Annotated in this window: 53 protein-coding genes and 1 pseudogene (1 of these 54 running past the window's edge); 21 read left to right on the top strand and 33 right to left on the bottom strand. The window is 62.3% G+C overall.

The window, feature by feature from the left end:
• Nucleotides 1-265: 265 nt before the first annotated feature.
• Together HU719_RS01560 and HU719_RS01555 are read right to left on the bottom strand one after the other, a co-directional pair.
• Nucleotides 266-826 carry a response regulator transcription factor gene (locus HU719_RS01560; RefSeq protein ID WP_186517396.1) on the bottom strand — a complete coding sequence of 187 codons (561 nt, stop codon included), beginning with the start codon at nt 824-826 and terminating at the stop codon, nt 266-268.
• A 2-nt stretch (nt 827-828) separates the two neighbouring features.
• A complete protein-coding gene (locus HU719_RS01555) occupies nt 829-2,082 on the bottom strand; it encodes an ATP-binding protein (protein ID WP_186536154.1) in 1,254 nt (417 codons plus the stop codon).
• 200 nt (nt 2,083-2,282) lie between these two features.
• On the opposite strand from HU719_RS01555, the gene HU719_RS01550 reads away from it, so the two are divergent.
• The 9 genes and pseudogenes from HU719_RS01550 to HU719_RS01510 all read left to right on the top strand — a co-directional run bounded on the left by HU719_RS01550 (nt 2,283) and on the right by HU719_RS01510 (nt 14,126).
• Nucleotides 2,283-2,999: an SIMPL domain-containing protein gene (locus HU719_RS01550; RefSeq protein ID WP_186536152.1), complete on the top strand. Its 717-nt coding sequence runs from the start codon at nt 2,283-2,285 to the stop codon at nt 2,997-2,999.
• Nucleotides 3,000-3,699: 700 nt separating this feature from the next.
• Complete coding sequence (locus HU719_RS01545) at nt 3,700-5,325, top strand: ABC transporter substrate-binding protein (RefSeq protein WP_437179636.1); 1,626 nt, start codon at nt 3,700-3,702, stop codon at nt 5,323-5,325.
• A gap of 216 nt (nt 5,326-5,541) precedes the next feature.
• Nucleotides 5,542-6,953, top strand: a pseudogene (locus tag HU719_RS01540) (ABC transporter substrate-binding protein).
• Between the two features lie 163 nt (nt 6,954-7,116).
• Nucleotides 7,117-8,487 (top strand): OprD family porin, encoded by a 1,371-nt coding sequence (locus tag HU719_RS01535; protein WP_186535284.1) that lies wholly within the window; start codon nt 7,117-7,119, stop codon nt 8,485-8,487.
• A gap of 72 nt (nt 8,488-8,559) precedes the next feature.
• Nucleotides 8,560-10,155: an ABC transporter substrate-binding protein gene (locus tag HU719_RS01530; protein WP_186535280.1), complete on the top strand. Its 1,596-nt coding sequence runs from the start codon at nt 8,560-8,562 to the stop codon at nt 10,153-10,155.
• Between the two features lie 76 nt (nt 10,156-10,231).
• Complete coding sequence (locus HU719_RS01525; RefSeq protein ID WP_186517401.1) at nt 10,232-11,242, top strand: ABC transporter permease subunit; 1,011 nt, start codon at nt 10,232-10,234, stop codon at nt 11,240-11,242.
• A gap of 10 nt (nt 11,243-11,252) precedes the next feature.
• A complete protein-coding gene (locus HU719_RS01520) occupies nt 11,253-12,179 on the top strand; it encodes an ABC transporter permease subunit (protein ID WP_186535278.1) in 927 nt (308 codons plus the stop codon).
• Nucleotides 12,180-12,189: 10 nt separating this feature from the next.
• Nucleotides 12,190-13,158: an ABC transporter ATP-binding protein gene (locus HU719_RS01515; RefSeq protein ID WP_186535276.1), complete on the top strand. Its 969-nt coding sequence runs from the start codon at nt 12,190-12,192 to the stop codon at nt 13,156-13,158.
• Nucleotides 13,158-14,126, top strand: coding sequence for a peptide ABC transporter ATP-binding protein (locus HU719_RS01510; RefSeq protein ID WP_186535274.1), 969 nt, complete (start codon nt 13,158-13,160; stop codon nt 14,124-14,126). The genes HU719_RS01515 and HU719_RS01510 overlap by 1 nt, the downstream gene beginning before the upstream one ends.
• Before the next feature lie 142 nt (nt 14,127-14,268).
• On the opposite strand, the gene HU719_RS01505 is transcribed toward HU719_RS01510, so the two are convergent.
• A complete protein-coding gene (locus HU719_RS01505) occupies nt 14,269-15,165 on the bottom strand; it encodes a hypothetical protein (RefSeq protein WP_186535272.1) in 897 nt (298 codons plus the stop codon).
• Nucleotides 15,166-15,394: 229 nt separating this feature from the next.
• On the opposite strand from HU719_RS01505, the gene HU719_RS01500 reads away from it, so the two are divergent.
• The 4 genes from HU719_RS01500 to HU719_RS01485 all read left to right on the top strand — a co-directional run bounded on the left by HU719_RS01500 (nt 15,395) and on the right by HU719_RS01485 (nt 19,180).
• Nucleotides 15,395-16,204 (top strand): helix-turn-helix domain-containing protein, encoded by an 810-nt coding sequence (locus HU719_RS01500; RefSeq protein ID WP_186535271.1) that lies wholly within the window; start codon nt 15,395-15,397, stop codon nt 16,202-16,204.
• A 64-nt stretch (nt 16,205-16,268) separates the two neighbouring features.
• On the top strand, nt 16,269-17,675 hold the full coding sequence (locus tag HU719_RS01495; protein ID WP_186535269.1) for an NAD(P)/FAD-dependent oxidoreductase: 1,407 nt from the start codon (nt 16,269-16,271) through the stop codon (nt 17,673-17,675).
• Between the two features lie 32 nt (nt 17,676-17,707).
• Complete coding sequence (locus HU719_RS01490) at nt 17,708-18,049, top strand: cupin domain-containing protein (RefSeq protein ID WP_186535267.1); 342 nt, start codon at nt 17,708-17,710, stop codon at nt 18,047-18,049.
• 51 nt (nt 18,050-18,100) lie between these two features.
• Entirely contained in the window at nt 18,101-19,180 is a 1,080-nt protein-coding gene (locus tag HU719_RS01485) for a polyamine ABC transporter substrate-binding protein (protein WP_186517413.1), read from the top strand.
• A gap of 234 nt (nt 19,181-19,414) precedes the next feature.
• Here the strand turns inward: HU719_RS01485 and HU719_RS01480 are convergent, their stop codons facing one another.
• The 3 genes from HU719_RS01480 to HU719_RS01470 form a co-directional block, all read right to left on the bottom strand.
• Nucleotides 19,415-20,998 (bottom strand): peptide chain release factor 3, encoded by a 1,584-nt coding sequence (locus tag HU719_RS01480; RefSeq protein ID WP_186517414.1) that lies wholly within the window; start codon nt 20,996-20,998, stop codon nt 19,415-19,417.
• A gap of 100 nt (nt 20,999-21,098) precedes the next feature.
• Nucleotides 21,099-21,428: a helix-turn-helix domain-containing protein gene (locus HU719_RS01475; RefSeq protein ID WP_186517415.1), complete on the bottom strand. Its 330-nt coding sequence runs from the start codon at nt 21,426-21,428 to the stop codon at nt 21,099-21,101.
• On the bottom strand, nt 21,412-21,876 hold the full coding sequence (locus HU719_RS01470) for a type II toxin-antitoxin system RelE/ParE family toxin (RefSeq protein WP_225917093.1): 465 nt from the start codon (nt 21,874-21,876) through the stop codon (nt 21,412-21,414). Before HU719_RS01470 ends, HU719_RS01475 begins: the two co-directional genes overlap by 17 nt.
• Before the next feature lie 304 nt (nt 21,877-22,180).
• Here HU719_RS01470 and HU719_RS01465 point away from each other — a divergent pair, with 304 nt between their 5' ends.
• From HU719_RS01465 to HU719_RS01445, 5 genes are all read left to right on the top strand, one after another.
• Nucleotides 22,181-22,894, top strand: a complete 714-nt coding sequence (locus tag HU719_RS01465; RefSeq protein WP_186517417.1) for an ABC transporter permease subunit — start codon at nt 22,181-22,183, stop codon at nt 22,892-22,894.
• Between the two features lie 14 nt (nt 22,895-22,908).
• The gene (locus HU719_RS01460; protein WP_186517419.1) at nt 22,909-23,820 is read left to right on the top strand and encodes a glycine betaine ABC transporter substrate-binding protein; all 912 of its coding nucleotides are present in this window, start codon (nt 22,909-22,911) and stop codon (nt 23,818-23,820) included.
• Nucleotides 23,817-24,470 (top strand): ABC transporter permease, encoded by a 654-nt coding sequence (locus tag HU719_RS01455; protein WP_186517421.1) that lies wholly within the window; start codon nt 23,817-23,819, stop codon nt 24,468-24,470. Before HU719_RS01460 ends, HU719_RS01455 begins: the two co-directional genes overlap by 4 nt.
• On the top strand, nt 24,467-25,624 hold the full coding sequence (locus HU719_RS01450; RefSeq protein WP_186535265.1) for an osmoprotectant ABC transporter ATP-binding protein OsmV: 1,158 nt from the start codon (nt 24,467-24,469) through the stop codon (nt 25,622-25,624). The genes HU719_RS01455 and HU719_RS01450 overlap by 4 nt, the downstream gene beginning before the upstream one ends.
• 590 nt (nt 25,625-26,214) lie before the next feature.
• Entirely contained in the window at nt 26,215-27,378 is a 1,164-nt protein-coding gene (locus tag HU719_RS01445; protein ID WP_186517425.1) for a type III PLP-dependent enzyme, read from the top strand.
• Nucleotides 27,379-27,521: 143 nt separating this feature from the next.
• Here the strand turns inward: HU719_RS01445 and HU719_RS01440 are convergent, their stop codons facing one another.
• Nucleotides 27,522-28,277 carry a tetratricopeptide repeat protein gene (locus HU719_RS01440; RefSeq protein WP_186517427.1) on the bottom strand — a complete coding sequence of 252 codons (756 nt, stop codon included), beginning with the start codon at nt 28,275-28,277 and terminating at the stop codon, nt 27,522-27,524.
• 3 nt (nt 28,278-28,280) lie between these two features.
• Nucleotides 28,281-28,961 (bottom strand): Fe2+-dependent dioxygenase, encoded by a 681-nt coding sequence (locus HU719_RS01435; protein WP_186517429.1) that lies wholly within the window; start codon nt 28,959-28,961, stop codon nt 28,281-28,283.
• A gap of 232 nt (nt 28,962-29,193) precedes the next feature.
• Between HU719_RS01435 and HU719_RS01430 the strand changes: the two genes are divergently transcribed.
• Nucleotides 29,194-31,506 carry a TonB-dependent receptor gene (locus tag HU719_RS01430; protein ID WP_186535263.1) on the top strand — a complete coding sequence of 771 codons (2,313 nt, stop codon included), beginning with the start codon at nt 29,194-29,196 and terminating at the stop codon, nt 31,504-31,506.
• A gap of 111 nt (nt 31,507-31,617) precedes the next feature.
• A complete protein-coding gene (locus HU719_RS01425; RefSeq protein WP_186535261.1) occupies nt 31,618-34,173 on the top strand; it encodes a PepSY domain-containing protein in 2,556 nt (851 codons plus the stop codon).
• A gap of 173 nt (nt 34,174-34,346) precedes the next feature.
• Here the strand turns inward: HU719_RS01425 and HU719_RS01420 are convergent, their stop codons facing one another.
• The 22 genes from HU719_RS01420 to trmJ form a co-directional block, all read right to left on the bottom strand.
• Nucleotides 34,347-35,138: an amidohydrolase gene (locus HU719_RS01420; protein WP_186535259.1), complete on the bottom strand. Its 792-nt coding sequence runs from the start codon at nt 35,136-35,138 to the stop codon at nt 34,347-34,349.
• Entirely contained in the window at nt 35,126-36,274 is a 1,149-nt protein-coding gene (locus HU719_RS01415) for a pyridoxal phosphate-dependent aminotransferase (RefSeq protein ID WP_186535257.1), read from the bottom strand. The genes HU719_RS01420 and HU719_RS01415 overlap by 13 nt, the downstream gene beginning before the upstream one ends.
• Nucleotides 36,275-36,555: 281 nt before the next feature.
• Entirely contained in the window at nt 36,556-37,581 is a 1,026-nt protein-coding gene (locus HU719_RS01410; protein ID WP_186535255.1) for an RHS repeat-associated core domain-containing protein, read from the bottom strand.
• Nucleotides 37,582-37,862: 281 nt separating this feature from the next.
• A complete protein-coding gene (der, locus tag HU719_RS01405; protein WP_186517439.1) occupies nt 37,863-39,326 on the bottom strand; it encodes a ribosome biogenesis GTPase Der in 1,464 nt (487 codons plus the stop codon).
• Between the two features lie 117 nt (nt 39,327-39,443).
• On the bottom strand, nt 39,444-40,613 hold the full coding sequence (bamB, locus tag HU719_RS01400; RefSeq protein WP_189659814.1) for an outer membrane protein assembly factor BamB: 1,170 nt from the start codon (nt 40,611-40,613) through the stop codon (nt 39,444-39,446).
• Nucleotides 40,588-41,229 (bottom strand): tetratricopeptide repeat protein, encoded by a 642-nt coding sequence (locus HU719_RS01395; RefSeq protein WP_186517443.1) that lies wholly within the window; start codon nt 41,227-41,229, stop codon nt 40,588-40,590. The genes bamB and HU719_RS01395 overlap by 26 nt, the downstream gene beginning before the upstream one ends.
• A gap of 38 nt (nt 41,230-41,267) precedes the next feature.
• Nucleotides 41,268-42,554, bottom strand: coding sequence for a histidine--tRNA ligase (gene hisS / locus HU719_RS01390; protein WP_186535253.1), 1,287 nt, complete (start codon nt 42,552-42,554; stop codon nt 41,268-41,270).
• 24 nt (nt 42,555-42,578) lie between these two features.
• Nucleotides 42,579-43,688 carry a flavodoxin-dependent (E)-4-hydroxy-3-methylbut-2-enyl-diphosphate synthase gene (gene ispG / locus HU719_RS01385; protein WP_186517447.1) on the bottom strand — a complete coding sequence of 370 codons (1,110 nt, stop codon included), beginning with the start codon at nt 43,686-43,688 and terminating at the stop codon, nt 42,579-42,581.
• Between the two features lie 3 nt (nt 43,689-43,691).
• Entirely contained in the window at nt 43,692-44,675 is a 984-nt protein-coding gene (locus HU719_RS01380; RefSeq protein ID WP_186517449.1) for a RodZ domain-containing protein, read from the bottom strand.
• Nucleotides 44,672-45,433, bottom strand: a complete 762-nt coding sequence (gene pilW / locus HU719_RS01375) for a type IV pilus biogenesis/stability protein PilW (protein ID WP_186535251.1) — start codon at nt 45,431-45,433, stop codon at nt 44,672-44,674. Before pilW ends, HU719_RS01380 begins: the two co-directional genes overlap by 4 nt.
• A gap of 14 nt (nt 45,434-45,447) precedes the next feature.
• The gene (rlmN, locus tag HU719_RS01370) at nt 45,448-46,590 is read right to left on the bottom strand and encodes a dual-specificity RNA methyltransferase RlmN (protein ID WP_186517453.1); all 1,143 of its coding nucleotides are present in this window, start codon (nt 46,588-46,590) and stop codon (nt 45,448-45,450) included.
• 28 nt (nt 46,591-46,618) lie between these two features.
• Nucleotides 46,619-47,044, bottom strand: coding sequence for a nucleoside-diphosphate kinase (ndk, locus tag HU719_RS01365; protein ID WP_186517456.1), 426 nt, complete (start codon nt 47,042-47,044; stop codon nt 46,619-46,621).
• A gap of 89 nt (nt 47,045-47,133) precedes the next feature.
• Nucleotides 47,134-47,334, bottom strand: a complete 201-nt coding sequence (gene iscX, locus HU719_RS01360; RefSeq protein ID WP_186517458.1) for a Fe-S cluster assembly protein IscX — start codon at nt 47,332-47,334, stop codon at nt 47,134-47,136.
• A gap of 11 nt (nt 47,335-47,345) precedes the next feature.
• Nucleotides 47,346-47,687 (bottom strand): ISC system 2Fe-2S type ferredoxin, encoded by a 342-nt coding sequence (fdx, locus tag HU719_RS01355; RefSeq protein WP_186517460.1) that lies wholly within the window; start codon nt 47,685-47,687, stop codon nt 47,346-47,348.
• Between the two features lie 3 nt (nt 47,688-47,690).
• Nucleotides 47,691-49,553 (bottom strand): Fe-S protein assembly chaperone HscA, encoded by a 1,863-nt coding sequence (hscA, locus tag HU719_RS01350; RefSeq protein ID WP_186517462.1) that lies wholly within the window; start codon nt 49,551-49,553, stop codon nt 47,691-47,693.
• A gap of 42 nt (nt 49,554-49,595) precedes the next feature.
• Nucleotides 49,596-50,117, bottom strand: a complete 522-nt coding sequence (gene hscB / locus HU719_RS01345; RefSeq protein ID WP_186535247.1) for a co-chaperone HscB — start codon at nt 50,115-50,117, stop codon at nt 49,596-49,598.
• 8 nt (nt 50,118-50,125) lie between these two features.
• Nucleotides 50,126-50,449, bottom strand: a complete 324-nt coding sequence (iscA, locus tag HU719_RS01340; protein ID WP_186517464.1) for an iron-sulfur cluster assembly protein IscA — start codon at nt 50,447-50,449, stop codon at nt 50,126-50,128.
• A gap of 21 nt (nt 50,450-50,470) precedes the next feature.
• Nucleotides 50,471-50,857, bottom strand: coding sequence for a Fe-S cluster assembly scaffold IscU (gene iscU / locus HU719_RS01335; RefSeq protein WP_007929523.1), 387 nt, complete (start codon nt 50,855-50,857; stop codon nt 50,471-50,473).
• A gap of 46 nt (nt 50,858-50,903) precedes the next feature.
• Nucleotides 50,904-52,118: an IscS subfamily cysteine desulfurase gene (locus HU719_RS01330; RefSeq protein WP_186517465.1), complete on the bottom strand. Its 1,215-nt coding sequence runs from the start codon at nt 52,116-52,118 to the stop codon at nt 50,904-50,906.
• A gap of 42 nt (nt 52,119-52,160) precedes the next feature.
• Nucleotides 52,161-52,652 (bottom strand): Fe-S cluster assembly transcriptional regulator IscR, encoded by a 492-nt coding sequence (gene iscR / locus HU719_RS01325; RefSeq protein ID WP_008092572.1) that lies wholly within the window; start codon nt 52,650-52,652, stop codon nt 52,161-52,163.
• 168 nt (nt 52,653-52,820) lie between these two features.
• A complete protein-coding gene (gene cysE, locus HU719_RS01320; protein WP_186517466.1) occupies nt 52,821-53,597 on the bottom strand; it encodes a serine O-acetyltransferase in 777 nt (258 codons plus the stop codon).
• 3 nt (nt 53,598-53,600) lie between these two features.
• Nucleotides 53,601-54,371, bottom strand: coding sequence for a tRNA (cytosine(32)/uridine(32)-2'-O)-methyltransferase TrmJ (trmJ, locus tag HU719_RS01315; protein WP_186535246.1), 771 nt, complete (start codon nt 54,369-54,371; stop codon nt 53,601-53,603).
• Between the two features lie 151 nt (nt 54,372-54,522).
• Between trmJ and suhB the strand changes: the two genes are divergently transcribed.
• Nucleotides 54,523-55,341 (top strand): type III secretion system regulator SuhB, encoded by an 819-nt coding sequence (suhB, locus tag HU719_RS01310; protein ID WP_186517468.1) that lies wholly within the window; start codon nt 54,523-54,525, stop codon nt 55,339-55,341.
• Between the two features lie 86 nt (nt 55,342-55,427).
• On the opposite strand, the gene HU719_RS01305 is transcribed toward suhB, so the two are convergent.
• From HU719_RS01305 to secD, 3 genes are all read right to left on the bottom strand, one after another.
• A complete protein-coding gene (locus tag HU719_RS01305) occupies nt 55,428-55,976 on the bottom strand; it encodes a glycine zipper 2TM domain-containing protein (protein WP_186517470.1) in 549 nt (182 codons plus the stop codon).
• Between the two features lie 120 nt (nt 55,977-56,096).
• A complete protein-coding gene (secF, locus tag HU719_RS01300) occupies nt 56,097-57,005 on the bottom strand; it encodes a protein translocase subunit SecF (RefSeq protein WP_186517472.1) in 909 nt (302 codons plus the stop codon).
• Nucleotides 57,006-57,015: 10 nt separating this feature from the next.
• Nucleotides 57,016-57,422, bottom strand: the end of a protein-coding gene (secD, locus tag HU719_RS01295; RefSeq protein ID WP_186535244.1) for a protein translocase subunit SecD. Its footprint extends 1,456 nt past the window's final position; the window shows 407 of its 1,863 coding nt (coding positions 1,457-1,863); its start codon lies off the right edge, out of view — the gene reads right to left on this strand; it ends in the stop codon at nt 57,016-57,018.

The raw sequence follows: 57,422 nt of genomic DNA, 5'->3' as shown, positions 1-57,422 counted from the left end.
TAGGCGGCTAATGATACGCCAACACGCCGGGAAATGCGGGGATCGAGGGGGACTTTAATGGTCTACTTGGCCCCCACACTGAGTTTTGGAGCACCGTTGCGTGCCGGCCTGTTCCGACCTCATCGCAGGCTGTCGCCAGCTCCCACAGAAACCGCGCACAGCCGCAATATCAAGGTCTGGCCCATATTCCTGTGGGAGCTGGCGACAGCCTGCGATGGGGCCAGCACAGGCTTGTACAAACCCATGGAAGACCCACGTCCGGGCTTCAGCGCCGGACCGGGCGCTTCTGCAGTTTGCGCTGCAGGGTGCGCCGGTGCATGCCCAGCGCCCGCGCGGTGGCCGAGATGTTGCCCTCGTGCTCGCCGAGTACGCGCTGGATGTGCTCCCACTGCAGGCGGTCAACCGACATCGGGTTCTCCGGCACCAGCGAGTCCAGGTCGGTGTGTTCCGACAGCAGAGCGGCCAGCACGTCATCCGCGTCGGCCGGCTTGCACAGGTAATTGCAGGCGCCACGCTTGACCGCCTCGACCGCCGTGGCAATGCTCGAGTAACCGGTCAGGATCACCACGCGCATTTCCGGGTCCAGCTCAAGCAACTTGGGCAGCAACACCAAGCCCGAGTCGCCTTCCATCTTCAGGTCCAGCGTGGCGTAGTCCGGCAGGTCCTGCTCGGCCAGTTTCAGGCCCTCTTCGGCAGAACCTGCGGTGCTCACCCGAAAGCCGCGGCGGCTCATCGCGCGCGCCATTACCCGGGTGAACGTAGCGTCATCGTCCACCAGCAGCAGGTGCGGCAGTTCTTCGCCTTCGACCTGGTTTTCTTCGCTCATCTTCAATCTCCTCGCTTGCCATGGGGCAGGCGCAATTCGGTCAGGGTGCCACCCTGCTCATGACTATAGAGTTTCACCGAACCGCCTGCGCGGGTCACACTGGCCTTGCTCAAGAACAGGCCCAGGCCGAAGCCTTTGCCCTTGGTGGTAATGAAAGGCTTGCCAATGGCTTCGGCAATCGCCGCAGGCACACCGGGGCCGTGGTCGCGGATGCTGATGACGATGTCCTGAGGGTCCCAGTCCAGGCGCACCTCCAGGTCGTCCGGGCAGGCATCGGCGGCGTTGTTCAGCAGGTTCAGCAAGGCCTGGGTAAGGTCCGGTGGCGGAGTCAGCCGCGGCACATCGCCGTCACGCAGGCGCTGGAAACGGTAGCTGGCCTCCGGGCGCATCAGGTGCCAGCGGTTGAGGGCCTCGTCGAGCCAGGCGGTGACCTCCTGCTCGACGATCGCCAGCCGGCGGTTGGCCTCGGCGGCGCGCACCAGTTGCTGCAGGGTCTCTTTGCACAGCTTGACCTGGTCCTGGAGGATCTGCAGGTCCTCCTGCAACAGCGGGTCGGTGTGGTCCTGGCGCATTTCGTTGATCAGCACGCTCATGGTCGCCAGCGGCGTGCCCAGCTCATGGGCGGCACCAGCGGCCTGGGTGGCGACGGCCAGCAGCTGTTCATCGCGCAGGCTTTCTTCGCGGCGCTCGGCACGCAAGTGCTCCTGGCGGCGCAGCTCTTCGGCCATGCGCGCGGCAAAGAAGGTGATCACCCCCGCAGCCAAGGCAATACTCAGCCACATGCCATAGACCTGCATGGTGTCGCGCGCCAGCGGCAGGGTTTCGAGCGGGTAGAACTGCACCAGCAGCATGCTGTAGGCCACCAAGGCAATGCCCGACAGCACCAGCGAGTAGATCCACGGCAAGGTGACGGCGGCGATGGCCAGCGGCACCAGGTAATAAGAGACGAACGGGTTGGTCGAGCCGCCCGAGTAATACAGCAGCGCGCTGTGGATCAGCAGGTCACAGGCCAGTTGCAGGGCGTATTCCAGTTCGGTAACCGGCAGCGACAGGCGCAGGCGCAGCGCGGTGAACGCGCACAGCAGCGATGACAGGGCCAGGGTGACTGCCAGGGAGAACCACGGCAGTGGCAACAGCTCGGTCCAGTAGGCGACCCCCACCGAGCCTGCCTGGGCAGCCAGGACGAGAACGCGGATAACGGTCAGGCGCCAGAGGTTCTGGCGTGTCGCGGATAGCGGATGTACGGCGGCGAGCATGAGCTCTCCCGATGAGTGCTCCAGGAAAATCGGCTGGAGTATACCGAAGGCAGGGGCCTCGCTGCAGCGATGCGGCAAAGCGCCACAGTTTGTCACACATTCATGATGGCACTTTTGAACCCACTACACTGTCCTCGGTCTGAACGGCCATGCGTAGCACGAGCATCGTCGCCACGCCCCTACCTGCCAAGGAGCAACACATGCACATTTCCCGTCGCGGCAAAGCCCTCGCCCTGTCCTGCGGCCTGCTCGCCAGCCTGCCCGCGCTGGCAGCCGATGAGCCGCGTTACAACCAGGTCTCGCTGCGTGCAGAGGTCAGCAAGGAAGTCGCCCGTGACCTGATGGTGGTGACCCTGTACAGCGAAGCGCAGAACACCGACCCGGGCAAACTGGCCAAGCAGATCACCGAAACCATGAACAAGGCGGTGCAACAGGCCCGTGATGCCAAAGAGGTGAAGATCAGCCAGGGCAGCCGCAACAGCTACCCGATCTACGACACCAAGGGGCAGAAGATCACCGGCTGGCGCGAGCGCGCCGAGCTGCGCCTTGAAAGTGCCGACTTCCCGGCCCTGTCCAAGCTCACCGGCGAGCTGCTGCAGGACCTGAAAATGGGCGGCATGGACTTCTCGATTGCGCCAGGCACGCGCAAGACCAGCGAAGACCAACTGCTCAAGGATGCCGTGGCAGCCTTCAAGGCCCGCGCGCAGCTTGCCACCGAAGCGCTGGGCGGCAGTGGCTACAAGGTAGTCAGCCTGAACCTCAACAGCAGCGGCTACCCACGTCCTTACATGCGCAGCGCGCCCATGGCGATGATGGCCAAGTCTGCCGACGAAGCGGCGCCAGCGCCGGATATCGAGGCGGGCACCAGCGAAGTGAGCATGAGTGCTGATGGCTTGATCGAAGTGCAAGTGCCCTGAGCCCAACCTGGCGGGCGCGCCCGCTTGCACTGTGAGTTCAAGGCCGCGGGCACCTGCCCCGGCCTTATCGCAGGCTAGCGCCAGCTCCCACAGAAACCGCGCCGAGCACCGACATTGAAGTCCGACTCAGATCCCTGTGGGAGATTCTATGGTTTTGTACAAGTCTGTTCTCGCCAGACACATCTCCTTGTGGCGAGCGGGCTTGTCCCGCGTTGGGCTGCGCAGCAGCCCCCTGAAAACCCAAGGGTAAACCTCAGGGCTGCTGCGCAGCCCAACGCGGGACAAGCCCGCTCGCCACAACTGCCATCATTTCCCATAGGATGGGGTCCAACCAGCAATGTTGCGGTTGAGCACGGTCTCTGTGGGAGCTGGCGCTAGCCTGCGATATGGGCGGAACAGGTTTGACCAAGCCCCAACACTCCAATCGCCTACCCAGATTTCAGACCCTTCCTACGCCCTTTTAAGGCGCATCCCCTTGTAATTCCCGTTCCGAAAACCCTCGAAAAACTAGCGCAAATTCGACACGCAAACGATCAACTCGATCAAAAATTACATGAATGCGACATCTGAGTACGAACGTTCCACATTTGCACCTTCACCCCGCCGCTGACGGTTGCAATGGGAACAGGGCCTGCATAAGTATCCGCAGGTCGGCTCACGAGGCCACCTCACTTCAAAAATGACAAAAAATGAGGCCATCATGCTCAAACACGCAGTCATTCCGTTCCTATTAGGTGCAGGCTTGCTAGCCGGCGCACCGTCCGCGCTCGCTGCCAGCAACCTGGTGTTCTGCTCCGAAGGCAGCCCGGCAGGCTTCGACCCCGGCCAGTACACCACCGGCACCGACTTCGACGCCTCGGCCGAAACCATGTTCAACCGCCTGACCCAGTTCGAACGCGGCGGCACCCAGGTGGTGCCGGGCCTGGCCACCCAGTGGGAAGTCGCCGACGACGGCAAGACCTACACCTTCCACCTGCGCGAAGGGGTCAAGTTCCACACCACCGCCTATTTCAAGCCCACCCGCACCTTCAACGCCGACGACGTGCTGTTCACCTTCAACCGCATGCTCGACAAGAACCACCCGTTCCGTAAGGCGTACCCCACCGAATTCCCCTACTTCACCGACATGGGCATGGACAAGAACATCGCCCGCATCGAAAAGGTCGACGAGCACACCGTGCGCTTCACCCTCAACCAGGTGGACGCCGCGTTCATCCAGAACCTGGCCATGAGCTTCGCCTCGATACAGTCCGCCGAATACGCCGACCAGTTGCTCAAACAGGGCAAACCCACCGACATCAACCAGAAGCCCATCGGTACCGGCCCGTTCGTGTTCAGCAAGTACCAGAAGGACGCGCAGATTCGCTACAAGGGCAACAAGGAGTATTGGCAACCCGATGACGTGAAGATCGACAACCTGATCTTCGCCATCACCACCGATGCGTCGGTACGCATGCAGAAGCTGCGCAAGAACGAATGCCAGGTCACGCTGTTCCCGCGCCCGGCCGACATCGAGCCGTTGAAGCAGGACCCGAAGCTGAAGATGCCTGACCAGGCCGGCTTCAACCTGGGCTACATCGCCTACAACGTGATGGACAAGATCAAGGGCGAGAGCCAACCCAACCCGCTGGCGCAGCTCAAGGTGCGCCAAGCCCTGGACATGGCGGTGAACAAGCAGCAGATCATCGAGTCGGTGTACCAGGGCGCAGGCCAGTTGGCGGTGAACGCCATGCCGCCGACCCAATGGTCCTACGACACCACCATCAAGGACGCCAAGTACGACCCCGAAAAAGCCCGGCAACTGCTCAAGGAAGCCGGCATCAAGGAAGGCACCGAGATCACCCTGTGGGCCATGCCAGTGCAGCGCCCCTACAACCCCAACGCCAAGCTGATGGCCGAAATGCTGCAAGCGGACTGGGCCAAGGTCGGCATCAAGGCCAAGATCGTCAGCTATGAATGGGGCGAGTACATCAAGCGCTCCAAAGGTGGCGAAAACGGCGCCATGCTGATTGGCTGGAGCGGTGATAACGGTGACCCGGACAACTGGCTCGGCACCTTGTACGGCTGCGACGCGGTGAACGGCAACAACTTCTCCAAGTGGTGCTACAAGCCCTACGACGACCTGATCAAACAGGCCAAGGCCACCCCGGACCAAGCCCGTCGCACCGAGCTTTACCAGCAAGCGCAACACATCATCAAAGAGCAGGTGCCGATCACCCCGATCGCCCACTCCACCGTGTACCAGCCCATGAGCACCACCGTGCAGGGCTTCAAGATCAGCCCGTTCGGCCTGAACTCGTTCTACGGGGTCAGCGTGTCCAAGTAAGGCCCAGCCCCTTATGCCGCAGCCTGCGGCTGAGGGGCGGGTAGGACCGAACCGCTTGTAGGGCATTTCCTTCAGCTCAGTCGGAAATGCCCCACTGCCCTATAGGCAATAGCTGTCTGTCTCCCGCTTCCTGACGCCCCTATCGTCAGGACCGGGATTCTGCTGCCGCTTTTTGCCTTTTTGCGGCCTGGTAACAACACGGACAAAGGAACTGCCATGCGCCACCACCTGCTACGCCCAACGCTGATCGCCCTCGCCTTGCTGGCACCGGCCCTGCCCAGCCACGCCAGCAGCCTGGTGTTCTGCTCCGAAGGCAGCCCGGCGGGGTTCGACACCGCCCAGTACACTTCGGCCACCGATAACGACGCCGCCGAGCCGCTGTATAACCGCCTGGTAGAGTTCGAACGCGGCGGCACCGCCGTGCAGCCGGGGCTTGCCACGCACTGGGACGTGTCAGACAACGGCCTGCGCTACACCTTCCACCTGCGCAAGGGGGTGAAATTCCACAGCAACAAGCAATTCACCCCAAGCCGTGACTTCAACGCCGACGACGTGCTGTTCACCTTCAACCGCATGCTCGACAAGCAGCACCCGTTCCGCCTGGCCTACCCCACCGAGTTTCCATACTTCGTGAGCATGGGCCTGGACAAGAACATTGCCGGCATCGAGAAAGTCGACGCGCACACCGTGCGCTTTACCCTCAACCAGGTAGATGCCGCGTTCATCCAGAACATCGCCATGGCCTTCGCCTCGATCCTCTCGGCCGAATACGCCGAGCATCTGATGGCCAGCGGCAAGCCCAGCCACATCAACCAGCAGCCCATCGGCACTGGCCCGTTCGTGTTCCAGCGGTACCAGAAGGACACCCAGATTCGCTACAAAGGCAACCCGGCGTATTGGGCGCCAGAGCGGGTCAAGGTCGACAACCTGGTGTTCGCCATCAATGTCGACGCCTCGGTGCGCATCCAGAAGCTGCGCCGCAACGAGTGCCAGGTCACCCTGCACCCGCGCCCGGCAGACCTCGCCGCCCTGCGCCAGGACAAAACCCTGCAGGTGCTGCAAAAACCCGGTTTCAACCTCGGCTACATCGCCTACAACACCCAGCACCCACCGTTCGACCGGCTTGAGGTGCGCCAGGCCATGGACATGGCGGTGAACAAGCAGGCCATTCTCCAGGCGGTCTACCAGGACTCCGGGCAAATCGCGGTAAACGCCATGCCGCCGACCCAGTGGTCCTATGACGAAACCCTCAAGGACGCCCCCTACGACCCGGCGAAAGCCAAACAACTGCTGGACCAGGCCGGGGTCAAGCCTGGCCACGAAATCACCCTGTGGGCCATGCCAGTGCAGCGGCCCTACAACCCCAACGCCAAGCTCATGGCCGAAATGCTCCAGGCCGGCTGTGGTGCGACGCCCAGTACGACGCGCTGGTGAAAAAAGCCAAGCAGGTCACCGACCGCAAGCAGCGCACCGCGCTTTACCAGCAAGCCCAGCAACGCCTCAAGCAACAGGTGCCGATCACGCCGGTGGCCCACTCCACGGTCAACCAGCCGCTGAGCCTCAAGGTGCATGACTTCAAGGTCAGCCCGTTCGGGCGCAACGTGTTTTCCGACGTCGCCGTCGACTGAAACTCCCAGGCGCAGGGCAAGCCATCAACCGCTGCCCGCGCCGTCCCGCTTGTGCCTGGTGATCCCAGGCAGCCCTGGCAACACCCGCAGCACCTAGCCACCCCCGAGCCCACAAGGCACGGGCATAACTAAAAGAACCAAAGGGAGCTTCAACTTGAAACCGATGAATAAAACCGCGCTGGCCTTGGCCATTGGCGCGCTCTGCTCGCTCGCCCACGCCGAACCGCAAAGCCAGGGCTTCGTGCCGCTGGCACTCAAGGCCGACAGCGCACAAAGCCAGGCCACAGGCTTCGTCGATGGCCAGAGCCTGTCGGGCAGCACCCGCAACTGGTACGCCCGCGAACGTGCCACCCGCGCACCGCTGTGGAAGTACACCAAGAGCGACGGCAGCCGCCACGACACCCACAGCCGCGACAACTGGCTGCAAGGCAACATCCTCAATTACAGCTCGGGGTTCACCCAGGGCACGGTCGGCTTTGCCGTCGAGGCCGCCGCCTACAACGTCATCGCTCTGGAGCGCGGTCGCGCTGCTGTAGCCGGCCCCAACAACCGCACCCTTACCCACAGCGACGGCGACCCGATCGGCCAGTGGAGCAAGCTGGGCCTGGGCAACGTCAAGGCACGGGTGTCCAACACCACGCTGACCCTGGGCCGCCAGTCGGTCGATACGCCCATGATCGCCTACATCGGTAACCGCGCGTTGCCGTCGAGCTTCCAGGGTGCGTTTGTGCACAGCGCCGAGTTCGACAACCTGTCCTTCGACCTGGGCACCTTCGACCGCGTCTCGCCGCGTACCGAGCAGAGCCTGAGCAAGTTTCGCAGCGAGTACGGCGCTGCGGGCCTGCAAACCGACCGCGCCAGCACCGCCGGCCTGAACTACCAGCCGTTCAAGAGCCTGACCACCAGCCTCTATGCCAGCAGCGTCGAAGACTTCTGGAACCAGTACTACTTCGGCGCCAGCCACGTGCTGGGGGACAGCTCGCTGCTGAGCCTGACCACGGGCCTGAACTACTACAAGACCGTCGACGCCGGCAGCAAGAAGCTGGGCGACATCGACAACGACACCTATAGCCTGTCGTTCGGCCTGACCCACCAGGGGCACACCCTCAGCGCCTCATGGCAGCAGGTCATGGGCAACGAGTACTTCGACTACCTGCACGAAACCAACGGCATCTACCTCGCCAACTCGTTGCTGTCGGACTTCAACGGCCCCAACGAGAAATCCCTGCAGATCAGCTACGTGCTGAACATGGCGCAATACGGCGTGCCAGGGCTCAAGTTCAACCTGTACAACGCCCGTGGCTGGGGCATCGACGGCACCCATTACCGTGGCACGGCCTACGACGTGCGCGGCATGGACGGCGAAAACCACTATGAGTGGGGCGTAGGCACCAGCTATGCGGTACAGAGCGGCATTCTCAAGGACAGCACCATCCGCGCCACCTACACCGCCCACCGCGCCAGCAAGGCCCAGGCCGATGGCAGCCTGGACGAACTGCGCCTGGTGACCACCATTCCATTCAACATTCTCTGACCACTAGCGCCATGGCCCGCCGTGTTGCGGGCCATGGCAACTACGCTGGAACAATCACTGCAGGGAGGTCCCATGAGCTCACTCACGCTACGCGCGGCACTGGCAGCACTCATTTTCGGCGCAGCCTCGAACCTTGCGGCCAAGCCGCTGGTGGTCTGCACCGAAGCCAGCCCGGAAGGCTTCGACATCGTCCAGTACACCACTGCCGTCACCGCCGATGCCGCCTCCGAAACCGTGTTCAACCGCCTGGTCGACTTCAAGCCCGGTACCACCGACATCCAGCCGGCACTAGCCACCCACTGGGACATCAGCCCCGACGGGCTGCGCTACACCTTCCAGCTGCGCCAAGGGGTGAAGTTCCACACCACCGATTACTTCACGCCCAGCCGCGAATTCAACGCCGACGATGTGCTGTGGAGCCTCAACCGCCAGTTGCGCCGCGACCACCCATGGCACGACAAAACCAGCGTCGGCTACCCCTATTTCGAGAGCATGGCGTTCAGCGACCTGCTCAAGTCGGTGGAAAAAACCGGCCCCTACACCGTGGTCATCACCTTGAACCGCCCCGAGGCGCCGTTCTTGCGCGACATGGCCATGGGGTTCACCTCGATCTACTCGGCCGAATATGGCGACCAATTGCTCAAGGCCGGCAAAGCCGCCGAACTCAACAGCAAGCCGGTGGGCACCGGGCCGTTTGTTTTCCAGCGCTACAACAAGGACGCGCAGGTGCGCTTCAAGGCCAACCCGGATTACTTTCGCGGCAAGCCCCCCAGCGATGGGCTGATCTTCGCCATCGCCACCGACAACAACGTGCGCCTGCAAAAGCTGCGCGCCAACGAGTGCCAGGTGGCGCTGTCCCCCAAGCCTGAGGACGTGCCGGCAATCAAGGCCGACCCTAAGCTGAAAGTCGCCGAAATCGAGGCGATGGTGACCGGCTACATCGCCATGAACACCGAACACCCGTACCTCAGCGATGTGCGCGTGCGCCGGGCGATCAACCTTGCCTTCGACCGCCAGGCCCACGTCGACCAACTGTTCGGCAAAGGCAACGCGCAGCTTGCGGTGAACCCCTACCCGCCCACCCTGATCGGCTTCAACCACGAAAACCGCAACCCGCCCCGCGATCTTGCCAAGGCCCGCGCCCTGCTTGCCCTGGCTGGGGTGCCGGATGGCACGACCTTTACCCTGTTCACCCGCAACGGCGGCGGCCCGACCAACCCCAACCCGCGCCTTTCAGCCGAAATGCTGCAGGCGGACCTGGCCAAGGTCGGCCTGAAGCTCGATATTCGCGTCATGGAGTGGGCCGAGATGCTGCGCCGGGCTAAAAAAGGCGAGGCAGACATGGTTTCGACAGGCTGGGGCGGCGACAACGGCGACCCGGACAACTTCCTCAGCCCACTGCTTAGTTGCGATGCCGTCAAAACTGGCGAGAACTATGCGCGCTGGTGCAACCCTAAGTTCCAGCAACTGATCACGCGTGCCCGTGAAGTGATCGACAACGATGAACGCGCCAAGCTCTATAGCGAGGCCCTGGCGGTGTACGATGAGGACCAGCCCTGGATCAGCATGGCCCACCCCAAACTGTTCACCGCCATGCGCGAGAACGTGGAGGGTTATGTGATCAACCCACTGACCAACAACAACTTCGCCACCACCAAGGTGAAGTAGAACAACAACGACCGCCGACACCCCACACGGGCACCGGCGGCACCGCCGTACCACGGCTGATGAGGTAACCCCGACAATGTTGAGTTTTATTGCCCGGCGCCTGGGCCTGCTGATTCCGACTTTTTTCGGTATCACCCTGCTGACCTTTGCGCTGATACGCCTGATCCCCGGTGACCCGGTGGAAGTGATGATGGGTGAGCGCAGGGTCGACCCTGAAATGCACGCCCAGGCCATGGAGCGCCTGGGGCTGAACAAGCCGCTGCCTGCGCAGTACGTGGACTACATCGGCAAGCTCGCCCAGGGCGACCTCGGTGAATCGCTGCGCAGCCGCGAAAGCGTGTGGAGCGAATTTCTGACCCTGTTCCCGGCCACCGTGGAGCTGGCGTTTTGCGCCCTGCTGTTCGCCGGGGTGTTCGGCCTGCTGGCCGGGGTGATTGCAGCCCTCAAGCGCGGTTCGCTGTTCGACCATGGGGTCATGGGCATCTCGCTGACGGGCTATTCCATGCCGATCTTCTGGTGGGGCCTGGTGCTGATCATGTTCTTCTCGGTCAAGCTTGGCTGGACCCCGGTGACCGGGCGTATCGACGTGCTGATGGACATCGAGCCGCGCACCGGCTTCATGCTCATCGACACCCTGCTCAGCGATGAAGAAGGCGCGTTCAAGGATGCGCTGATGCACCTGATCCTGCCGTCCATCGTGCTCGGCACCATTCCGCTGGCGGTCATCGCCCGCATGACCCGCTCCTCCATGCTTGAAGTGCTGCGCGAAGACTACATCCGCACCGCCCGCGCCAAAGGCCTGTCGCCGGCGCGCATCGTGTTCATCCACGGCCTGCGCAACGCGCTGATCCCGGTGTTGACCGTGTTCGGCCTGCAGATCGGCACCTTGCTCGGTGGCGCGGTGCTGACCGAAACCATCTTCTCCTGGCCGGGCATCGGCAAATGGCTGATCGAAGCCATCGGTGCCCGTGACTACCCGGTGGTGCAGAACGGCATCCTGTTGATCGCCTGCCTGGTGATCCTGGTCAACTTCGTCGTGGATATCCTCTACGGCCTGGCCAACCCACGCATCCGTCATCAGCGCTGAGGCCCAAGCCATGACTAGCCCTATTTCCAAAGCTGGCACTGCGCCTGGCGCCGTCGACCACAGCTCGCTGTACCCCTCGCCCTACAAGGAATTCTGGCAGGCGTTCTCACGCAACAAAGGTGCGGTAGCGGGCCTTGCCTTCATGCTGCTGGTGGTGTTTTGCGCGCTGTTTGCCCCTTGGGTGGCGCCGCACAACCCCAGCGAGCAATACCGCGACTTCCTGCTCACGCCACCGGTGTGGCTCGAAGGCGGCACCTGGCAGTTCGTGCTGGGCACCGACGAACTGGGCCGCGACCTGCTCTCCCGGCTGATCCAGGGCGCGCGCCTGTCGCTGCTGATCGGCCTGTCGTCGGTGGTGATGTCGCTGATCCCAGGCATCCTGCTGGGCCTGTTCGCAGGCTTCTTCCCACGGCTGCTGGGCCCCTCGATCATGCGCCTGATGGACGTGATGCTGGCACTGCCCTCGTTGCTGCTGGCCGTGGCCATCGTCGCCATCCTAGGCCCAGGCCTGATCAATACCGTGATCGCCATTGCCATCGTGTCGCTGCCCTCCTACGTGCGCCTGACCCGCGCTGCCGTCATGGGTGAGCTGAACCGCGACTACGTCACCGCCGCCCGCCTGGCCGGCGCCGGGCTGCCGCGCCTGATGTTCGTCACCGTGCTGCCCAACTGCATGGCGCCGCTGATCGTGCAGGCGACCTTGAGTTTCTCCTCGGCGATTCTCGACGCCGCCGCGCTGGGCTTCCTGGGCCTCGGCGTGCAGCCCCCCACCCCGGAGTGGGGCACCATGCTGGCCTCGGCCCGCGACTACATCGAACGCGCCTGGTGGGTAGTGAGCCTGCCCGGCCTGACCATATTGCTCAGTGTGCTGGCAATCAACCTGATGGGCGACGGCCTGCGCGATGCGCTGGACCCGAAACTCAAGAACGCCGCCTGAGGAGAACGCCATGTCACTGTTGCAGATAGACAACCTGAACGTGCGCTTCGGCGACGCCAATGCCGTACCCGTGGTGGACGGCCTGGACCTTGCAGTCGATGCCGGCGAAATCCTCGCCATCGTCGGTGAGTCCGGCTCGGGCAAATCAGTCACCATGATGGCCTTGATGGGCCTGATCGACGCCCCTGGGCGCATCACTGCCGACACCTTGCGTTTTGCCGGCACCGACATGCTCAAGCTCAGCGCCCGGCAACGGCGCAAGGTAGTCGGCAAGGACATCGCCATGGTTTTCCAGGACCCGATGACCGCGCTCAACCCAAGCTTCACCGTGGGCTACCAGATCGAGGAAGTACTGCGCCAACACCTGGGTCTGAAGGGCAAGGCGGCGCGCCAGCGCGCGCTGGAGCTGTTGCAAAAAGTCGAGATTCCGGCGGCCGAAAGCCGCCTGGACGCCTACCCCCACCAGTTGTCCGGCGGCATGAGCCAGCGGGTGGCGATCGCCATGGCAATTGCCGGCGAGCCCAAACTGCTGATTGCCGATGAGCCCACCACGGCGCTCGATGTGACCATTCAGGCGCAAATCATGGAACTGCTGGTCAACCTGCAGAAAGAGCGCAACATGGCGCTGATCCTGATTACCCACGATCTGGCCGTGGTTGCCGAAACCGCCAGGCGCGTGTGCGTGATGTACGCAGGCCAGGCGGTAGAGGTCGGCCAGGTGCCAGAGCTGTTCGAAGTCCCCGCCCACCCCTACAGCGAAGCCCTGCTGGCGGCCATCCCCGAGCACAGCATCGGTGCCGAGCGCCTGGCCACACTGCCTGGCATCGTCCCCGGCCGCTACGACCGCCCACAAGGCTGCCTGCTGTCGCCGCGCTGCCCGTATGTGCAAGAGCACTGCCGGCGCCAGCGCCCGGCCCTAGACCCCAAGGCCCATAGCCTGGCGCGTTGCTTCTACCCGCTCAACCAGGAGGTGGCGTGATGACCGTCGTACTTTCAGCCCGTGAGCTGACCCGTCATTACGAAGTGTCCCGTGGCCTGTTCAAAGGCCATGCGCTGGTACGTGCGCTCAATGGCGTGACGTTCGAACTGGAGGCCGGCAAGACCCTGGCGGTGGTCGGTGAGTCCGGCTGCGGCAAGTCCACCCTGGCCCGCGCGCTGACCCTGATCGAAGAGCCCACCTCAGGCTCCCTGCAAATCGCAGGCCTTGAGGTGAACGGCGCCGGCAAGCAGCAGCGCAAGCAATTGCGCCGCGATGTCCAGATGGTGTTCCAGAGCCCCTACGCTTCCCTCAACCCACGGCAGAAGATCGGCGACCAGTTGGCCGAGCCGCTGTTGATCAACACCTCGCTGAGCAAGGCCGAACGCCGCGAAAAAGTGCAGAAGATGATGGAGCAGGTGGGCTTGCGCCCCGAGCATTACCAGCGCTATCCGCACATGTTCTCCGGCGGCCAGCGCCAGCGCATCGCCCTGGCCCGCGCCATGATGCTGCAACCGAAGGTGCTGGTAGCGGATGAGCCCACGTCCGCGCTGGACGTGTCGATCCAGGCCCAGGTGCTGAACCTGTTCATGGACCTGCAAAAGGAATTCAACACCGCCTACGTGTTCATTTCGCACAACCTGGCGGTGGTGCGCCATGTGGCCGATCAGGTGCTGGTGATGTACCTGGGGCGCCCGGCGGAAATGGGCCCGAAAGAGGACATCTATGCCAAGCCGCTGCATCCTTACACCCAGGCATTGCTGTCAGCGACACCGGCGGTTCACCCAGACCCGCTGAAGCCGAAGATCCGCATCGTTGGTGAGCTGCCCAACCCGCTGAACCCGCCAGAGGGCTGCGCATTTCACAAGCGCTGCCCCTATGCGACGGAGCGCTGTGGCAAAGAAGTGCCGGCGTTCCGGCAGGTAGGAACTCGGCAAGTGGCTTGCCACTACGCCGAGCAGTTTCTGTAAGACTTGGTAAGCCGTTGGCAGTGGTTCGGCGAACCGAACCACTGCCAAGGTTTTAGTGCATGAAGATCGCGATCAGGATAATCACCGGGATCGGTACGCCAAGCATCCAAAGCAGAATCGAGCGCATGATGTCTCTCCTTTCTTAGTGTTGAACGGTGCGACGAGCAGTCGCCGAATATTCCAGGCCTTCCGTTTCCAACCAGCGCACGCTGTCGCGGCGACGGCCACCCATCAGGGCTGCAAGGCTGGCGAAGAACGCGCCGCACAGCAGCGCGACGAAGGTCCACAGCGCGGTCCAGGCCGCTACTTTGGCTGCGGTGTCAGCCGCTTGCTGGGCCTGTACCTTGACTTGTTGCACCTGCGCGAACACCTGGTCCACACGGGCTTCGGCCTCGGCCTGGCTCAGGCGCGTGCGCTGGGCGACCAGTTGCGCAAGGTAGGCACGGTCACCTGGCTCCAGCGCCCCGTCCTGGGCAACCGCTTTGGCCAGAATGCGCGCAGCCACGCCATTGGCTGCATCCTCACCCACCGCAGCAGGGCCATCGGTACGGAACAACGTGTCGACAAAGTAGGAGTCTGGCTCGCCCTTGGGCGCCATGCTCGCCGCGGCACCCACGGCACTGGCACTTGCCTGCGCACCGGCGCTGAGCAGGCCACCGGCGGTGCTGGCGATCAGCATGGCGGCCACCAGGGTTGCCACGGCCCACGACAGGAAACCATGGGCGGTATCGCGGAAGTACACTTCATCGCCATGCAGGTTGGCCCACTTCACCCGCAGCCGACCGGCGATGTAACCGCCAAGGCCCGAGGCCAGGATCTGCGTCAGCAGCAGCCAGATAATCGTCGAAATGCCCAGCGCCTTGGCGCTCGCACCCTCGTTGGCCCATGGGGAGCTTGCGGCAAAACCAAGCCCGGCACCCAGCACCACAAGGATCAGGGAGAGCGCCGCAGCAGCGGCAGCACCAGCAAAGATGGCGCCCCAGGACACGCCTGAGCGAGCCTGGGAGTCGACATAGGTAGAGTCGGCAGTCGGGATCATGGTTGTTCGCCTTTATTGTGAGGTGACAGAGCAGTCAACGCTGTGACCGGTGCAGGCCGTATGCCAGTTGTGACGAAAAATTACTTCCTTGAAAATCAATAAGTTGGAAATTGACGTAGTCCTAGAATCGTGCAAAAAACCCGGACACACCCGTTTGGCTCCGGGTTTATGCAATGTCTGCTGCGCCCAGCCCCTTGCCTGGCAACCAACGCCCCGGCACTATCGGGCCATGAGCTGCGACCTCCCCCCTGACGGCCCCGGGCAAACCCCGCTGACCGCCGATACCGTGCTGCGCTACCACCTGTGCTGGAAGCACCGCGACCTCGACGGCGTAATGGCGCTCTACCACCCCCAGGTGCAGTACCACGATTTCTTCCAGAACCGCGTGCTTGGTTACGATGAGCTGCGCGACTATGTGCGCGCCTGCCTGCCCCACGAGGCTGGCGAAGATATCGTTCACAGCGACCGCATTCGCGTCGATGGCTGCACCGCGTTCATTCAGTACCAGGTCACCGTGCAGGGCGGCGACGGGCTGGCCGCGTTCCAGTCGAGCGAGGCGATTACCGTCAAGGACGGCCTGATCTGGCGGGTCAACGAGTACGCGACGCTGGTGCGCCACGCCAGCAAGGGTGCCAGCGCCGGCGGCTTGCGCCCGGCCACCAGCCGCCTGGGCCTGTCGCCGCGCCAGCTGTCGACCATGGCCCAGGACCTGGAACACTACTTCCACCAGCAACGCCCCTACCTGGACCCGGAACTCGACCTGCAACAGGTGGCCGATGCGAGCGGTTACAGCCGTAACCAGATTTCCTACCTGCTCAACCAGGTGCTGGGCCAGAGCTTCTATCGCTACGTCAACCAGGCCCGCTTGCAGCACCTGTTGGCAAGTGTTGGCGACGGCCGTGGCGAGGCGTCCATCGATGACCTGGCATTCAGCGCAGGTTTCAATTCGCTGTCAGCCTTCTACAAGGCATTTCGCGAGCACACAGGCCTGACCCCCAAGGCCTACCTCAAGCAGATTTCCCTGCGTGCACGCACGTAGGACAGGCCCCGCTTCGCTTCACTAGGATCGTCCCCAGACCGATACCGATGTGGAGCACGCCCCGATGCAACCCCTGCGCACCTTGAGCCTGTGGATGGACCAACTCGATGAGCCGCTGTGCGCGCGGCCGGCGCTGCGCCAGGACCTGGACCTCGACGTGTGCATCATCGGCGCCGGCTACACCGGGCTGTGGACGGCCTATTATCTCAAGCGCCAGGCGCCGCAACTGAACATCGCGGTGATCGAGGCCAATATCGCAGGCTTCGGCGCCTCGGGGCGTAACGGCGGTTGGCTGATGGGCAACCTGCTGGGCGAGAACCGCCTGCTCGGCACTTTGTCGGCACACCAGCGCCGCGCCAGCATCGACCTGCTGCATGGCATCCCCGACGAGGTCCAGCAGGTACTGCAGCGCGAGGGCATCGACTGCGACTACCGCAAAGGCGGCGTGCTGTACTGCGCGGCGCGCTACCCCGAGCAGGAGCGCAGCCTGCGCGCCTGGCTCGATGACCTTTACCGCCAGGGCATGACCCCGGACGATTACCAGTGGCTGCGCCCTGAACAACTCGATGCACACCTGCGCATCAGCAACCCCTATGGCGCGATCTACAGCCCGCACACCGCCACCATTCAACCCGCCAAGCTGGTGCGCGGCCTGGCACGGGTGGTGGAACGCATGGGCGTGACGATCTACGAAAACACCCCGGCCATCGACTGGCAAACCGGCCAGGTGCGCACTCCACTTGCGCGTATCCGCAGCCACTGGGTGGTGCCGGCCGTCGAAGGCTACGCCGCCAGCCTGCCGCCGCTGGGCCGCCACCAACTGCCGGTGCAGAGCCTGCTGGTGGCCACCGAACCGCTGCCCGAATCGACCTGGGAACAGATCGGCCTGAGCCAGGGCCAGGCCTTCAGCGAGAGCAGCCGCCAGGTGACCTACGGCCAGCGTAGTGCCGACAACCGGCTGATCTTCGGCGCCCGGGGTGGCTACCGTTTTGGCGGCCGCCTGCGCGAAGACTTCACCCTGGCGCAGCATGAAGTGGAACTGCGCCGCTACCTGTTCGGCGAGCTGTTCCCGCAACTGCGGCATGTGCGCATCACCCACACCTGGGGCGGCAACCTGGGCATGGCCCGACGTTTCCACCCGCACATGCTATGCGACCGGCAGCGCGGTTTGGCCCTGTCGGGCGGCTATGGCGGCGAAGGCGTTGGTGCCACCAACCTGGGCGGGCGCACCTTGGCCGCGTTGATTCTTGGCCAGCACAACGAACTGACCGCGCAGCCTTGGGTATACGACAACCGTCCGCTGTCGAGCCTGGCCAGCTGGCCGCCCGAGCCCTGCCGCTGGCTAGGCTACAACGCAATCATCCAGAGCTTCGTGCACGAAGACCGCACCCTGGCCAACCCGGCCACCGCGCCGTGGCGCCGACGCCTGGCCAGCGGCGTCGCCGACTTCATGGAAGGCTTCATGCACTGACTTGCCGTTATTTCCACACAGGGCCCATCGCCATGAGCATCACCCAGTTCAAGCACACCGACAGCGTTACGCTAGACAGCAGCAACCCGGTAGCCGTGCCGCTCGGCGAACCGGTCGCGGTCACGTCAGTCACTTGCGTCGAGCGCAGCGACGGGGTCGAAACCGGCATCTGGGAGTGCACCCCAGGGCGCTGGCGCCGGCAGATCGTGCAACAGGAGTTCTGCCATTTCATCAAGGGCCGCTGCACCTTCACCCCCGACGGTGGCGAGCCCCTGGTCATAGAAGCCGGAGACGCATTGATGCTACCGGCCAACAGCACCGGCATCTGGGATATCGAACAGACCGTGCGCAAGACCTACGTATTGATTTTCTGATCCGCTGATCGCCTGCCTTCGATAACAACAGACAAAGCAAGGTACCCCGACATGCGCACACTCGTTCTCGCTCCCCTGATGCTGGCCGCAAGCGTGGCCGGCGCCGCCGAATCGGTAAAGATCTACAACTGGTCGAGCTACGTCGCCCCTGACACGCTGAAGAACTTCCAGCAGGCCACCGGCATCATCCCGACCTACGACGTCTACGACAGCAACGAGACCCTCGACGGCAAGCTGATGACGGGTAACTCGGGCTACGACGTGGTATTCCCGTCCAACCACTTCATGGCCCGGCAGATCCAGGGCAAGGCCCTGAAGAAGCTCGACAAGAGCCAGTTGCCCAACTGGAAGAACCTCAACCCCGTGCTGCTCAAGGCGCTGGAAGTGAACGACCCTGGCAACCAGTACGGCTTCCCGTACCTGTGGGGCAGCACCGGCATCGGCTACAACATCGACAAGGTCAAGGCGGTGCTGGGCGACAACGCGCCGGTGGACTCGTGGGATTTGATATTCAAGCCCGAATACATGAGCAAGCTGAAAAGCTGCGGAGTGGCGGTGCTCGACAACGGCCCGGAGCTGCTGCCGATTGCCCTGAACTACCTGGGCTTGCCGCCCCACAGCCAGAACCCGGCCGACTATGAAAAGGCCAAGGCGCTGCTGATGAAGGTGCGCCCGTACATCAGCTACTTCCATTCCTCGAAGTACACAGGCGACCTGGCCAACGGCGATATCTGTGTGGTGGTGGGCTTCTCGGGGGATGTGTTGCAGGCGAAGAACCGCGCCGAAGAGGCGAAGAACGGGGTCAAGGTGGGTTACACCATCCCCAAGGAAGGCGCGCCGATGTGGTTCGACATGGTCGCGATGCCGGCCGATGCGCCGAATGAGAAAGCCGGTTACGCCTACATGAACTACCTGTTGCAGCCGGAGGTGATGGCGGGCATCAGTGACTTCGTGCAATACGCCAACGGCAACCAGCAAGCAGACGCGCTGGTAGACCCGGCGCTCAAGCACAACACGATGATTTACCCAACGGATCAGGAGCTGGGCAAGCTGTATGCGCTGGAAGCGATGCCGGCCAAGATCGACCGTGTACGTACGCGGATATGGACCAGCATCAAGGCCGGCAATTGAGGGGCAAGATGGAGCAGGGCCTGCTCAGGCTGTGGTGAGTGGATTGCCATTGCGGCTGGGCGCGGCTTTCTGTAGGAGCGGCCTTGTGTCGCGAAAGGGCTGCGTAGCAGCCCCAGGATCTCGGTCTCAAGCAAAATTATTGGGGCTGCTACGCAGCCCTTTCGCGACACAAGGCCGCTCCTACACAATCAAAAGCAAATTGCCTGAAACCATGGAATCTCTACAAAACTGCTGTCAGTGATGCTCGCGGGTAGCGCGGAATTTCACATCAGGCCAGCGTTCTTCCATCAATGCCAGGTTGACCCGGGTCGGCGCCAGGTAGGTCAGGTGGCCGCCACCGTCGATGGCCAGGTTTTCCATGGCCTTGACCTGGAAGTCCTCAAGCTTCTTCTTGTCGTCGCAGGTGATCCAGCGTGCCGACCACACGGTGATCGGCTCGTAGGCGCACTCGACCTTGTATTCTTCTTTCAGGCGGCTGGCGACCACATCGAACTGCAGTACACCGACCGCGCCGAGAATAATGTCGTTGCTGCGCTCCGGGAAGAACACCTGGGTGGCGCCCTCTTCTGCCAACTGCTGCAAGCCCTGACGCAATTGCTTGGACTTGAGGGGGTCTTTCAGGCGTACGCGGCGGAACAGCTCCGGGGCAAAGTGCGGAATACCCGTGAAGCCCAGCGCCTCGCCTTCGGTGAAGGTGTCACCGATCTGGATGGTGCCGTGGTTGTGCAGGCCGATGATATCGCCGGCAAAGGCTTCTTCGAGCTGCTCGCGCTCGGAGGAGAAGAACGTCAGTGCATCGCCGATGCGCAGGTCCTTGCCGGTGCGCACATGGCGCATTTTCATGCCCTTTTCGTACTTGCCCGAGCAAATGCGCATGAAGGCGATACGGTCGCGGTGTTTCGGGTCCATGTTCGCCTGGATCTTGAACACGAAGCCTGTGAACTTGTCTTCGACCGGTTCAACGGTACGCTCGTGGGCAACACGGGCCAGTGGGCGCGGGGCCCAATCGACCACCGCGTCGAGCACATGGTCGACACCGAAGTTGCCCAGCGCAGTGCCGAAGAACACTGGGGTGAGCTGGCCACTGATGAATTCGTCACGGTCGAACTCGTGGCAGGCGCCCTGCACCAGTTCCAGCTGTTCGATGAAGCGGTCGTACTCATCACCCAGGTGCGCGCGCGCTTCGTCGGAATCGAGCTTCTCGATGATTTTCACCGCCGTACGCTCATGGCCGTGGCCCGGGGTGTAGACAATGATGTAATCGCCGGCCAGGTGGTAAACACCCTTGAAGTCGCGGTAGCAACCAATTGGCCAGGTGATCGGCGCGGCCTTGATCTTCAGCACCGCTTCGATTTCGTCGAGCAGTTCGATCGGGTCGCGGATGTCACGGTCGAGTTTGTTGATGAAGCTGACGATGGGCGTGTCACGCAGGCGGCAGACGTCCATCAGGGCGATGGTGCGCGGCTCTACACCTTTACCGCCGTCGAGCACCATCAGCGCCGAGTCAACCGCGGTCAGGGTGCGGTAGGTGTCTTCGGAGAAGTCTTCGTGGCCGGGGGTGTCGAGCAGGTTGATCATGTGCTCGCGGTACGGGAACTGCATCACCGAGGTGGTGATGGAGATGCCGCGCTGCTTCTCCATTTCCATCCAGTCGGACGTGGCGTGGCGGTCGGACTTGCGCGACTTCACCGTACCGGCGACGGCAATGGCCTTGCCCATCAGCAGCAGCTTCTCGGTGATGGTGGTCTTACCGGCGTCGGGGTGGGAAATAATTGCGAAAGTGCGGCGCTTCGCGACTTCGGCGGCCTGGTTGGTCATGGGAAATCGCCTGACTGGGGGATTAAAAATGGGGCCGTATCATACCCGAAGTTGTACGGGGACCAAAACCAGATCCCCGGCCTTTGGTCATGGTGGGAGATTAAGCGCGTTTTGCCCGCTCCTCGCTAAACCCATCAAGCCTGACCGGCGGGCGGCCAGGCATGTGCGCAATCAGCTCCAACGTACCGCCCAGTGCCTCCACATAGCTGCGCAAGGTCGAAATCAGCATGTCATTGCGTTTCTCCACTTTGGAGATCGTGCCCTGGCGCGTGTCCAGGCGCTCAGCCAAACCTTCCTGAGTGAATTCAAGTTGTCTTCGCAATGCCTGAAGTGTCAATTCTTCACGGATCAACTGGCAGCCCAACTGTTCGACTCGCTCCCTGCGTTCAGGGGGCAACCCGTTTATGACCTCATCAAGTGTCTTGGACATCGCTTTCTCCTTTGGACAGGTACTTGTCAAAACGAGCATCTGCACGCCTGATGAGCCCCTGATAGAACCGCTGTTCTTTCAGGCCACCCTTGTCGCCTGCCACCAATAGGACTGCATGCCGATTCGGGTCGAATGCAAACGCAATCCTCCAGACTGCAGCTCGCTCGGTGATCCTCAGCTCTTTCATGTTCGAATGCCGAGAGCCATTAAGCGTATCGACATAAGGGCGACCGAGCTCAGGTCCTGAGGACTGGAGTAACCGTAGGTAGCCCAACATTCGATCCTGAGTACTTTCGCTCAACGCATCGAACTCAGTGATGAACTCCTCACAGAATCTAATCGTCCACACCGACAAAATACCTCCAGATGAATATTCCCTCAAGCGAATACTTAAAGAAATCGACCGGGAAATTTTGCCTATCAACGCAGGTCGGTCGATAGCAGACAATTCAGCGCCATGATGTAGGTTTTACGCTTGATTCTCGTGTGAATTTTCCCCACCCCCAGTGATTAACACTGGCCAAATGCCGCCTCAGATGGGAACCTTTGCGCCCCAGGAGACGTCCACTCCCCTGCAACCCGCTTCGGTTGGGGATTGGTTTCATCAGCATTTCGGGCCCGACGGGGTTCGGCTCATGGCCTGATCGCAGCCTTCGGCTTGCATCATGCTGCTACTCGCGAACACACCACCCGCCGCCAGCATTGGCCGGCTACCAAGAAGTGTGCTCGCCGACAACACAAGGAGTCCGCCTGTGGCTAAACGCTACGGTAAAGGGCTGTTGGGATGTGCCACCGTGCTCGTCATCCTGGCCCTGCTGATCCACTGGATCGGCATCGACACGATCGTGCGTTATCGCGACGATCTGGCTTTCTATCTGCAAGCGCACCTGGTTCTGGTGCTGGCTTCGATGGCGGCGGCGCTCGCCGTGGGCATCCCTGCCGGCATTGCCCTGAGTCGACCGCACCGGGTCGACAAAGCCGAGCGTTTCATGCAGTTGTTCAACGTTGGCAACACCATTCCTCCCTTGGCCGTTCTGGCCATCGCCCTGAGCATTCTGGGCATCGGCGCAGGCCCTGCGATCTTCGCCCTGTTCCTCGCCTCATTGCTGCCTATCGTGCGCAACACCTACGAAGGCCTGAAAAACGTCCCCGCCTCGCTCAAGGAAGCCGCCACCGGCATCGGCATGACCCCGCGCCAGCAACTGTGGCAGGTGGAATTGCCCAATGCGGTGCCGATCATCGTCGGCGGCGTGCGCGTGGCGCTGGCGCTGAACGTGGGTACTGCGCCACTGGCGTTTCTGATTGGTGCCAACAGCCTGGGCAGCCTGATCTTCCCCGGCATTGCCTTGAACAACCAACCGCAGTTGCTGCTTGGCGCGGCCTGTACGGCGCTGCTGGCGCTGGCACTGGATGCGTTGGTGAGTTTCTCCAGCAAGCGCTGGCTGGAACGTGGCCTGGCCCAATAACCGAGAGGCAAAGCATGAAAAAGACAATCGCCCTGCTGCTGGGCGCGGCCTTGCTATATGCAGGTTTTGCCCAGGCAGCCGAAAAACCGCTGGTGCGCATCGGCGCGCGGGTGTTCACCGAACAGACCGTGCTGGCCGAAATCACCGCCCAGTACCTGCGCGCCAACGGCTTCGATGTGCGCGTGACCTCAGGCCTTGGCAGCAACATTGCCCGCCAGGCCCAGGAAACCGGCCAGCTCGACCTGATGTGGGAATACACCGGCGTGTCGCTGGTGTCCTACAACCACATCGAAGAGCGCATGCCCAGCGCCGAAGCGACCTATGCACGGGTCAAGGCGCTGGATGCGCAGAAAGGCCTGATCTGGCTGACGCCCTCCAAGTTCAGCAACACCTACGCCCTGGGCTTGCCCAAGGAAGTCGCCAAGGCCTACCCGCAGGTCAACACCATCAGCGACCTCAACCAGGTGCTGCGTGACGAACGCGAGCGCAACCACCTGGTGGCGCTGGACACCGAGTTCGCCAACCGCCCGGATGGCCTGGTGGGCCTGAAGCAGATGTACGACTTGCAAGTGGGCCGCCCGAACATCCGCCAGATGGATGCCGGCCTTGTCTACACCGCGATGCACAACAACCAAGTGTTCGCAGGCCTTGTGTACACCACCGACGGGCGCCTGAACGCCTTCGAGCTGAAACTGCTCGAAGACGACAAGCATTACTTCCCCGACTACACCGCAGCCCCCGTGGTGCGCAAGCAAGTGCTCGACGCCAACCCGCAACTGGCCGCACTGCTCAAGCCGTTGGCCGAGCAGCTCGATGACGAAACCATGCGCCAGCTCAACGCCAAGGTGGATGTCGAACACCAGAACCCCACTGCCGTGGCCGCAGCATTTTTGCGCGAACACCCGCTGAAGGAGGCACAGCCATGAGCTTGCTCAATACCTTCGCCCATCTGGACTGGGCCCAGGTGCTGCAACTGACCTGGCAACACATCATGCTGGTTGGCGTCGCGGTCACCCTGGCGATTCTGGTAGGCGTGCCGCTGGGCATTCTGATGACCCGCTTCCCCGCCGTTGCCGGCCCGCTGCAGGCCAGCGCCACGGTGCTGCTGACCATCCCCTCGATTGCCTTGTTCGGCCTGCTGCTGCCGTTCTACAGCAAGTTCGGCCAGGGCCTCGGGCCGCTGCCGGCGATCACGGCGGTGTTCCTTTATTCATTGCTGCCAATCCTGCGCAACACCTACCTGGCGCTGACCAGCGTCGAGCCCGGCATCCGTGAAGCGGCGCGCGGCATCGGCATGACCTTCGGCCAGCGCCTGCGCATGGTCGAGTTGCCCATTGCAGTACCGGTGATCCTCGCCGGCGTGCGTACCGCCGTGGTGATGAACATCGGCGTGATGACCATCGCCGCGACCATCGGCGCCGGCGGCCTGGGTGTGCTCATTCTGACCTCCATCAGCCGCAGCGACATGTCGATGCTGCTGGTCGGCGCCGTACTGGTGAGCCTGCTGGCCATCATCGCCGACCTGCTGCTGCAAACCCTGCAACGTGCCCTGACTCCAGAAGGACTGCGCTCATGATCGAACTCAAGAACCTCAGCAAGACCTTCAACGTCAACGGCAAAGACGTCAAAGCCGTGGACGCCGTCAGCCTGACGGTCAACGAAGGCGAAATCTGCACCTTCCTCGGCCCATCGGGCTGTGGCAAGAGCACCACACTGAAGATGATCAACCGCCTGATCACGCCGACCTCGGGCCAAGTGTTCATCAATGGCGAAGACACCAGCGCCCTGGATGAGGTGACCCTGCGTCGCCACATCGGCTACGTGATCCAGCAGATCGGCCTGTTCCCCAACATGACCATCGAGGAGAACATCACCGTGGTGCCGCGCCTTCTGGGCTGGGACAAGAAACGCTGCCACGACCGTGCCCGCGAGCTGATGCACATGATCAAGCTCGAACCCAAGCAGTACCTGCAGCGTTACCCGCGCGAGCTGTCCGGTGGCCAGCAGCAGCGTATCGGCGTGATCCGCGCCCTGGCGGCGGAGGCCCCGGTACTGCTGATGGACGAGCCATTCGGTGCGGTCGACCCGATCAACCGCGAGATGATCCAGAACGAGTTCTTCGAGATGCAGCGGGCGCTGAACAAGACCGTCATCATGGTCAGCCACGACATCGACGAGGCCATAAAACTGGGCGACAAGATCGCCATCTTCCGCGCTGGCAAACTGCTGCAGCTGGACCACCCGGACACGCTGCTGGCACACCCGGTGGATGATTTTGTAAGCAACTTCGTCGGCCAGGACAGCACCCTCAAGCGCCTGCTGCTGGTGCGCGCCGAAGACGCTGCCGACAACGCGCCGTCGGTCAGCCCGCAAACGCCGGTCAGCGATGCCTTGGAGCTGCTCGATGAGCATGACCGCCGTTATGTGGTGGTCACCGACGAGCAGAACAAGGCCTTGGGTTATGTGCGCCGTCGCGACATGCACCGCCAGCAGGGCACCTGTGCCGATTTCCTGCGCCCGTTCAACGCCACGGCGTCGCACGACGAGCATTTGCGCATCCTGCTGTCGCGCATGTACGAGTTCAACCGCGCCTGGCTGCCGGTGCTGGATGCCGACCAGGTGTTCCTTGGCGAGGTGACCCAGGAGTCGATTGCTGCTTACCTGAGCTCCGGGCGTTCACGCGGGGCCAAGACCAGCATCGTGTCGCCGGCTGAGGCGGTGGCTTCCTGATAGATAGCCGGGGCCGCTTTGCGCCCCGGACCGATCAAGCCAGGCGCCGGCCAATGCCTGAGCAAACATTTCCACCTGTCGGTAACAAAAAATTTATGCGCGATTTCATGCACGGGCGTCCCACGCACGTGTGGCCATAAATATGAACACTTCAGCCGCTTCAGCCATTCATCGCGCGCCGATCAAAATCGCTCGATCCCCATGTGGCCGGCCTCAACCGCCAACAGGCCAACGACGCGCATTCCACAATTTTTTACGCCCTAAAGAGCGTGGGGAACATCTGCCGGTCACACGAGTCGGTTATTCAAATGCAGAGTGGCCGATCCGCGACGAACACGCTCGGATTACCTGTTGATCTTGCTGTCTTCACGCCCTAAAGTGCGCGCCGAACGTCCATGCTGGAAACGATCCATCCGGCTCAAGTACTGACGACGAGACAGCAAGGTCACCCGCCGCCGCATCCCTAGGCACGGTTGACCTTTTTGCTTTCGGCGACATGCCTTGGGAAGTAGGCGAACCAAAGTGGGGATACGGAGGGCGTTCAGTTTGCAGCCACTTATTCTTTCAGTTTGCCCATGGAGCCCTTGAGCATGTCGATCCAGGTCGAAGACTATTTCGCACGTGACACCTTCCAGAAAATGAAGGCGTTCGCCGACAAGCAAGAAACCCCTTTCGTACTCATCGACACACAGATGATCAGCAAGGCCTATGACGACCTGCGCGCCGGGTTCGAATTCGCCAAGGTGTACTACGCGGTCAAGGCCAACCCGGCTGTCGAAATCATCGACCTGCTCAAAGACAAAGGCTCGAACTTCGACATCGCCTCGATCTACGAGCTGGACAAGGTGATGAACCAAGGCGTCAGCGCCGACCGTATCAGCTACGGCAACACCATCAAGAAGTCCAAGGACATCCGCTACTTCTACGAGAAAGGTGTGCGCCTGTACGCGACCGACTCCGAGGCCGACCTGCGCAACATCGCCAAGGCCGCCCCAGGCTCGAAGGTCTACGTGCGTATCCTGACCGAAGGCTCGACCACCGCCGACTGGCCACTGTCGCGCAAATTCGGCTGCCAGACCGACATGGCCATGGACCTGCTGATCCTCGCCCGTGACCTGGGCCTGGTGCCTTACGGCATCTCCTTCCACGTGGGCTCCCAGCAGCGCGACATCAGTGTCTGGGACGCCGCCATCGCCAAGGTCAAGGTGATCTTCGAGCGCCTGAAGGAAGAAGACGGCATCGTCCTCAAGCTGATCAACATGGGTGGCGGCTTCCCGGCCAACTACATCACCCGTACCAACAGCCTGGAAACCTACGCCGAAGAGATCATTCGCTTCCTGAAAGAAGACTTCGGTGACGACCTGCCGGAAATCATCCTTGAGCCAGGCCGTTCGCTGATCGCCAACGCCGGTATTCTGGTCAGTGAAGTGGTGCTGGTGGCGCGCAAGTCGCGTACCGCCGTCGAGCGTTGGGTGTACACCGACGTGGGCAAGTTCTCCGGCCTGATCGAAACCATGGATGAGTCGATCAAGTTCCCGATCTGGACCGAGAAGAAAGGCGAGATGGAAGAAGTGGTCATCGCCGGCCCGACCTGCGACAGCGCCGACATCATGTACGAGCACTACAAGTACGGCCTGCCGCTGAACCTGGCCATCGGTGACCGCCTGTACTGGCTGTCCACCGGCGCCTACACCACCAGCTACAGCGCCGTAGAGTTCAACGGCTTCCCGCCGCTCAAAGCCTACTACCTGTAAAGGCCTGACGCTCAGCCAGGCTATCGAGGCGCTGCAGTACAGAAACTGAACTGCAGCGCCTTTTTATTCTGTGACAGCGGGTTTGCCCAAGTGCCGGTGAACTTGCCCCCCCGCAGCCCAATTCTCTGCGCGCGCACGTGCTGTCAGCTCTCGACCAGCGCCTCGACTCGCTCGCGGTACAACGCGATTACCGGCGCCAGCCGCGGATCGTTCTGCGAACTCAGGGTTTGGATACTGCTTTGCAGAAAACTCACCGACCCGTTCTCTGCAGCCTGGCGTAGCCAGGTCAATGCCTCGCTCATTTCGCCCTGCTCGATCAGCACCGTGGCATGGCTGAACTGGCCGCGAAAATCACCCGCATTGGCCGAGCGCCGATACCAGCGGCGGGCTTTTTGCGCATCCGCTTCACAGGCAATACCCGCTTCCAGATAGCGGCCCAGCATGTTCATCGAACGGGCGTGCCCGGCGTGCGCGGCACGGGTGTAGCAGGCCAGCGCCTGGGCCTGATCAGGCGGCACGCCACGGCCGGTGGCCAGCAGATTGCCAAGGTTGTACATGCCCCAGTCCAGCTCCGCGTCCGCCGCCTTGGCATATTCGATGGCCGCACCGGTAAGGTCCACCTCCCCGCCCCAGCCGTGTTCAAGGCAACGCCCGAGCATGTTCTGCGCCATGGCGCTGCCGCCCTTGGCCGCGATGGCGAACCAGCGCCGGGCAACACTGGCATCCTGCTCGATACCGCGGCCATCGAGCAGGATCTGCCCCAGCAACAGCTGCGCCTGCACCACGCCCTGCCCCGCCGCCGCCAGAATCGCCTGGGCGGCCTGGCCAGGGCTGTGTTCGAGCATGGCCTGCAGGCCTGCGACATCCACGGCCTGCTCACGACGCAATTGATAGCTCATGGCTCAGACCTCGGCCCAGCGGCGCAGCAGGTTGTGGTAGGTGCCAGTGAGCTGCAGCAACGAGGGGTGGTCCGGCACATCGGCGCCCAATGCGCGGATGGCGTTGTCCATCTCGAACAGCAACGTACGCTGGCCATCGTCGCGGACCAGGCTCTGGGTCCAGAAAAACGCGGCATAGCGCGCCCCGCGGGTGACCGGGTTGACCTTGTGCAGGCTGGTGCCGGGGTACAGCACCAGGTCACCTGCCGCGAGCTTCACCTGTTGCACGCCATAGGTGTCCTGAATCACCAGCTCGCCACCGTCGTAGCTGCCAGGGTCGCTGAGAAACAGTGTCGAAGACAGGTCGGTGCGTACCCGCTCGGGGCTGCCCTTGGGCTGGCGCAGGGCATTATCGATATGGAAATCGAAGTTGCCGCCTTCGCGGTAGCAGTTGACCAACGGCGGATACACCTTGTGCGGCAGCGCCGCCGACATGAACAACGGGTTGCGCCACAGGCGGTCGATCAGTGCCGCGCCCAGCTCTTTGGCAAGCGCGTGGCCCTCGGGTAATTGCAGGTTGTGCTTGGCCTTGGCGGACTGGAAACCAGCGGTGACCTTGCCGTCGGCCCAATCAGCCTGCTCCAGGGCCTGGCGGATACGGCTGATTTCGTCAGCATCGAACAGCCCGGGGATGTGCAGCAGCATGGTGGAGACGCCTGAACGGAAAGGGTGTCAATGATATTGATTCCCTTTTGCGTGGCACAAGCCCCCCTGATCGGTTTGCTTGCCTTGCCACCTTTAACGCTGGTTTGTTTCAGCGCTGAGACAAAGATGTAAAGAATGTAAATTTATAGCGAATGGTAACGAGTCTCAATTGTTACTGACATTCGATTACATTAGCATCCGCCGCCTTGATACCTTGGGGAAGGCCAAAACCATGCGCCACGTGCCAACTGCTGTGAGTTCACCACGCCTGCTCGCCTCTGCCATCGGCGTGGCAATCAGCGCAACCTCCGCCTATGCCGCAGACCCTGCAGCCACCGCCATTACCCTCGACGCCACCAGCATCAATGGCAAGGCCGAGCAGGCCAGCACCGAGTACAAAGTCGAGAAGGCATCGTCGCAGAAGTACACCGCCCCCTTGGTGGATACCCCTCGCTCGGTCACCGTCATCCCGCAACAAGTGATCAAGGACACCAGCGCCCTCAGCCTGCAGGATGCCCTGCGCACCGTGCCGGGTATTACCTTCGGCGCTGGCGAAGGCGGCAACCCGCAAGGGGACCGGCCATTCATTCGCGGCTTTGACGCCCAAGGCGACACCTACCTCGATGGGGTGCGTGACACCGGCGCGCAAACCCGTGAAATCTTCGCCGTCGAATCGGTAGAAGTGGCCAAGGGCCCAAACTCTGCCATTGGCGGTCGAGGCGCTGCCGGCGGCACCATCAACCTGGTGAGCAAGCGCGCGCACCTGGGCAACTCGCTGGACGGCGCCTGGACCTGGGGCAGTGACCAGACCCAGCGCTACACCTTCGATGGCAACTACCAGTTCAGCGACAGCGTGGCCGGGCGCCTGAACCTGATGACCCACGAAAGCAACGTCGCCGGCCGCGACAAAGTCAACTACGACCGCTGGGGCATCGCCCCGTCGCTGGCTTTCGGCCTGGGCACGCCTACACGGGTCAACCTCGATTACTACCACCTCGAAAGCGACGACCTGCCCGACTCCGGCGTGCCCTACACCGTGCCTGCCGGCGGCACCGGCAACCGCACCTCGGCCAACCCGAGCAAGCCGTACGCCGGCGGCGACAGCAGCAACTTCTATGGTCTGACCAGCCGCGACTTCCGCAAGAGCCGGGTCGACATCGCAACCTTTGCCATCGAACACGACCTGAGCGACACGCTGACCATCAAGAACACCCTGCGCCACGGCAACAGCATGCAGGACTACATCCTGACCCAGCCCGACGACAGCAAGGGCAACGTCAGCAATGGCACCGTCTGGCGCCGCGCCAACACCCGTGTCGGCAACACCGCGACCACCACCAACCAGACCGACCTGTTCGGCGAGTTCTACCTGGGCGGGCTGAAAAACAGTTTCTCCACCGGCATCGAACTGAGCCGCGAGCAGAGCCAGCGCTCCACCTACAACGTCAACACCGACACCACGCCCGGCACCCCCGGCAACTCCAGCAGTACCTGCCCGCCAGGCTCCGTCGGCCAGGGCAGCGGCTACAACTGCACCTCGCTGGGCAACCCGAACCCGGACGATCCGTGGAACGGCGCCATCTCGCGCAACTACGCAGGCACCACCACGCGTAGCAACACCGCCGCGATCTACGTGTTCGACACCCTCGAACTGACCCCGCAGTGGTTGCTGAACATGGGCCTGCGCTATGACCATTTCGACACCGAGTACCGTGGTTACAACGCCGACGGCTCGACAACGGTCAACAGCCGGGGCGTAGCAGCCAAGGGCGAGGACACCAGCGAGTTCGTCACCGGCCAGTTGGGCCTGGTGTGGAAGCCGGCAGACAACGGCAGTGTCTATGTTTCCTACGCCACCTCCGCCACGCCGCCAGGCGCTCTGCTCGGCGAAGGCATGGAAGGCAACCCGCTGGGCGGCACCACCGACCGCCCCGGCAACCTGCTGAGCAGCGACATGCAGCCGGAAGAGACCACCAACTACGAAATTGGCACCAAGTGGGATGTGTTCGACGAGCGTCTGTCCCTGACCGCCGCGCTGTTCCGCACCGAAAAAGAAAACGCCCGCGTGCAAGTGGGCACCACCACGTACGAAAACGTCGGGGAAACCCGTGTGCAGGGCATTGAGCTATCGGCCAGCGGCAAACTGACCGAAAAATGGCAGGTGTTCGCCGGCTACACCTACCTGCAAGCGCGCCAGATCGACGGCGGGCCATTGGGCAAGGCCAATGACGGCAACCAGTTGCCAAATACGCCGAACAACAGCGCAAGCCTGTGGACCACCTACCAGCTCACGCCGAAACTGACCATTGGCGGCGGCGCCTTCTATGTCGACGATGTGTTCGGCAACGTTGCCAACACCACCATGGTCGACAGCTACGTGCGCTACGACGCCATGGCCGCCTACAAGTTGACCAAGAACATCAACCTGCAGTTGAACGTGCAGAACCTCACCGACGAGGTGTACTACGACAAGGCATTTTCCACCCACTTCGCCAACCAGGCAGCCGGGCGCACCGCGTTGCTGACCACCAGCGTGCACTTCTGAGCCCAGCCGCGCGATAACACCGCCGCCCCGTTCATCAGTGAACGGGGCGTTCGCGTATCAGGGCATAATGCACGCCGCACAACAGCCGGCCCGTAATACAAGGTAACGATCGTGGTGAAGAAGACACTGTTCCAGCTGCACTGGTTGTTTGGCATCAGCGCCGGGCTGGTGCTGGCCGTGATGGGGATCACCGGCGCGCTGTATTCGTTCCAGGACGAACTGCTGCGTGCCTTCAACGCCGATGTGCTGAAGGTCGAAGTCCGCGCTGAAGGCGTGCTGCCGCCAGCCGAGCTGGTACGCCGGGTCGAGGCCGAGCAAGGCGACAAGGTGGCCATGCTGTGGGTCGATGTGCGCGAAGGCAACGCAGCGCGGGTCTTCTTCACCCCGCCGCCTGGCGAACGCCGTGGCCAGCTGCGCTATGCCGCCCCCTACACGGGCGAACTCAAGGGTGACGCCAGCGGCCAAGGCTTCTTCAACCTGATGCTGGACCTGCACCGGTTCCTGGCCATGGGCGAAACTGGCCGGCAGATCACCGGCGCCTGCACCCTGATGCTGATCTTCTTCTGCCTGTCCGGCCTGTATCTGCGCTGGCCGCGCAAGGCATTGAACTGGCGTACCTGGCTGACCCTGGACTGGGCCAAGAAAGGCCGCGCCTTCAATTGGGACCTGCACGCCGTGTTCGGCACCTGGTGCCTGCTGTTCTACCTGCTGTTTGCGCTGACCGGGCTGTCCTGGTCGTATCAATGGTACAGCTCGGGACTCAACGCGCTGTTGGCCGACGCCCCTGCTGGCGGTCAACAGAAACGCGGCGAAGGCCGTGGTGGCCGGCATGGCCCGCCCAAGGCCGACAAAAATGCGCCGCCGCTGCAGGTCGATTACGACGCCATCTGGGCCAACCTCAAGCAAGCGGCAGGCCCCAAGCTTGCCATGTACAACCTGCGCCTGCCGCCGGCAGGTGGGCAAACAGCCAACCTGTTCTACCTGCAGGAAGACGCCGCGCACCCACGCGCCTTCAATACCTTGGTGCTCGACCCGGCCACCGGCCAGGTCAAAAGCCACCAGCGTTACACCGAAAAATCATTCAAGGCGCAGTTGCTGCAAAGCATCTATGCCTTGCACGTGGGCTCTTACTTCGGCCTGCCGGGGCGGATCATCCTCACTGCCGCAAGCCTGACCATGCCGTTGTTCTTCGTCACCGGCTGGCTGCTGTACCTCGACCGCCGCCGCAAAAAACGCCAGGTCCGCGTTGCCCGGGGTGCGGTGGACAAAGCCTGCGACAGCGGCGACAGCTGGCTGATCGGTTTTGCCAGCCAAAGCGGCTTTGCCGAGCAACTGGCCTGGCAGAGCGCCGGCCAGCTCCAGGCCGCAGGGCTGCCGGTACAGGTGCGCGCGCTTGGCGAACTGGGCGAGCCCGAGCTGCGCCAGGCAAGGCGTGCGCTGTTTGTGGTCAGTACCTTCGGCGATGGCGAGGCGCCCGACAGCGCCCGCGCCTTCGAGCGCAAGGTCATCGGCCAGCCTTGGGCCCTGGCCCATCTGAACTACGCCGTACTGGCCCTGGGCGACCGCCAGTACCCGCACTTCTGCGGCTTCGCCCGCCGTTTGCAGGCCTGGCTCGGCGAGCGCGGTGCCAGCAGCGCGTTCAGCCCGGTGGAGGTCGACAACGCCGACCCCGCCGCGCTGCAACGCTGGCAGCAAGCGCTGGCGCAATTGACCGGCGCGCAGCCGGTCAGCGCCTGGCAGCCACCCAGTTTTGGCAACTGGCGCCTGGTACGCCGGACGCTGCTGAACCCGGGCAGCCAGGGCGCGCCGGTTTATTTGCTGGGGCTTGAACCCGAGGTTGCCGCCAGTTGGGAGGCCGGTGATCTGGTGGAGATCCTGCCGCGTAATAGCCAGGCCCGGGTCGAGGCGTTGCTCAATGGCTTGGGGCTGGATGCGCAGGCCCAGGTGCAACTCGACGGCCTGAACGAAACCCTCGGTCAAGCCTTGGCTAGCCGCCAGCTACCGGCCAGCCGCGAGCACCTGGTCGGCTTGCACGCCCAGGCGCTGGTAGATGCGCTTATCCCCCTGGGCACCCGCGAATACTCCATCGCCTCCATCGCAAGCGACGGTGTGCTGGAGCTGATTGTGCGCCAGGAGCGCCATCCTGATGGCAGCCTTGGCCTGGGTTCGGGTTGGCTGACGGCCTACTTGCCAGTCGAAGCCAGCGTCAGCCTGCGCCTGCGCCGCAACAGCGGTTTCCACTTGCCACAAGGCAGCGCGCCGCTGGTACTGATTGGCAACGGCACCGGGCTTGCCGGCCTGCGCAGCCTGATAAAGGCGCGGGTCGCTGCGGGCGAGCAGCGCAACTGGCTGTTGTTCGGTGAACGCAACCGCGCCCACGACCTGCTGTGCGGCGAGGAGCTGCAGCACTGGCTGGCCAAGGGCGAACTGGCACGCCTGGACCTTGCGTTCTCGCGGGACCAGGCTGAAAAAGTCTATGTACAGGATGTACTGTTGCAGCAGGCAGCAGAACTCAAGCGTTGGGTCGATGAGGGTGCATTCATCTACGTCTGCGGCAGCCTGCACGGCATGGCCGCCGGCGTCGACGCAGCCCTGCATGGCATGCTTGGCGAGATGCAGGTGCAGCAGTTGATCGAGGACGGGCGTTATCGGCGGGATGTGTACTGACCGTCGAGGGCATCGCGGGGCAAGCCCGCTCCCACGCTGCCCAGTTCTCTGCGCGAAAGCGCAGCCCGGAAGGGCTGGGTGATCTCCCACGCCGGGCCTGGCGTGGGAGATTCTGGTTCTGCGCAGAACCGAAGCGACCAAACGTGAGAGCTGGCTTGCCCCGCGATTGGCCCTCAGTGCAACTCGAAACTATCTGCGTCCATGTGTGCCGGGAACCGGGTGCGGTAGCTGGCAAGCTCTGCGGCACTCAACACCACGGTGAACACCCCATCGGCCTCCCCCGCGCTCAGCAGGCTCTCGCCCTGGAAGTCCAGCACCTGGCTGTCGCCAGAATAGGCAAACCCCTTGCCGTCCGTACCCACCCGATTGACCGCTGCCACATAGCACAGGTTTTCGATGCCCCGCGCCGGTAGCAGGCGGTTCCAGTGCAGGCGCCGCGCTGCCGGCCAGTTGGCGGTGTACAGCAGCAGGTCGGTGTCCTGGGCATCACGGCTCCACACCGGGAAGCGCAGGTCGTAGCAGATCAGCGGGCGAACCCGCCACCCCTTGAGCTCGAACTGCATCTGACGCTCACCGGGGGTGTAGTGCTTGTGCTCACCGGCCATGCGGAACAGGTGGCGCTTGTCGTAATGCAGAATCTCGCCGTCCGGGCGCGCCCAGAGCAGGCGGTTGCGGTGGCTGCCATCTGCGGCTTGGATGATCACGCTGCCGGTAATCACCGCCCCGGCCTTCTTCGCCTGGGCCTTGAGCCATTTGTAGGTGGGGCCGTTTTCCGGCTCGGCGAGGCGTTCGGACTCCATCGAAAAACCGGTGGTGAACATCTCCGGCAGCACCACCAGGTCCACGTCGCCCGCCTGGCCGATCAGTTCTTCGAAGTGGGCGTAGTTGGCCTCGCGGTCCTGCCAGGCCAGGCTGGTCTGCACCAGCGCGACTTTGAGGTCAGGCAATGTACTCAGATCGCGCATAGTCGTTGCGCTGCCTGTTGCAGCGTCTCCTCACGTTTGGCAAAGCACAGGCGCACCAGGCGCTGTTCGGGGATGGGTTGCTGGTAGAACACCGACACCGGAATGCTCGCAACGCCATGCTCGCGGGTCAGCCACACGGCCATATCGACGTCGTTCAGGTCGGGCCGAATATGCGAATAGTCCACCAGCTGGAAATACGTGCCCGGTGTCGGCGTGAAGCTGAAACGCGAGCCCTGCAGCAGGTTGCAGAACAGATCGCGTTTGGCCTGATAGAAGCCCGGCAACTCGTCGATGTGCTCAGGGTGCTCGGCCATGAAATCGGCCAGGGCGCACTGCAACGGCGTAACGCAGCAGAAGTTGACGTACTGGTGCACCTTGCGCAGTTCTGCGCTCAGCGCAGGCGGCGCAATCACGTAGCCGGTTTTCCAGCCGGTCACGTGGTAGGTCTTGCCAAACGAACTGATCACGAACGCCTTCCGGTACAACTGCGGGTGAGCCAGCACGCTGGCATGGCGTACGCCGTCGTAAATCAGGTGCTCGTAAACCTCGTCGCTGAGCAGGTAAATATCACGCTCAGCAATCAGCGCGGCCAGTTGGTCGAGGTCGGCCCGGCTGACCAGCGCACCGCTGGGGTTGTGCGGCGAGTTAAGCACGACCATGCGCGTACGCGGGCTGAGTGCGTCGCTGAACCTCTGCCAGTCGATACCGAAGCTGCCGTCCGCCAACGGCACATGCACGCAGCGCCCACCGGCCAGTTCCACCGCCGGTTCGTAGCTGTCGTAGCAAGGGTCGAAGACAATCACCTCATCGCCTGGGTGGATCACCGCCTGAATGGCGCAGAAGATCGCTTCGGTAGCGCCTGGGGTGATAGTTACCTCGTGGTCGGCATCAACGCCAACCCCGTACAGCCGCGCAACCTTGGCCGCTACCTGCTGACGCAGGGCCGGCAGCCCGGTCATGGGGGCGTATTGGTTGTGCCCGGCCGCCACGTGCCGGCCGACCGCATCCAGTAACGCCTGGGGGCCGTTGAAATCGGGGAAGCCTTGGGAAAGGTTGAGCGCACCGGTCTGCACAGCCAGTTGCGACATGGTGGTGAAGATGGTCGTGCCGACGTTCGGCAGTTTGCTGCGGATCATGGGGCCCTCTTTCCCGGGGATTGAGGGGTATAAGCTACTCGCTTGGCGCTTCTGGCTACAAGAAAAAGCGCTCGGAATTAGCGCCTGATTTGCCCTGCACGTCGTCGGCATTGCGCGTAGTCAATACCAAAGTGCTTGGCATCATCGCTTAAGCCGGCTGAGGCAACCGCGATGCGAAAATGCCGATCTGGCCAGGCGATTGACCGCTATCTAATTTGATAGTCCTCATCAAAGATGCTGCTTCGACCGGAATACTGGCAATACGATGCAATAGCACGCCACTACTTTTTCTCGCTTTTCTTGTTTTTCTTACGTAGCCGTGTATAAAAATTTCCGCTGGACCTCATTGACGCTGCGCGCGTGGCAACGTCCGGGGGCTTTGATTGCACGGCTCTAGCCATCCCCTCTTGGGAAGAAATCTTGGCTCTCAAATCTTGAAGCCGGCCTATAGCCATAGTCTCTTCGCGCATATATTCATCCAGTAAGTTAGCTCCAGCAGTCCCCTGCGGACTCAACCCGCCACCGCTCATTTCGATACTATTTAGCTCCGCGATGAATGTTAGCTTTGGCCGCGCGCTAGCCCGTACACTCTGTAACGCCTCTGTATATTGATCGGCGTGCCCCTTAAGTAGGTCAAGCGTCAAGCCTTTCGATTTTAATACCCCCCCCAGCCCTGCCTTAATTGAACTTGTTTCTTTAATCGCACCACTCAAGACATTCAAATTCCCTTGAACGTATTCAGGGATCTTCGCAATGGCACGGGCTGCTTGAAGAGTCGGACCAGGAAGATTGCCACCCTTAGAAATAATGGTTTGCATCTGATGACGATGGATATACCTTGATAAGGGTGTATGGCCAGTAGGATCAAGCCTGTTTACAGGGTCTCCATCACAATAGCCATACACGTTCCCCACTACAAATGCACCATAGCTATCAGGTGAAATAAAGCGCATCAGCGAAGGGCTGTAAACCCGATTGCCGTTACCCAACAAGTACGCCTCAAGCCCACCCATCAATAACTCACCATTGAACCCTAGCGAGGCGGCAGGGAGCGAGTCGAAGAACCGATGCCCATAAGGCGTATAGCTTGCAGCTGCGACGCCCGGCGCAGCCTCTAAGGCTGCGACACTCGCGGCAACCGTCCCACCTTCTTCACAAGCAAGTAATAACGGCGCTGCAAGGTCTTCTCGATGCTCGGAAATCGCGCTTGCGTTTGAACGCATGTAGGAGATGCCTTTACCAGGCGCCAGCAAATTGGCTAGCTGATTCCCCAGATAGAAAAAAACTGTCGAGCATTTAGCTGCCATCACCTGTGACCCCGCCAGTGAGCAGAAAACGAGTGATCGTTCTTAACCAACATCCAAGATCAAGACGATGTTGACGTTGGTCAGGCAGCCACAAGATGTACCTTGAAAGAGGGAGGGCGCAACTAACAGTTTTACTAGGTAGGGGCTTGGGCTAGCAGAGGCACCCTTGCTCGGCGATGGCACCGGCTCTGGCATCGTGCTGCACGATCATGGAGGCAAGCTACAAGAAAAAGCGCTCGGGATGAGCGTCGGCTCTTTCTTGCAGCTTGCAGCTTGCAGCCTCAGCGCTTGTCGCGGCGCTTCTTCTCGGCTTTCTTGTGGTGCGACATCAAACGGCGCTTCTTGTTGACCTGGCGGTCGGTGAGGGTGTTCTTGTTGCCCTCGTACGGGTTCTCACCGCCTTTGTATTCGATGCGGATCGGCGTACCGACCAGCTTGAGTACGCGGCGGTAGGTGTTTTCCAGGTAACGCGAGTACGACTTCGGCACTTTCTCGGTCTGGTTGCCGTGAATCACGATCAGCGGCGGGTTGGCGCCACCCAGGTGAGCGTAGCGCAGCTTGATGCGACGGCCGTTCACCAGCGGCGGCTGGTGCTCGCTGACGGCGTCTTCGAGGATCTGCGTCAGGCGGCTGGTCGGCCAGCGGGTAACCGCCGACTTGAACGCAGCCTGCACCGACTTGTACAGGTTGCCCACGCCGGTGCCGTGCAAGGCCGAAATGAAGTGGATGTCGGCAAAGTCGACGAAGAACAGCCGGCGCTCAAGCTCGGTCTTGACGTAGTCGCGCTCGCCCGACTCCATGCCGTCCCACTTGTTCAGCGCGATCACGATGGCGCGCCCCGCCTCCAGGGCAAAGCCCAGCAGGTTGAGGTCGTGGTCGACCACGCCTTCGCGGGCGTCCATCACGAAGATCACCACGTTGGCGTCTTTGATCGCCTGCAGGGTCTTCACCACCGAGAACTTTTCGACTTCCTCGTGGATCTTGCCGCGCTTGCGCACGCCTGCGGTGTCGATGAAGGTGTACTTGTCACCATCACGCTCGAACGGGATGTAGATACTGTCGCGGGTCGTCCCCGGCTCGTCGTAGACCACCACGCGCTCTTCACCCAGCATGCGGTTGACCAGCGTCGACTTGCCCACGTTCGGGCGGCCGATGATGGCGATCTTGATGCCATCTTTTTCGCTTGGGCCAGGAATACGAACAGCTTCTTCGCCTTCGGCGACTTCCATGGCCAGCGCGTCGTCTTCGGCGTCACGCGGGATATGGCCGAGCACCGATTCCATCAGGGCGTTGATGCCACGGCCTTGGGAGCCGGCCACCGGAATGGCGTTGCCCATGCCCAGCGGCGAGAACTCGGCGCGGGCGATGTCCGGGTCGATGTTGTCGATTTTGTTGGCAACCAGAATGGCCGACTTGTTGCGCTTGCGCAGGTGGTCGGCAATCATCTGGTCAGCAGCGGTCATGCCGGCACGGGCATCGACCAGAAATAGCACATAGTCGGCTTCTTCGATGGCCATCAGCGATTGCTCGGCCATCTTCTCGTCCATGCCCACTTCGTCACCGGTGATACCACCGGTGTCGACCAGGATGAACGAACGACCCTGCCAACTGGCATCGCCGTACTGGCGGTCACGGGTCAAACCCGACAGGTCACCGACGATGGCATCGCGGGTCTTGGTCAGGCGGTTGAACATGGTGGATTTGCCGACATTGGGCCGGCCCACCAGGGCGATTACGGGAACCATGCGGCTCTCCACTCTTGAATTCTTGAAAATGCAAAGGCCGCTGCAAAGCAGCGGCCGGAGTTCGGGCGGCGCATCATGCACCGCGGCTCAAGCCCGCAAGCGAGCTCAAGCATAGCTTCAGCGGATGGTCAGCGCCTCGAGCTTGCCGCTGTTGCCATAGACATAGATGGTGTCGCCGACCACAAGTGGGCGGGCGCGCAGGCCATCGCTGTCGATACGCTCACGGCCGACAAAGCGGCCATCGACTTGGCTCAGCAGGTGCAGGTAACCCTCGAAGTCACCCACCGCTACGTAGCTTGAGAACACTTCCGGCGCGGTCAGCTGGCGGCGCGCCATGCTGTCGTTGCTCCACAGCGCGCTGGAAGAACGCTCATCGACACCTTCCACGGTGCCCGAAGCCAGGCTCACGTAGACGTTGCCAAAGCCCTGTGCGACACCGACATAGCTGGAGGCATCGCGCTGCCACAGCACACGCCCGCTTTCCAGCTCCAGGCCCGCTACGCGGCCCTGATAGGTGCTGACGTACAAGGTACCGCCCGACAGCAGCAAGCCACCGTCGATATCGACCACGCGGTCCAGCTCCGAACGGCCCTGTGGAATGGCCACGCGGCTTTCCCACACCGGCACGCCGTTGCTGATATCCACAGCCACCACTTTACCGGTGGACAGGCCGGCAACGGCCAGCTGGTTGGTCACGATGGGGGCACCGGTACCACGCAGGGTCAGCACCGCAGGGGTGCTTTCGTAGATCCAGCGACGGTCGCCAGTTGCAGCGTCCAGGCCGATCAGACGGTCGTCCTGGGTCTGCACGACCACCACGTCGCCGTTGTTGGCAGGCGGTGCCAGCACTTCGCTGGTCACCCGCGAACGCCAGCGCTCTTCACCGGTGCTGGAGTCGAGGGCGACCACTTCACCTTTGAGGGTGCCGACCATGACCAGGCCGTAACCTACGCCGACGGCGCCGGATACTGGCAGATCGAGGTCCTTCTTCCAGGCCACGTCGCCGTTGTTACGGTCGAGGGCGAACACCTTGCCGTTGACGTCAGCGGCGTAGATGCGGTCGTTTTCGATGGCGGGCACCAGGGTGTTGTACGTCTCACCCTGGCCGTCACCGATCGAACGGCTCCACTGCTTCTTCAGCACCACTTCCTCGGTGAACTTGGTCAGTTCGGCCGGGGGCAGTTCCTTCTTGCTGTTGCTGCTGCAACCTGCGGCCAGTACGGCGAGGGTGAGCACAGCTGCTTGTTTCCAACCCTTCACTTCAGGCGTCCCCTTTGGCCAGGTCATCCAGCTTCAGTTGCAGGCCACCGATCGCGGCGTCGTCAGACAGTGCGGCCTTGGCTTTCTCGTAGGCACTGTGTGCGTCATCGGCACGGCCCAGTTGTACCAGCAAATCGCCCTTGAGCTCCTCGCGGCTGGCCTGGAACGCCTTGTCGGTGTCGCCATCAAGCAGTTTCAGCGCGTCCTCGGCCTTGTCCTGCGCGGCGAGCACACGGGCCAGGCGCTGGCGCGAAATTTCGCCGAGGGTCGCATCGGCGGGTTTGTCCAGCACCGACTTGAGCTCGGCAGCGGCGTCATCGAGCTTGCCGCTGTCGACCGCGACCTTGGCCACGAACAGGCTGCCGTATTGGGCATAGGCGGTGCCGCCGAACTCGCTCTTGAGCTTGCCCGACAGTTCTGCAACCTTGCCGGCGTCCGGCTCGCCACTTGGGGTCAGCGAGGTTTCCAGCAGCGCCTGGTACAGCGCGGAGGCGCCCTGGGACTGGTTGTTCTGGTACTTGTGCCAGGTCTGCCAGCCCATCACTACCACGCCAGCCAGCAAGGCACCGGTCAGCAACGGCTTGCCGTTGCGGTTCCACCAGTCCTTTACGCCTGCCAGATCATCATCATCGGTACTCGACACCCCAATACTCCTTTTCGCCTATTCGTTGTTGAACCGCGTTACGCCTGGGCGATCGCGGTTTCCAGGTGCTCGGCAAGAGCATCCCAGGCAATGTTCTGTTGTTCGCCCTGGCCGCGCAGGGGCTTGACGCCGATTTGCTGCTTAGCGAGCTCGTCGTCGCCCAAAATCAGCGCGAACAGCGCGCCGCTCTTGTCGGCTTTCTTGAACTGGTTCTTGAAGTTGCCGCCGCCGGCGTTGACCGCCAGGCGCAGGTGCGGCAGACGATCACGCAGTTGCTCGCTGAGCTTCAGGCCAGCCAGCTCTGCCTGCTCGCCAAAGGCGCACAGGTAAACGTCGAGGGTCCGGCTGATCGACTCAGGCACTTTGCCCAGGGTTTCGATCAGCAGCAGCAGGCGTTCGATACCCATGGCAAAGCCAACGCCGGTGGTCGGCTTGCCGCCCATCTGCTCGACCAGGCCATCGTAGCGGCCACCGGCGCAGACCGTGCCCTGGGCGCCGAGCCTGTCGGTGACCCATTCGAATACGGTCTTGCTGTAGTAGTCCAGGCCACGCACCAGCTTGGTGTTGATCACGAACGGAATGCCGGCTGCATCCAGGCGGGCCTTCAAGCCGTCGAAGTGCACGCGGGACTCTTCGTCCAGGTACTCTTCAAGCTTGGGCGCGCCCACCAGGGCGGCCTGGGTGGCTTCGTTCTTGCTGTCGAGAATGCGCAGCGGGTTGCTCTGCAAGCGGCGCTTGCTGTCTTCGTCCAACTGATCGATACGCCCGGACAGGAACTCGACCAGCGCCTCACGGTAGCGCGCGCGGGCTTCGCTGGTGCCCAGGCTGTTGAGCTCCAGGGTCACAGCGTCCTGGATACCCAGCGACGCCCACAGGCGCCAAGTGAGCATGATCAGTTCGGCATCGATATCGGGGCCTGCCAGGTTGAACACCTCGACACCGATCTGGTGGAACTGGCGATAGCGCCCCAGCTGCGGGCGCTCGTGGCGGAACATCGGGCCGACGTACCAGAGCTTCTGTACCTGGCCATTACCGATGATGCCGTGCTCGAGCACAGCGCGCACGCACGCAGCGGTGCCTTCAGGGCGCAAGGTCAGCGAGTCCTTGTTGTCCTGGAAGGTGTACATCTCTTTTTCGACGATGTCGGTCACTTCACCGATGGAGCGCTTGAACAGCTCGGTGAACTCGACGATCGGCGTGCGGATCTGGCTGTAGCCGTAGCTGTCCAGCAGGCCGGCCACGGTGCCCTCGAAGTAGCGCCACAGCGGCGACTGCTCGGGCAGGATGTCGTTCATGCCACGAATGGCTTGCAGCGATTTGCTCACGAAAAGTCCTTACGAATCTGTGTGTCAGCCGCGGGCGATCAGTGCCGCGTCGGCCTCGACCTTCTCGGCCGCTTTCTGGCGAATCAGCTTTTCCAGCTCATCCACCAGGTTGTCGTTGTTCAGTTTTTGCGCAGGTTTGCCATCGATGTACACCAGGTTCGGCGTACCGCCAGTCAGCCCGACATGGGCTTCCTTGGCCTCGCCGGGGCCATTGACCACACACCCGATCACCGCCACGTCCAGCGGCACCAACAGGTCTTCCAGACGCCCTTCGAGGTCGTTCATGGTCTTGACCACATCGAAGTTCTGCCGCGAGCAGCTCGGGCAGGCGATAAAGTTGATGCCCCGCGAGCGCAGGCGCAGCGATTTGAGGATGTCGTAACCGACTTTCACTTCTTCGACAGGGTCTGCGGCCAGGGAAATACGGATGGTGTCACCGATACCTTCGGCCAGCAGCATACCGAGGCCCACGGCAGATTTCACCGTGCCTGAGCGCAGGCCGCCGGCTTCGGTGATGCCCAGGTGCAGCGGTTGGACGATCTGGCGGGCCAACAGACGGTAGGCTTCGACGGCCATGAACACATCCGAGGCCTTGACGCTGACCTTGAAATCCTGGAAATCCAGGCGGTCGAGGTGCTCGACGTGACGCAGCGCCGATTCGACCAGCGCCTGGGGCGTAGGCTCGCCGTACTTCTTCTGCAGGTCCTTTTCCAGCGAGCCTGCGTTGACCCCGATACGGATCGGGATACCACGGTCGCGGGCAGCATCGACCACCGCGCGCACACGGTCTTCACGGCCAATGTTGCCGGGGTTGATGCGCAGGCAATCGACGCCAAGCTCAGCCACACGCAGGGCGATCTTGTAGTCGAAGTGAATATCAGCGACCAGCGGCACGCTGACCAGTTGCTTGATCTTGCCGAAGGCTTCGGCGGCGTCCATGTCGGGCACCGAAACCCGCACGATATCGACACCGGCATCGACCAGGCGCTGGATCTGCCCGACCGTGGCCGCCACATCGTTGGTATCGGTGTTGGTCATGCTCTGCACCGCGATGGGGGCATCGCCGCCCACCGGCACATTGCCGACCCAGATTTTGCGGGATTCGCGCCGTTTGATCGGAGATTCGCCGTGCATGACTTACTGTCCCAACTTCAGGCGAGCGGTCTCGCCACTGGTGAACGGGGCGACATCGACCGCCTGGCCGTTATAGCTCACCTGGGCGCCACGGGCGAAGCCCAGGCGTACCGCGAACGGTGGCTGGCCGGTCAACTCCAGGCTGTCGCCCTTGCGCTTGATGGCACTGAACAGCACCTTGCCGTTGCCATCGGAAACTTGCGTCCAGCAGTCGGCAACATACTGGATGTGCACCTTGGCGCTGCCTGCAGCGGCTGCAGCAGGCTCAACGGCCGGTGCGGTGGCTGCAACGGCAGGCGCCGCAGCGGGAGCAGCGGGTGTAGGCGCGGTGACTGGCGGGGTAACGACCACAGGCTGGGCCGGGGTGCTTTCGGCAGCCGGGGCTTGCTCGGTGGCAGCGGGCGCAGCCTCGCTGGTGGCAGGCTCCAGCGGCAACACCTGGGTTTGAGGTTGTTGCGCCTCGCTGACGGCCTGGTCTTCAGGCTCGTCCAGCGGGTGAATCTGGGTAGTGCCGTCGGCGCTTTCGACTTCGACGTGCTCCAGGGCAATCTTGGCCAGGTCCTTGCCGCGCAGGCTGCCCTGGTCCTGCCACCAGACGAAGCCCCCGCCGACCACTGCAACCAGCAGCAGCAGGCTGACCACCCGCAGGATGTTATGCGACATGCGCACCGGTTCTTCGATACGGCCAAGGGCATGTACATCGCTGCCCTGGGCGTGGCTGCCGGTGAACTGGTCGAAAGCGGCCACGAGCGGCGCCTGGTCCATATCCATCAGTTTGGCGTAGGCACGGATATAACCACGGGCAAAGGTGTGCCCCGGCAGTTTGTCGAAGGCACCGGTTTCAAGGTTATTCAGCGAAGAAACCGTAAGGTTGAGCCGTTTTGCGACCTCAGCCTGGCTCCAGTCCCGCTGTTCGCGGGCCTGACGCAAGACGTCACCGGGGTTGTGGCGAGGCGCTGCTGCTACTTCGGTGTGCGCGGCTTTCATCGTTGCTCCGACAGGTATTGCTGATATTCCGGCGTACCGGGATAAAGTCGTTGTAATTGCTGGCCCAATTGGGCAGCGGTGCCCTGCTGGTCAAGGGCGCTGGCCAGGCGAACGCCCAGCAGCAGGCTACGGGCATTCTGGTCGCTCAGCTGGCTGAAACGATCGTAGTAATCCCGCGCCGGCACATAATGCCTGTTTTCGTAGGACAACTCAGCCATTTCAAGCAACGCACGGGGTTGCCGCTGATTGAGCCGAAGCGCCTTTTCAAGATACGCATGGGCCTGTTCGGCCTCACCAAGCCTGCGTGCCGTCAGGCCAAGGTTCTCGTAGACCCGGGAGCGCTCAGGATACAGGGTATCGGCCGCTGCCTGACGAAACATTGCCTGGGCATCGGCAAAACGGCCTTGAGCATATAGGAAACTGCCGAAGTTGTTGCGGATTCGCGTATCGGCAGGCAGCACCGCCAGGGCTTTTTCGAAGTGCTGCAGCGCCAATTGCGGCTCGCCCTCGGCCTGGAACACCAGGGCCAACGCCGCGTGGGCATCGGCATCGCTGCTGTTCAGGGCCAGCGCCTGGCTCAACGGTGCCTTGGCTTGCCCGGCCAGACCCTGCTGCAAATAGCCCAGCCCCAACTGCACATACGCCCTGCCCGCCTCTTCACGCCCTTGCCGAGTGGCAAGCGGATCGCCCGCACCGCCCGAAACGCAGCCGGCCAGCAACGCAAGCATGAGGATCGACAGCGCGGCGCGCAGGGTCATGGCTACAGGGCTCGTCAGAGGCGCGGTGCGCTGTCTTGCGGCTCGTCGCTGGCAAGCTGACGCACGGCGATATAGCGCTCGCTGCGGCGGGTGCGGTCATTGACCTGCCCGACCAGCTGGCCACAGGCGGCGTCGATGTCTTCGCCACGGGTGGTGCGGGTGGTGACGTTGAAGCCACCGTGGTGCAGCAGGTCCTGGAAGCGACGAATGGCGTTGTTGCTCGGCCGCTCGTAGCCCGAATGCGGGAACGGGTTGAACGGGATCAGGTTGATCTTGCACGGGACATCGCGCAGCAACTCGATCATTTGCGCAGCATGCTCAGGCTGGTCGTTGACGTCCTTGAGCAGGGTGTACTCGACGGTCAGGACGCGCTTGCCGCCGAGGGTTGCCATATAGCCCATGCACGACTCGAGCAGCACCTTGAGCGGGTACTTCTTGTTGATCGGTACCAGCTGGTTGCGCAGTTCGTCGTTGGGTGCGTGCAGCGACAGTGCCAGGGACACGTCGATATGCTTGGCCAGTTCGTCGATCATTGGCACTACACCCGAGGTGGAGAGCGTGACGCGACGTTTGGAAATGCCGTACCCGAGGTCATCCATCATGATTTTCATGGCGGCGATGACGTTATCGAAGTTCAGCAGAGGCTCGCCCATACCCATCATGACCACGTTGGTAATAGCGCGGTCGACTTTGGCAGGGACGGTCCCGAAGGATTTGTTGGCAAGCCACACCTGGCCGATGACTTCAGCGGCGGTGAGGTTGCTGTTGAAGCCTTGCTTGCCGGTGGAGCAGAAACTGCAGTCCAGGGCGCAGCCGGCTTGCGACGAGACGCAGAGCGTACCGCGGTCGTCGGTGGGGATGTAGACGGTTTCGACGCAGCTGCCGGAGGCAACGCGGATGACCCATTTACGGGTACCGTCTGCGGAAATGTCTTCGCTGACCACTTCCGGGGGGCGAATCTCGGCAACGGCCTCGAGCTTTTCGCGCAAGACCTTGCCTACGTTGGTCATGGCAGAGAAATCTGACACGCCAAAATGGTGAATCCATTTCATCACCTGGCCGGCACGGAAGCGTTTCTCCCCGATCGAGTCGAAGAACTGTTCCATTTCCGGCTGGGTCAGGCCCAACAGGTTGATTTTGCCAGTAGATGTCGTCATGGATTCACCCTCACCCGTAAGCTTTCGCTTAGCGAGTGGTTACCTCGGTAGCTGCGAAGAAGTAAGCGATTTCGCGAGCAGCAGCGGCTTCGGAGTCCGAACCGTGAACGGCGTTGGCGTCGATGGACTCGGCGAAGTCAGCACGGATGGTGCCGGCAGCAGCTTCTTTAGGGTTGGTAGCGCCCATCAGCTCGCGGTTGCGGGCAATGGCGTTCTCGCCTTCCAGAACCTGAACGACAACCGGACCGGAAGTCATGAAGGCAACCAGCTCACCGAAGAAGCCACGAGCGCTGTGCTCGGCGTAGAAGCCTTCGGCTTCGGCTTTGGACAGTTGCTTCATTTTCGAAGCAACGATTTTCAGGCCGGCTTCTTCAAAGCGGGAAGTGATCTTGCCGATGACGTTTTTGGCAACTGCGTCAGGCTTGATGATCGAGAAAGTACGTTGAACAGCCATGGAAAACTCCAGAAATATTAGTGTTACGAAAAATTAAACCCGCGAATTATACGCGGGTTCCAGGGGATTGCCTAACCTGCAGCGTGCGCTTAGTCGGCTTCGTCAATCCAGGCCGCCTGGATGGCCTCGAGTACTTTTTCGCCGCCGCGGGACGGATCGTCGCTGAATGCTGGCAACGCCAGCACCCAACGGTGCAGATCGACGAAATTCACATAACGAGGATCGACTTCCGGCTTGCTTTCTGCAAGCTCAATGGCGATCTCAAGTACATCAACCCATTTCAGACTCATGCAGACAGCCCTCAGTGCGGCGCTTCGGCGGCGTGGTTGAGCGAGTACTTGGGGATCTCGATGGTGATGTCCTGGTCGGCCACCACCACCTGGCAACCCAGGCGCGACTGCGCCTCCAGGCCCCAGGCCTTGTCCAGCATGTCTTCTTCGAGCTCATCGGCTTCTGCAAGCGAGTCGAAACCCTTGCGCACGATGCAGTGGCATGTGGTGCAGGCCTTGACGCCGCCACAGGCGCTTTCCATCTCGATGTGGTGATCGTGGGCCAGCTCCAGGATGTTGGTCCCGGTGGCCACTTCCACGGTCAGCCCTTCGGGGCAGAATTTTTCATGCGGCAGGAATGTCACCAGCGGCATCGGTTACTCCTCGATCTCATTCAGGTTGCGCCCGGCCAGTGCGGCTTTGACCGTCGAATCAAGGCGACGGGCGGCAAATGCATCGGTCACCTGCGACAGACGGCGAGTCTGCTGCTCGATGGCTGGGCCATCGGTGCCGGTAAGCAAATCACGTAGTTCCTGCATCTGGAATGCGATGGCGTCGCGCTCGTCAGTGCTGAGCAGACGCTCGCCATCGGCGTCCAGGGCGCCTTGTACCGCTTCGAGCAGACGCTCGGCGTCGACCTGATGCTCGCGCAACTGGCGGGCGGTCTTGTCGGTGCTGGCGTGCTCGAACGAATCCTTGAGCATGCGGGCGATTTCCCCGTCGGTCAGCCCATAGGATGGTTTGACCTGGATGCTCGACTCCACGCCCGAACCCAGTTCGCGGGCGGCAACGCTGAGCAGGCCATCGGCATCGACCTGGAAGGTGACGCGAATTTTCGCCGCACCTGCAACCATGGCCGGAATACCGCGCAGCTCGAAGCGCGCCAGTGAACGGCAATCGCTGATCAGCTCACGCTCGCCCTGCAGGACGTGGATCATCATGGCCGACTGGCCGTCTTTGTAGGTGGTGAACTCCTGGGCGCGGGCCACCGGGATGGTGGTATTGCGCGGGATCACCTTTTCCATCAGCCCGCCCATGGTTTCAAGGCCGAGCGACAGTGGAATGACATCGAGCAGCAACAGCTCGCCGCCTTCACGACGGTTACCGGCCAGCGTGTCAGCCTGGATGGCAGCACCGATGGCGACCACCTGGTCCGGGTCGATGGAGGTCAGCGGCGCGCGGCCAAACAACGTGCCGACGGCTTCACGCACGCGCGGTACGCGGGTGGAGCCACCCACCATTACCACCGCGCCGACTTCGTCCAGCTCGACACCACTGTCGCGCACGGCGCGGCGGCAAGCCTTGAGGCTGCGCGCGATCATCGGCTCGATCATGGTTTCAAAGGTGGCGCGGCTCAGCTCACCCTGCCAAGCGCCGTGACGAACAGTGACGGTGTCGCTGTCGGTCAGGGCTTGCTTGGCGGCGCAGGCGGTCTGCAGCAGCAGGCGCTGGGTGGCGGGGTCGAGGTCGGCAGACAGCCCCGCCTGCTCGATGATCCAACCTGCGACGGCGTGGTCGAAATCATCGCCGCCCAGCGCGGTATCGCCACCGGTGGCCAGCACCTCGAACACCCCGGCGGTCAGGCGCAGGATGGAAATATCGAACGTGCCACCGCCAAGGTCGAAGATCGCCACCACGCCTTCGGCGTTCTGGTCCAGGCCGTAGGCCACGGCAGCCGCGGTAGGCTCGTTGAGCAGGCGCAGCACGTTCAGGCCGGCGAGCCTGGCAGCATCCTTGGTGGCCTGGCGCTGGGCATCGTCGAAGTAGGCAGGCACGGTGATCACCGCACCGACCAGCTCGCCGCCGAGGGTTTCTTCGGCGCGCTGGCGCAGCACCTTGAGAATGTCGGCAGACACCTCGACCGGGCTTTTGGCGCCCTGCACCGTGGTGATGAACGGCATGTGCGACTCGCCGCCGACAAAGCGGTAAGGCAGTTGCTCACCCAATTGCTTGACGTCGGCAAGGCCGCGCCCCATCAGGCGCTTGACCGAAAGAATGGTGTTCAACGGGTCGCTTGGCGCAGCGATGCGCGCAGCCAGGCCAACCTCGATGCCAGCGTCCAGGTAACGCACCGCCGAGGGCAGAATGACATTACCGTCGGCATCGGGCAGCGGTTCGCTGCGCCCGCTGCGTACAGCTGCGACGAGAGAATTGGTGGTGCCCAGGTCGATCCCCACCGCCAGGCGGCGCTGGTGCGGTTGCGGGGTCTGACCGGGTTCGGCGATCTGCAGTAGGGCCATGCTTATCTGAATACCTTAGGCGTCATCACGGGCAACGCCGGGTTAATCGTCGAGGCGCTCTTCGAGTTGGCGCACTTCTTGGGCGAGCTTGTCGAGGAACTGCATGCGGCGCATCAGGCGCTCGGCCTGCTCGCGCTCGGCGGGGTTGTCCCAACAGCTGGCAAAATCGTCGTTGAGCGTGTCCTGGGCAGCCTTCAGGCGCTTTTTGAACACGGCAACGCCGTCGAGGTCGGTTTCGTCCTGCAGGTCTTCGAGCTCTTCGCGCCACTGCATCTGCTGCAGCAGGAAGTCCGGGTCATGCACGGTGACTTCCTGGGGCACTTCGTGGCCGCCTATGGCCAGCAGATAACGGGCGCGACGCGGCGCACTGCGCAGCGTCTGGTAGGCATCGTTGAGGGCGGCAGACTTTTCCAGGGCCACGCGCTGCTCGCGCTCGGAAGCGTCGGCAAAGCGGTCCGGATGGACCTCACGGGCCAGTTCGCGGTAACGCGTGGCCAGTTTGTCGAGGTCCAGGCAAAAGCCGGGCTGCAGGTCGAACAGTGCAAAATGACAAGGAGTACCCACGGCCAGCCTCAAACGTTGAAGCTTTCGCCGCAGCCACACTCACCGCGCACGTTGGGGTTGTTGAACTTGAAGCCTTCGTTCAACCCTTCCTTGACGAAGTCCAGCTCGGTGCCGTCCAGGTAAACCAGGCTTTTCGGATCGATGATGATCTTCACGCCATGGTTTTCGAACACCTTGTCTTCGCCGGCCACGTCGTCGACGAACTCCAGCACGTAGGCCAGGCCCGAGCAGCCGGTGGTGCGCACGCCGAGGCGAATGCCCTCACCTTTGCCGCGCCCGTCGAGGGAGCGGCGAATGTGGTTGGCGGCGGCTTCTGTCATGCTGATAGCCATCGGGAACTCCTTACCTTGCAGTTAGATCAAGCCTTTCTTCTGCTTGTAGTCGCGAACAGCTGCCTTGATGGCATCTTCGGCGAGTACCGAGCAGTGGATCTTGACCGGCGGCAACGCCAACTCTTCAGCCAGCTGGGTGTTCTTGATGGTTTCGGCTTCGTCCAGGGTCTTGCCCTTCATCCACTCGGTGGCGAGGGAGCTGGAAGCGATGGCCGAACCGCAGCCGTAGGTCTTGAACTTGGCGTCTTCGATGATGCCTTGCTCGTTGACCTTGATCTGCAGACGCATCACGTCACCGCACGCTGGAGCGCCGACCATGCCGGTACCGACATCCGGGTCCTCGGCGTTCATCTTGCCGACGTTACGTGGGTTTTCGTAGTGGTCGATGACCTTTTCACTGTATGCCATGGTGCAATTCCTTCCTCATCAGGGAGCCGCTCTTGCCGGCGACTGCTTAGTGGGCGGCCCACTCGATCTTGGAGATGTCGACGCCGTCTTTGTACATGTCCCAAAGAGGCGACAACTCACGCAGTTTGTTGACCGCTTCGCAGACTTTCTGCGCCGCGTAGTCGACTTCTTCTTCGCTGGTGAAGCGGCCGAAGGAGAAGCGGATCGAGCTGTGCGCCAGCTCATCGTTACGGCCCAGCGCGCGCAGTACATACGACGGCTCGAGCGAGGCGGAGGTGCAGGCCGAGCCCGACGACACCGCGATGTCCTTGAGCGACATCAGCAGCGACTCGCCTTCAACGTAGTTGAAGCTCAGGTTCAGGTTGTGCGGCACGCGAGCGGTCTGGCTGCCGTTGACGTACAGCTCTTCAAGGTTGGAAACCTGCTTGAAGAAGCGGTCGCTAAGGGCCTTGATGCGGACGTTTTCAGCGGCCATTTCCTGCTTGGCAATGGCGAAAGCCTCGCCCATGCCGACGATCTGGTGGGTAGGCAGGGTGCCCGAACGCATGCCGCGCTCATGGCCACCGCCGTGCATCATGGCTTCAAGGCGAACCCGTGGCTTGCGGCTGACGTACAGCGCGCCGATACCTTTAGGGCCGTAGACCTTGTGTGCCGAGAACGACATCAGGTCGACCTTGAGTTTTTGCACGTCGATTTCGACCTTGCCAGCCGACTGCGCAGCATCGACGTGGAACATGACGCCACGCGAGCGGGTCAGTTCGCCGATGGCGGCGATGTCGTTGATCGAGCCGACTTCGTTGTTCACGTGCATCAGCGAGACCAGGATGGTGTCGTCGCGCAGCACAGCCTCGACCATGGCCGGGGTGACGATGCCGTCTTCACCGGGCTCGAGGTAGGTCACTTCAAAACCTTCACGCTCCAGCTGACGCGCGGTGTCGAGCACGGCTTTGTGCTCGATCTTGGAGGTGATGATGTGCTTGCCCTTGGTCTGATAGAAGTGCGCCACGCCTTTGAGTGCGAGGTTGTCGGACTCGGTAGCACCGCTGGTCCAGACGATTTCGCGCGGGTCGGCGTTGATCAGTTCGGCAACCTGGCGGCGGCCGTTCTCGACGGCTTCTTCGGCCTTCCAGCCGAACACGTGGGAACGCGACGCCGGGTTACCGAAGTTACCGTCAACCAGCAGGCAGTCGGCCATTTTCTGGGCAACGCGCGGGTCGACCGGGGTGGTCGCGGAGTAATCGAGGTAGATCGGCAACTTCATTGAGTATCTCCTATCAGGCGGTGGCGTCGCTCGTCGCTGCAATCAGTCGACGGCGGACGTCTCAATCTTGTCCAGCTGGGCGGTACGGCCTGCGACGCGGCGCAGGTCCTGACGCTGGGCGACTTCCTGCACTTCACGGCGCATGACGAGGTCGGCCAGGCTGATGCCACTGAGGAATTCGTGGATCTGCTGGCTCAGATCGCACCACAGGTGGTGGGTCAGGCAGGTATCACCGGCATGGCAATCCCCCAGGCCCTGACAGCGGGTAGCATCGACCGATTCGTTGACCGCATCGATGACCTGGGCCACCTGGATGGTTTCCATGCCGCGCGACAGCTGGTAGCCGCCACCCGGGCCGCGCACACTGGAAACCAGGCTGCTGCGGCGCAGCTTGGCGAACAGCTGCTCCAGATAAGAGAGGGAGATGCCCTGGCGCTCGGAAATATCGGCCAGTGACACCGGCCCATGCTGCGCGTGCAACGCCAGGTCGAGCATGGCAGTCACGGCGTATCGGCCTTTGGTAGTCAGTCGCATGGCGTATGGTTACCACGGGAGTTACAGGATGTGAGCGAGTATGCGATTCCCGAGCATTTAAGTCAACTATTAGACCTAGTGCTTTAGTCGGGTATGCATGCGGGAGGCGGGCGCGAGTGTAGCAGAGCAGGGGCGTGAGCACACGCCCCATGTGTCGGGCAGGCGGAATCAGTGCGGCTGAGGGTCGCTCTGTTTCACTTCGGCGAAGTCGTCGGCAGGCAGCGCCGGCAACTCTTTGGCGCAGTAGTCACTGCCCATTTTGGTCAGTGCGCCGCACATGCCTTCGAGGCGCTCATCTACCGCTTGCAGGTGGTCGAGCATCTGGCCGATGGCGCGCGCCACCGGGTCCGGCATATCGCCACTAACGCCATAGGCATCGAAGCCGATCTTCTCAGCCATGGCCTTGCGCTTGGCTTCCAGGGCATCGTCGTCGCTCTTGACGATGATGCGCCCAGGGATACCCACCGCAGTGGCACCCGCCGGCACCGCCTTGGTGACCACGGCGTTGGAGCCGATCTTGGCCCCGGCGCCAACCGTGAAAGGCCCCAGCACCTTGGCGCCCGCCCCCACCACCACGCCGTCCTCAAGGGTTGGGTGACGCTTGCCCTTGTTCCAGCTGGTGCCGCCCAGGGTGACACCCTGGTACAGCGTGACGTCGTCACCGATCTCGGCGGTCTCGCCAATGACGATGCCCATGCCGTGGTCAATGAAGAAGCGCCGGCCAATGGTGGCGCCGGGGTGGATTTCGATGCCGGTCATCCATCGACCGAAGTTGGACACCAGGCGCGCCAGCCACTTGAAATCGCGCCGCCACAGCGCGTTGCCCAACCGATGCAGCCAGATGGCATGCATGCCCGGGTAGCAGGTCAGCACCTCGAAGGCGTTGCGCGCCGCCGGGTCACGGTGGAACACGCTCTGGATATCTTCACGCAGACGCTCGAACATCGTTCAACCCTTCCTTTTATACGGCTCGCCCCGAGCGACCTTCTGGGTCTCGGTGAGGATGCCGCGCAAAATGCTCATTTCGGTACGATCGACCTCGCTGCGCCCATACAACCTGCGCAGACGCGGCATCAGGTGACGGGGCTTTTCGGGGTCGAGGAAGCCGATGTCCACCAGGGTTTTTTCCAGGTGGTCATAGAACAGCTCCATTTCGTCCAGGGTCGCCAGCTCGCCGTTACGCGACGCCGCGACGTCCTGCTTCTGTTCCCCACCCGCCTCACCCAGAGCTGCCAGCCAGGCCATGCGCACCTCATAGGAGAGCACCTGCACGGCAGCAGCCAGGTTCAGCGAGCTGAAATCGGGGTTGGAAGGAATGTGCACATGGAAGTGACATCGCTGCAGCTCGTCGTTGGTCAGGCCGGCGTGCTCGCGACCGAACACCAGGGCGATTTCGTCGCCTGCTGCGGCGCGCTCGACGGTCTTGCTTGCGCATTCACGCGGGTCGAGCAGCGGCCAGGGGATGCTGCGCTCACGGGCACTGGTGCCAATCGCCATGCTGCAGCCAACCAGCGCCTGCTCCAGGCTGTCGACGACGATGGCGTTGCTCAGCACATCGTCGGCACCTGAAGCACGCGCCGAAGCGTCAGCGGCGGGGAAATCCAGTGGCTGAACCAGCACCAGGCGCGACAGGCCCATGTTTTTCATGGCACGAGCAGCGCCGCCGATATTGCCGGGGTGGCTGGTATTGACCAGAACAACACGAATATTCTGCAACAAGGTGTTGAGCTCACGGATAGGTGGGAAGGGGCAAATGATCTTACAGAACCGACGGACGTAACGCCACGAAAGCGAATGTGACCCTTCTGCGCGGGCAGATTTCTGATAGACTAGCCGGCTTTCCTCTTTAACATCTCCAGGTGAAACGCCCATGCAGCCTATGCTGAATATCGCCTTGCGCGCCGCTCGCAGCGCCAGTGAACTGATTTTCCGCTCCATCGAACGCCTGGACACCATCAAAGTCGACGAGAAAGGCGCCAAGGACTACGTGTCCGAGGTTGATCGCGCCGCCGAGCAGACCATCGTTAACGCTCTGCGCAAAGCCTACCCGAACCACTCCATCCAAGGTGAAGAGACCGGCCTGCATGCTGGCACCGGTGAAGAAGGCAAGGACTACCTGTGGGTCATCGACCCGCTCGATGGCACCACCAACTTCCTGCGTGGCGTTCCTCACTTTGCTGTCAGCATCGCCTGCAAATACCGTGGCCGCCTTGAGCACGCCGTGATCGTCGACCCGGTTCGCCAGGAAGAATTCACCGCCAGCCGTGGCCGTGGCGCCCAGCTCAATGGCCGCCGCCTGCGCGTCAGCTCGCGCACCAGCCTCGAAGGCGCCCTGCTGGGCACTGGTTTCCCGTTCCGCGACAACCAGATGGCCGACCTGGACAACTACCTGGGCATGTTCCGCGCCTTGACCGGCCAGACCGCCGGCATTCGCCGCGCCGGCTCCGCCAGCCTTGACCTCGCCTACGTCGCCGCCGGGCGTTTCGATGCGTTCTGGGAGTCGGGCCTGTCCGAGTGGGACATGGCTGCAGGCGTGCTGCTGGTTCAAGAGGCCGGCGGCCTGGTCAGCGACTTCAACGGTGGCCACGACTTCCTCGAGAAGGGCCATATCGTTGCGGGCAACATCAAGTGCTTCAAGGCCGTGCTGACTGCTATTCAGCCGCACCTGCCAGAATCGCTGAAGCGCTGATTGCATCGCGCACAAAAAAGCACCCCTCGGGGTGCTTTTTTTATGTCCATTTTTTGCCCAGAAACCGCTCCTACAGGGCAATGCAGTTACTGGCCCGGCTGATTCTGGCTCAGCACCAGCTTGCCGTTTTTGTCCAGCGGGATGGTCGAGCCTGGCTCGTGGTCCATCTTCACCTTGCCCACCTGGTCACCAATCGAATAGGTGACGTTGTAGCCAACCACCTTGTCGCTGATGTCGTTGACCGTGTTGCAGCGGGTTTGCGTGGTGGTATAGGTGTCGCGCTCCTGCATGTATTCCTGCGCCTTGTTACCGGCATAACCGCCACCGACGGCGCCCGCCACAGTGGCGATCTTCTTGCCGGTACCGCCACCCACCTGGTTACCCAGCAAGCCACCGGCCAGCGCACCGACCACAGTACCTGCGATCTGGTGCTGGTCCTTGACCGGCGCCTGACGAGTCACCGCCACGTCCTTGCACACCTGGCGCGGCGTCTTGATCTGCTGCTTGATCGGCTGCACGTCGGTGACCTGGGCGTATTCTGGCCCCTTGTTCACCAAGCTGTAGGTCGCCACAGCACCCCCGGCGGTGACACCGACTGCACCCAGTACCGCACCCACCAGCATTGATTTGTTCACGTGAACCTCCTGACCATACGTACGGGTCCTGCCCCGCTTTCTCCCAGCCTTGGAGCAAAAAAAAAGACGCGAGTTCAACACTCGCGTCTTTCTTTACGCCAAACGGTGTAGGAATAACCGTTATGGACGCTCGTCCACACCCTCGGTTTTCACCGGTGGAATCAGGTCTTCGCTGTTCAGGTTCAGCCAGATCAGCACCACGTTGGCGATGTAGATCGACGAGTAGGTACCCGCCATGACACCGATGAACAGCGCCAGCGAGAAACCGAACAGGTTGTCGCCACCGAAGATCAGCAGTGCGGCAATGGCTAGCAAGGTCGATACCGAGGTCGCGATGGTGCGCAGCAGGGTCTGGGTGGTCGAGACGTTGATGTTCTCGATCAGCGAAGCCTTGCGCATTACCCGGAAGTTCTCACGCACCCGGTCGAACACCACGATGGTGTCGTTGAGCGAGTAGCCGATGATCGCCAGCACCGCCGCCAGCACCGTCAGGTCGAAGGTGATCTGGAAGAACGACAGGATACCCAGGGTCACCACCACGTCGTGGATCAGCGAGATGATCGCGCCGACGGCGAACTTCCACTGGAAGCGGAACGCCAGGTAGATGAGGATGCCGCCGAGCGCCAGCAGCATGCCCATGCCGCCCTGGTCGCGCAGTTCTTCACCCACCTGCGGGCCGACGAACTCGACGCGCTTGAGGGTTGCAGGGTTGTCGCCACCGGCCTTCTGCAGCGCAGCCGCAACCTTGTTGCCCAGTTGCGGGTCATCGCCCGGCATACGCACCAGCAGGTCGGTGGTAGCGCCGAAGCTCTGCACCACGGCCTCGTGGAAGCCCGAATCGGCCAGCTCCGCACGCACGGCCTTAAGGTCGGCAGGGCGTTCGTAAGTCAGCTCGATCAGCGTGCCGCCGGTGAAGTCCAGGCCGAAGTTCAGCCCTTTCTGCCACCAGCTGAACAGCGCCAGCACGGTGAGGAGCACGGTAATGGCGAACGCGACATTGCGCACGCCCATGAAATTGATGGTTTTCATCGCAGCTCCCTCAAACCCACAGCTTCTTGATGTCACGCCCGCCGCAGGTCAGGTTGACCATTGCGCGGGTCACCATGACGGCGGTGAACATCGAGGTGAAAATCCCGAGGGACATGGTGACCGCGAAGCCCTTGACCGGGCCGGTACCCATGGCGAACAGGATGCCGCCCACCAGCAAACTGGTCAGGTTGGCGTCGATGATCGCGGTATAGGCACGGTTGAAGCCTTCGTGGATGGCGCGCTGCACCGACATGCCGGCTTTCAGCTCCTCGCGGATACGCGAGAAGATCAGCACGTTGGCGTCCACCGCCATACCCATGGTCAGTACGATACCGGCGATACCTGGCAGAGTCAGGGTAGCGCCGAGCAGCGACATCAGGGCCAGCAGCAGCACCATGTTGCCCGCCAGCGCGACGG

It is taken from the genome of Pseudomonas farsensis, assembly GCF_014268805.2.
GTDB classification, from domain to species: Bacteria; Pseudomonadota; Gammaproteobacteria; order Pseudomonadales; family Pseudomonadaceae; genus Aquipseudomonas; species Aquipseudomonas farsensis.
Note: the sequence above shows the minus strand (reverse complement) of the source record. Positions and strands in the feature narration are given on the sequence as shown.

Coding starts and splice junctions, on each gene's coding strand:
- HU719_RS01560 (WP_186517396.1), bottom strand. CDS start 826: ATGAGCGAAGAAAACCAGGTCGAAGGCGAAGAACTGCCGCACCTGCTG.
- HU719_RS01555 (WP_186536154.1), bottom strand. CDS start 2,082: ATGCTCGCCGCCGTACATCCGCTATCCGCGACACGCCAGAACCTCTGG.
- HU719_RS01550 (WP_186536152.1), top strand. CDS start 2,283: ATGCACATTTCCCGTCGCGGCAAAGCCCTCGCCCTGTCCTGCGGCCTG.
- HU719_RS01545 (WP_437179636.1), top strand. CDS start 3,700: ATGCTCAAACACGCAGTCATTCCGTTCCTATTAGGTGCAGGCTTGCTA.
- HU719_RS01535 (WP_186535284.1), top strand. CDS start 7,117: ATGAATAAAACCGCGCTGGCCTTGGCCATTGGCGCGCTCTGCTCGCTC.
- HU719_RS01530 (WP_186535280.1), top strand. CDS start 8,560: ATGAGCTCACTCACGCTACGCGCGGCACTGGCAGCACTCATTTTCGGC.
- HU719_RS01525 (WP_186517401.1), top strand. CDS start 10,232: ATGTTGAGTTTTATTGCCCGGCGCCTGGGCCTGCTGATTCCGACTTTT.
- HU719_RS01520 (WP_186535278.1), top strand. CDS start 11,253: ATGACTAGCCCTATTTCCAAAGCTGGCACTGCGCCTGGCGCCGTCGAC.
- HU719_RS01515 (WP_186535276.1), top strand. CDS start 12,190: ATGTCACTGTTGCAGATAGACAACCTGAACGTGCGCTTCGGCGACGCC.
- HU719_RS01510 (WP_186535274.1), top strand. CDS start 13,158: ATGACCGTCGTACTTTCAGCCCGTGAGCTGACCCGTCATTACGAAGTG.
- HU719_RS01505 (WP_186535272.1), bottom strand. CDS start 15,165: ATGATCCCGACTGCCGACTCTACCTATGTCGACTCCCAGGCTCGCTCA.
- HU719_RS01500 (WP_186535271.1), top strand. CDS start 15,395: ATGAGCTGCGACCTCCCCCCTGACGGCCCCGGGCAAACCCCGCTGACC.
- HU719_RS01495 (WP_186535269.1), top strand. CDS start 16,269: ATGCAACCCCTGCGCACCTTGAGCCTGTGGATGGACCAACTCGATGAG.
- HU719_RS01490 (WP_186535267.1), top strand. CDS start 17,708: ATGAGCATCACCCAGTTCAAGCACACCGACAGCGTTACGCTAGACAGC.
- HU719_RS01485 (WP_186517413.1), top strand. CDS start 18,101: ATGCGCACACTCGTTCTCGCTCCCCTGATGCTGGCCGCAAGCGTGGCC.
- HU719_RS01480 (WP_186517414.1), bottom strand. CDS start 20,998: ATGACCAACCAGGCCGCCGAAGTCGCGAAGCGCCGCACTTTCGCAATT.
- HU719_RS01475 (WP_186517415.1), bottom strand. CDS start 21,428: ATGTCCAAGACACTTGATGAGGTCATAAACGGGTTGCCCCCTGAACGC.
- HU719_RS01460 (WP_186517419.1), top strand. CDS start 22,909: ATGAAAAAGACAATCGCCCTGCTGCTGGGCGCGGCCTTGCTATATGCA.
- HU719_RS01455 (WP_186517421.1), top strand. CDS start 23,817: ATGAGCTTGCTCAATACCTTCGCCCATCTGGACTGGGCCCAGGTGCTG.
- HU719_RS01450 (WP_186535265.1), top strand. CDS start 24,467: ATGATCGAACTCAAGAACCTCAGCAAGACCTTCAACGTCAACGGCAAA.
- HU719_RS01445 (WP_186517425.1), top strand. CDS start 26,215: ATGTCGATCCAGGTCGAAGACTATTTCGCACGTGACACCTTCCAGAAA.
- HU719_RS01440 (WP_186517427.1), bottom strand. CDS start 28,277: ATGAGCTATCAATTGCGTCGTGAGCAGGCCGTGGATGTCGCAGGCCTG.
- HU719_RS01435 (WP_186517429.1), bottom strand. CDS start 28,961: ATGCTGCTGCACATCCCCGGGCTGTTCGATGCTGACGAAATCAGCCGT.
- HU719_RS01430 (WP_186535263.1), top strand. CDS start 29,194: ATGCGCCACGTGCCAACTGCTGTGAGTTCACCACGCCTGCTCGCCTCT.
- HU719_RS01420 (WP_186535259.1), bottom strand. CDS start 35,138: ATGCGCGATCTGAGTACATTGCCTGACCTCAAAGTCGCGCTGGTGCAG.
- HU719_RS01415 (WP_186535257.1), bottom strand. CDS start 36,274: ATGATCCGCAGCAAACTGCCGAACGTCGGCACGACCATCTTCACCACC.
- HU719_RS01410 (WP_186535255.1), bottom strand. CDS start 37,581: ATGGCAGCTAAATGCTCGACAGTTTTTTTCTATCTGGGGAATCAGCTA.
- der (WP_186517439.1), bottom strand. CDS start 39,326: ATGGTTCCCGTAATCGCCCTGGTGGGCCGGCCCAATGTCGGCAAATCC.
- bamB (WP_189659814.1), bottom strand. CDS start 40,613: ATGACCTGGCCAAAGGGGACGCCTGAAGTGAAGGGTTGGAAACAAGCA.
- ispG (WP_186517447.1), bottom strand. CDS start 43,688: ATGCACGGCGAATCTCCGATCAAACGGCGCGAATCCCGCAAAATCTGG.
- HU719_RS01380 (WP_186517449.1), bottom strand. CDS start 44,675: ATGAAAGCCGCGCACACCGAAGTAGCAGCAGCGCCTCGCCACAACCCC.
- pilW (WP_186535251.1), bottom strand. CDS start 45,433: ATGACCCTGCGCGCCGCGCTGTCGATCCTCATGCTTGCGTTGCTGGCC.
- rlmN (WP_186517453.1), bottom strand. CDS start 46,590: ATGACGACATCTACTGGCAAAATCAACCTGTTGGGCCTGACCCAGCCG.
- ndk (WP_186517456.1), bottom strand. CDS start 47,044: ATGGCTGTTCAACGTACTTTCTCGATCATCAAGCCTGACGCAGTTGCC.
- iscX (WP_186517458.1), bottom strand. CDS start 47,334: ATGAGTCTGAAATGGGTTGATGTACTTGAGATCGCCATTGAGCTTGCA.
- fdx (WP_186517460.1), bottom strand. CDS start 47,687: ATGCCGCTGGTGACATTCCTGCCGCATGAAAAATTCTGCCCCGAAGGG.
- hscA (WP_186517462.1), bottom strand. CDS start 49,553: ATGGCCCTACTGCAGATCGCCGAACCCGGTCAGACCCCGCAACCGCAC.
- iscA (WP_186517464.1), bottom strand. CDS start 50,449: ATGGCTATCAGCATGACAGAAGCCGCCGCCAACCACATTCGCCGCTCC.
- iscU (WP_007929523.1), bottom strand. CDS start 50,857: ATGGCATACAGTGAAAAGGTCATCGACCACTACGAAAACCCACGTAAC.
- HU719_RS01330 (WP_186517465.1), bottom strand. CDS start 52,118: ATGAAGTTGCCGATCTACCTCGATTACTCCGCGACCACCCCGGTCGAC.
- iscR (WP_008092572.1), bottom strand. CDS start 52,652: ATGCGACTGACTACCAAAGGCCGATACGCCGTGACTGCCATGCTCGAC.
- cysE (WP_186517466.1), bottom strand. CDS start 53,597: ATGTTCGAGCGTCTGCGTGAAGATATCCAGAGCGTGTTCCACCGTGAC.
- suhB (WP_186517468.1), top strand. CDS start 54,523: ATGCAGCCTATGCTGAATATCGCCTTGCGCGCCGCTCGCAGCGCCAGT.
- secF (WP_186517472.1), bottom strand. CDS start 57,005: ATGAAAACCATCAATTTCATGGGCGTGCGCAATGTCGCGTTCGCCATT.